We start from the raw sequence: 57,671 nt of genomic DNA, 5'->3' as shown, positions 1-57,671 counted from the left end.
TGTTGGTGGTGGCAGTATCATCTTCGAAGGCGACGGCTTCAATGGAAATAATATTGCTAAAGTCAATCTCTATGCTAAAGCGCTACAGCTCAATGCAAAACTATACGCAGATGAACTCCATGTCGTGACAGGAGAGAATAACATTGCTCTTGATGGTACGGTTACTTCTCAAAATAAAAGTGGTAGTGGTATTTCTATTGACTCATCCGTGCTAGGTGGCATTTATGCCAACACCATAACACTGAAAAGTACCGACAAAGGCATCGGTGTCAATCTTCCCCCTGAAGTCTTGGCTCAAAACTCTTTAGAACTTACCTCTGATGGAAGTATCGTCGCTTCAAAGGTAGTGGCAGGCACAAAAGCAACGCTGACATCTCAAAGTGCAAATGTCAACTTAACCAATGATATTACGGCTAACACTATTGAACTTAATGCAGGTAAAAAACTCTCAATCGCAACCGATAAAGTTATAGAAGCTGCTTCCGACATGACGATAGTAGTTGAAAATATCAGCAATAAAGGTGAATTGAGTGCTCTATCTGGAACAGGAAAAAGTAGTATCACCGCTTTGCAAAATATTGATAATGAAGGGCTTATAGGTGGTTATGATGTGGATGTCAAAGCCAATAGCATCGACAATACGGGAGCTATTTATTCTAAAAACAATTTAGCCATTACTGCTCAAACCCTTGACAATTCAGGTCTAATTCGAAGCAATAAAACGATGGATCTTTTAGTCAAAAATTCGCTTACCAACCAAAAAGAGGGCGTAATCTACAGTGATGATACGCTCAATATCGCTGCCAATAGTGCTAAAGATAAAATCAATACTGTAACCAATGAAGGGTTGATTCAATCCGAAAAAAACATCAACATTACTGCGCAAACGCTCACCAATACAGCCAATGCACCTGTCATGAAAGAACCCACGTCTTCTTCGACAATAACCTCAGGTGGCGGAAATAACTTTGACGTCATTACAACTAATATCTACCAAAAAGTTGTTGATGTTCCCTCTGCTCCCGCACTGATCATTGCCAATGGCGATATAAATCTTAACGTAGGCACGCTTAACAATGTTTATTCACTTATTTCCTCTGATGGCAATATTGTCCTTAATGCAACACTTGTTAATAATATAGGTGTTTTGCTTGTCACAACAACGGATATTATTACCTCCCAATACCGCGAAGAAAAAAAGTGTAAGAGAAAACCTTGGAAAAGTTGTAGTCATTATGCAGCTTACCGCGGTACATTTACACAGTCTGAAACGATCAAAAATCCTATAGCAAACTATGGTATTCAAGCCAAAAAAAGTATCACTGGCAATGTTGTTACACTCAATAATATCAGTAGTTCTAGTAATCCCCAAATCCAAGCAAAACTTACAACGATTGATAATCTAGAAGGTAGTTCAAAAAGTTTACAATCTTTAACAAAAGAGATTACCAGTACTAATGACTCTGCCTCAGAACTGTTTCTTGAAGAACAAACACTAACGGACACACTTACCAATCTCAAAACATTAGATGATTTAGGCACATATAAAACAGAATTAGCGGCGATTAAAACCGATATTCAAGACGTTATTATCCAAAATAGTACATCGATTACATCCCTAGAATCCGTTATCTCTACCATAAAAACACTGAACTCTAAAGCGGACACTTCTACTTTAGAGACAACCATTACAACACTCAAAGACAACTACATAAAAGCAAAAACGAAACTGGATGATTTTGAGACACTTTATACCTCTTTAACAGTCGTAGCGGATGCCCAAACGAAAAAAACAGATGTCCTTACTGCCCAAACAGCATTAAATGACCTTTTAACCCAAAATACTACAGCACTTCAAAGTGTAAGTGTCGAACCCATCACCACAGGACTTGAGAGCATAAGCAATACATTGCGTGCTGAAGTCAATACGGCATTAGCGCAACAAGGTAATGGCGAATTCAAAATCATAACCGCCAATGAAGGCTTATACCAAACCAACACCCACAATGCCCTCTTACAAACACAAGCCGTGAAGTACACAGCCAATAGCAGTACCATCATCGACAACATCACCCTCCCAAAAGGGAAATACGGAACTTTCTTAGTCAACAAAACCAAAAATCATCCGTTTCTCATCGAAGCCAATCCTCTTTTTACCAATTACAACACGTTTATTAGCTCTGACTATATGCTCAAAAAGCTCGACTATCGTCCAGAAAATACCCTCAAACGCTTAGGTGATGCGATGTATGAGACACAGCTTGTGAGTAATAGTGTCATACGCCTTAGTGGCAGTCGTTACCTTGAGGGTTATGGCTCAGAACTCGCGCAGTTTCAAGGTTTGATGGACAATGCCATCAATGTGCAGTCCACACTAAACTTAAAAATGGGTATTTCTCTCTCCCCTGAACAAATTGCACGTCTTAATAAAAACATCGTTTGGATGGTAGAAAAAGTGATCGATGGAGAAACTATCTTAGTTCCTGAAGTCTATCTTGCATCCAATAACATCACCAGTGATGGCGCAAAAATAGCCGCTGGAGAGATAGACCTCGTCATCCAGGACACCTTGCTCAATGAGGGTCTCATCGCCTCAGAAGGAACGCTTAAAGTCGCCACAGGTAAAACCCTCACCAATCAAAACGGTGCTATAACTTCAGGCGGTACTATGGCTCTCACCTCTGGTGGAGCGCTTAAAAATCTAAGTGGTACCATCCAGTCTGGTGGTGATATGAGCTTAACTGCACAAAGTATAACCAGCACGGCTCTAACACAAGATAAAACGTATAATTACGGACAAGGCTACCAAACCACCACCCAAAAAGGTAAAGCTGCACAGTTCACTTCTGGTGGCAATCTCGTGATGCAAACAAATGATGACATCACCCTTGCCAATACCAACACTCAAGCCACAGGTAACATCGCTCTTACATCTACCAATGGTGCGGTCAATATCGAAGCCTTAGAGACAAAAGAAAATTATGATTTCCAATTAAAAAATGGCTATAACAGAGGAAATTCCATCAAACAAAATGTCTCTACAATGGAAGGTAAAAACATCGCTATCAATGCCAATCAAGTCAATGTCATCGCTTCCAATATGAGTGCAAGCGAAAATATTATATTGGAAGCTAAAGAGGGTGTAAACATCTTAGCCGCCAATGACCTTACTTACCAAGATACCAAAATAACAACTAAAACAAAAGGCTTCATGGGTGGTAAACAAACCAAACAAGACACCACATATAAAGAGAACGCCATCCAAAGTAAGCTTAATGCCAATAACATCCTCATAAAAGCAGATACAGGCAGTGCCACATTAGAAGCAGCAAACCTTATTGCCAAAGAAAACATCGTTGTCGATGCGAAACAAGACATTAACGTTCTTGCTAAACAGTACAGAGAAGGTGAGATGCACTCTACCACCAAGTCTTCATGGGGAGGCTTAAGTAAAAGTGCTTCCATGGACCGAACAGACGCCCTAAATGCTAAAGCAGCACAGCTTAGAACCGAAGCGTTGAACATCATCATGAAATCAGGCAATGACATCAAAGTCATTGGCTCCAACATCGATGCAGCTTCAGACCTTCAACTCCAAGCCGCCAATGAAGTGCTTATAGCTGCAGCACAAGAGTTTAGTCAAAGTGAACAGTGGAGTAAAAAAAGCAGTTTCAATTTGGGCAATATGCTCACCTCTTTAGCAACACTGGGTCTTGCTAAAACAGGACCTGTGTATGAATCAGAGTTTAAACAAGATGATAAAACGCAAGTAAAAGCCAAATCCTCCAACATCAACAGTGGCAATAACATCATCATTGACAGTGGCAGTGCCAAAGTCATAGGCTCTAACCTCGAGGCTGAAAAGACCATACAAGCGACAACCAACACAGGCTCCATCGAAGTGCTCTCCGCTGAAGAGACCACCAAAACCAATAGTGTCAGTAAAAAAACTGAAGTAAGTTTGGGCAATATCGTTAAGATGGCAGAGTCCATTCAAAAAGTTGTTAACCCCCTCCCAGGGCAAGAGCAACAAGGAACGAAGATAAAGATCTCCGTTGCCAAAGCAACTTATGACAACTCAGCCACATCGACTGAAAGGCTAACCCATAAAAGCTCATCGCTTACCAGTAAAAGCGGTGACATCGTGATGGATTCTAAAAAAGACATCATGGTGGATGGCTCTAAACTTGAAGCGGCTAAAACAGTTAGCCTTACTACCAAAGAAGGTGATGTGACCATCAAAGAGTCCATCGACACGTACAATGAAAACAGTAAAGAAAAACATGCCAGCGCAGATATAAGCATCACCGTACAAAACGAATACGCAGAGATAGGAAGTGCCGTTAAAGCAGCCGCAGAGTCAGCCAAACAACTTAAAAAAGTGAAAGAGGACTATAGCAAGTATAAAGATGAAGTCAGCAAGTTAGAGTCAACGCTCAGTGATGTTAAAGCACGCTATAAAGCCAAAGAAGCAGGCATTGACTTCGAAGACATTGGTGATCTTAATGATCTCATTGACAATGTTAAAGACAATGAAAAGTACTATTTAGCGGCAATCGCTGCGGCAACGGTTGATCTTGCTTCTAAAACCGTTGCTATCTATGCTCAAACCGCTACTGCTGCTGCAAGTTCAGCGACTTGGGGCTTTAGTGTAGGCCTCGCCCTAGACCTCAAAGGCTCCCAACTCGTAGGAGAAGCACTCCAAACCCAAAGTTTAGCTTCAAGCATCTATGGTAATGACATCATCATCAAAACTAACACAGCAACTGATACCACAACCACCATCAGTGGCTCTAATGTTGTAGCTGAGAACACCCTAGGCATTCAAACCCATGATTTATTGACAAAGTCTTCCATCGATACGTCAACCTCTAAACAAGACAGTAAAGACCTCAGTGGAACGCTTTCTATGACCATGTACGGTGGAGGCAGTGGCATGGGTGCCTCACTAGGTTATGGCGAAGGACATCAAACCAGTGATAGCACGACCAATAGAAATGCCGAACTGCTTGCCAATAACATAAACATCACAACAACCAATGATGCTTCCTTTAAAGGTGCAACGGTTAGAGCAGACGATACCTTAAATGTTAAAGTCGGAGGAGACCTCAGTGTTGAGTCTCAAAGAGATAGTAGCTCTTCTAACTCTAAAGGGTTTAATGTCAGTGTGAGTGCCTCTTTGGGTAAGGATAAAGACTACACTGCCAATGAAAAAAATTATGAAAACAAAAAAGACTATTATAATGCTCAAGACAAACTTAACAACACGGTGGGTGCTAGAGTGGGTGATGGACTAGGCAGTACAGGAGCAAGCTTTGGAGCCAGTACGGGTACAAACCAAAGTAAACAAACCGTTCTTACTTCGCTCACTGGTGAAAATGTCAATGTAGAAGTAGGAGGCAATACCCACATCAAAGGGGCGCTCATTGCCGCAGGAGAGACCAATGAGCAAGGCGTATTTGAGGATAATGAAAAGCTTAAACTCAAAACCGATACTCTAACCTTTGCAAACTCTAGCAATACGGAATTTAGCTCTAGCAATAGCTTTAATGTAGGAACCAATATAGGATTTGAAACGAAAACCAATGCCCAAACTAATGTGGAAGAAGCAACCACAAAAGTAAATTCTTCATCCCTATCCCTTAGCAATCAAATGGGCTACAGCGGTTCTAAAACCTTAGCCACAGTGGGTAAAGGTGACGTTCAAGTCGGTGACACTGAAAACTCCGATGACCTGACTAGACTTAACCGTGATACCACGAAAGTCAATAAAGAGCTTTACTCTGGTAGTGTTGGTACTTCGGTTACAGCCGTACTAGATCATAGATTCCTTAGCGAAGATGGGTGGAAGCTCATAGCCCAAGACTTTGTAAAAACAGGCATGATGCTCGATACCATCAATCAAGTTGTTGGTAATCAAACCGTAGGGCTTTCTGAATTTGGCGCAGAGCTTAGAAAAAGAGAAATCACTTACGAAACCGTCAAAGAAAGAATTGCTCAAGATAAAGACTTGGCAGCAGTGCTAAACTCTCCTGCCTATACTGATGATCAGAAAAAAGCCATCATCAATGGTATCACAAAAGAAGTCATGGTAGAATTAGGGTATAAACCTATCGAAACTGTACTCATCGCCACAACCGAACCAGGACGTGATGGATACCAAGTGAAAGGATACTTCTCTTTGGAAACAGGAAAAGCATACATCAATGACTTTTACAATAACACCAATGCTGATCTTCTTACCACAGCAGGAACCGAAGCCCAAAGAGCTATAGATGCACAAAAAGGTTCAAACTTCGATCAAAGTAAGGAATACAGAGATGCCAGAAGTGAATACTCTCAAAACTTTGGAGGAAACATCAAAAGCTACGCTGACTTTGCACTGTACTTTACAGGTCAAGGGAGTCTTTCAACAGGAACCAATTCTATCAGTACACCTTCTCAGACACAAAACAATAATGCTGAGTTTGCTGGGTTAAATAAGGAGTTGGGGGATAATAGCACTTATGTTCAAAAATTACCTGATGGAAAATATAAAGTTGTACAAGTCAACTTGAAAGATAATGATAAATCAATTTATGTTGTTAATGACAAAGGAGAGCTTGTAGGTGAAAAAATAGGTGAATCATTATTCATAGATTCTTTTTATTATGCAGATGAAGGTGGTACAAGTGCTACGCGACCAAGAGGAATTATTGATCTTACCTCAAAAGAAGGAATAGATTTTTTAAAGAATAAAATCTATACAGATACTCCTTCTATCTCATCATACATGAATGAATGGAAAAATTATAATTTTAAAGATATTGGAGCAACAAAATATCCACCAGGTCAAGAAAGAGCAGATTATACATATAGAGGTAGTCAAATTTACCCAGATGTTTACGCAAGTGCAAGGGACTTTGGAAACATTGGAGCAGGTTATGTAGCTGGATATGGCTTAATGCCATGGAGTTTATCAAAATTTGCTTTTGAGCGTTTTCAAGCCAAACAAAATGGTAATTCTTTCGGAGATGGTACAGAAATTGGACAATCAACTTCTGCACAATTCCTTGGTTGGGAAAAAGGAAATCAAGCAATATCTAATAAATTGCAAGATTAAATGAAAATGGAGATTAAATGAAAAAAATAATTTATTTGACGAGTGGTGTGATCATACTATTTATAATAATGAATTGTATTCCATTGTATCAAACTTTTTATTATGAGAGTCCAGATAAATCTAAAGTAATTACCTTTTATAGAGCTTTTTATCAATTAAATGGAAATTATTATGTAATCCCATATAAATATAAAAATTATTTGCCGCCTAAAAATAATTATTGTATTGAAAAAACAAATATCTTCCAGTTTATGTCTATTATGACTATGACTGAAAGATATATTAATTGGTATCCTTCTGATCAAAATTATTATTTAAAAGCTAATTGGAAATGTATAGAAAATACGCTCAATAAGAATATTGATATAAATAATATTTTCGATTTTAAGATTCAACCAAAAACGAGAGATGATTTTTGGCAAGAAGTTGTTACTCCTAAATATAGTCTTTATTATGTTGAAAATATTTTTGAGGAAATGAATAAAGGTAGCATCACTGATTCGATTTGGTGGAAAAAAATCAGATATGGATTACTTTTCATTCTGCCAATTTTAATTTTTTACATTATTCTTAATTTTATTAGAGCTTGTTTCTCCAAATTTTTAAAGCATAACAGAAATAAAGGGAAATAAAAGGGACAGTTTCCCCTTAACAGAGACACTACGAAAGTCAACAAAGAGCTTTACTCGGGAAGTGTGGGTACTTCGGTTACGGCGGTACTAGATCATAGACTACTTAGTGAAGATGGGTGGAAGCTTATAGCTCAAGACTTTGTAAAAACAGGCATGATGCTTGATACCATCAACCAAGTTGTGAGTAATCAAACCGTAGGTCTTTCTGAATTTGGTGCGGAGCTTAGAAAAAGAGAAATCACCTATGAAACCGTTAAAGAAAGAATTGCTCAAGATAAAGACCTAGCGGCAGTGCTTAATTCTCCTGCATACACGGATGAACAAAAAAAAGCAATCACAAATGGCATAACACAACAAGTCATGATAGAATTAGGTTATAAACCTGTTGAGACTGTACTCATAGCAACAACAGAACCAGGACGTGATGGATACCAAGTGAAAGGATATTATTCTTTGGAAACAGGAAAAGCGTACGTGAATGATTTTTACAATAACAACAATGCTGATCTTCTAAAAACAGCAGGGGCTGAAACGCAAAGAGCCATAGATGCACAAAAAGGTTCAAACTTCGATCAAAGTAAAGAATACAGAGATGCAAGAAGTGCTTACTCTCAAAACTTTGGAAGTAATATCGCAAGTTACGCTGACTTTGCACTCTACTTTACGGGGCAAGGGAGTCTTTCAACTGGATCAAATTCGATAAGTACATCACCACAGACACAAAACAATAATGCTGAATTTGCTGGGTTGAATAAAGAGTTGGGGGATAACTTGATTTGGAGCCAATTGAGTAAGGACAGAGCTGTATTTTCATCACCATTTGGAATGAGAAAACTTCCTGGTCAACCAGCAAGATTACATTATGGGACTGATATTACTTATAAGGACGCAAATGAAAATAAAATTACAAATGCAATAATTTTTGCTGCGGGTGATGGAGAGGTTGTAATGAGTGAAAATAGAGGCGCTTCCGGAAATTTGATTCGCATCTATCATCCAGATACAGGTTATACTTCAGAATACTTACATGCAAGTGAATTATTGGTAAAAAAAGGAACTATTGTTAAAGAAGGTCAACCTATCATGGTTGAAGGAGGCTCCGGAGACAAAGGGCTAGAGACATATGATAAACATTTGCATTTCGGTATATATACAGGTGCAATTTACGATAAAACAAAATTTGTTGATCCAGCTCCAACCAACGGTGATAAACCTGTTAATGTTGGCAAATATGAGAAACTTGAAGATACGCCTTATCAACAAGGACTTTTAAAATGAGAAAATTATATTTTATTCTATTTGCTTTATTTGCAACAAATCTATTTGCTTATAATGAGTTTTTGATGGATGGTATAAATTTTAAGCAACTTGAAAAATGTAAAAACTTTTATATTCAAGAACAGAATGTCAAAATAATTAATCTATTAAATGGCAAAAAATTAGAATTAAAAAATGAATTTTCAGAAAATGATGATGAATTTGAAGTTTTAATCTATACTATTAAAGGATGTTTTTTTAAAGAAAAATATCTTATTGTGAGTGAATGGGCACCAGATACAGAAGTTTATTATGCTATTAATCTTCGTGATGGTCAAATGATGGAAATCAATGGGATGCCTTATCTTTCGCCAAATAGAAAGTATTTTGCAACAGAATATTATGGTGGCGAAATTTCTTCTGATCCCCCTCGTTTTAGTATTTATTCTTTTAAAGGTAATCAAATTAAACGAATTTTTACACAAGAATACCCTTATGATTCTAGTGTTTTTAGGACAAAATGGATCAATAATCAAAATATACATTTTTATATAGCATCTGATTATAGATATGATCCTGATAAAAATACATTTATTGGTAAAACGATAGACGAATTAAAACTTACCTTCAAATCTGGAAAGTGGAGAATAATTAAGGACGAAGAAACATCAAAGATAAAGAAATAAATCTTTTACATCTAAAGCAAAATCAAACTAAAGGGAAAAAATGCAAAAAATAAAGGAAATAAAGGGGACAGGCTACTTTAAATAACTTTTTTGCTAAACTTTTTCTAAAATCTTTACATGTAAAAGGACAAATCCATGCCGCGAATTACCAGAGGTGAGAGTATTGGAGGCATCTATCATGTGATTAATCGTGGAAATATGCGAATGCAAGTGTTTGATGCTGCTGAAGACTATGCTTACTTTTTAAAGTTGCTTCAAGATGGCTTGAAAAGAGAAGCGGTTGAACTTCATGCATATTGTCTGATGCCAAACCATTTTCACCTTTTACTTATGCCCCTTGCTGAAGGAAGTCTGAGTCGCTTGATGCAATGGGTTATGACGTCGCATGTACGTTATTATCATCGAAAGAATAAAACGTCAGGGCATATTTGGCAAGGGCGATATAAGAGCTTTATTGTTCAAAAAGATAATTATTATCTTTCACTCTTGCGTTATATAGAAGCTAATGCTTTACGTGCCAAACTGGTGAATGAAGCAGAAACGTGGGTTTATGGTTCATTGTGGGAGCGAATGACCAACGAGAGACAATTACTCGATGAATCTTTGATAGCACTACCAACGGATTGGGCTTTACATGTAAACACTCCTTTGAGAGAAGCAGAACTAACTATGGTACGTAATAGCGTTAATCGTCAGAGTCCATTGGGGGAATTAGCATGGATGGAAAAGACAGCTGAAATGTTTGGACTTTCTTCAACGCTCAATCCACGAGGAAGACCAAAAAGGAAAGAAGAATTATGATAAAAAGTAGCCTGTCCCTATTAACTAATCAGTATCCAACTATATCTCAAACTATTAATGCAGCGATAGATGTACTTTTTGGTTCAAATAACAATCCGTCATCTGAGTATAGAAATAGTAATACTTATATTGACAATGTTATAGAACAATCAGGTGGTAAAATAAAAGATTTTGAAAATGCTATTTTACAAAATTCAGGAGAAACATCTGAAAAAAATGCAAAAGAAACAGCTAAAAAATTAAATATATCAACTGAGCAAATAGAAAAAGAGATTAAACAATACCAAGGGCTTACGGGAAAATTAAAATGAAAACATCTTTATTTATTTATTTCTCACAAATAGTCAAGAAACTTTTTTTTCTCTTTTGGCCATCGCTGGTTTTATTTTTTTGGTATGGCACGACAAAGCTTTTACATGTATATGAGCCTAATGTTGGCGATGGAGGATTAGATAATTTTGCAACTAATTTTATTTGGATAGGAGGAATAATTTCATTAATAATATATGAATTTATTCAACCCGTAGTTATATTATTGTTTACCTATAAATACTTTAAAAATGCACAAATGTTTTTAATAGCATATTATCTATTTTTGGTATCTTATTTTTTATTTATTATAAAGTACATTGTCTTTAAGGGAGAAATATATTCGATTGTATCAAGTGGTGTAAACTTGAATGCTTTATTATTTTATTTGTGCTCTTTTGCTTTTATATGTTTTTTCATAGTCGAATTATATAAATTTAAAACAAAAATAATTAGATATTTATTTGCATTTTTATCTGCCGTTTCCGATGTGATAATCTGTAAATATTTATATAATATTGGTTTTTTACATTTGCTTTTTGATAGATATGATAATAAATTATATGAAGATAAAATATATATTATTCCACTAGCCTTAGCACTAGTCCAACTTTTCATTGAAGCATATTATTTTTATCAAAGAGAAAAAAAGCATAGGGGGCGGTGCTAAACTTTTAACTTTTTGTATGCCAATTCAATAAATAAGCACAATTTAGAGAATAAAGGGGACAGGCTACTTTAAATAACTTTTTGGATAAACTTTTTCTAAAATCTTTACATGTAAAAGGACAAATCCATGCCACGCATAGCCAGAGGTGAAAGAAAGTCTAGGGGTCAGGGCTTGACTTTTTACTTTTGTTATATTTGTATGTGAAAAAATTAAAATAAGGGAAATGATGAATCGCCAGCACAATTTTTTTATTCAAAATCTTTTTACATGTAAAGCTATGATAAGTCAAAAAGTTAAAAGTCAAGCCCTGACCCCTATTTTTGTGTTATCAAATACCAAAATCATACGGCAGATCCTGTCGGCACAATTGTCGGAAGAAACCCATCAACAGGAGGAACGATACCTGAAGGAAGTAATACGCTTATTGAAATGGTAAGAGCTGCTATGGGAGAAGAATCAACGTCTCATAATACATATGGAAAGGCTGATCAAAAAGGCATTGAAAAATTTTGGGGTGGTGAAATCTTAGCACCTGTCCCTGTTCGAACGTATACTGAAACAAAATAAGGAGTTAAAATGATAAAAAAAAATATCTGTATGATGTTTATTATATTTACATTAGTAGGATGCCATGGAAAACCACCATCACCTCAAACACATGAAACATGGATAAAAGAGGGGTATTCATCAGCTGATGTTTACCATGCTTTATTAGAGTGTGGGTTTAATAAAAGTTACAATCAAACTGATGGATTAACACATAATGAGATTGCAGAAGGAGAACTTTGTATGCTTAAAAATGGATTCCGATGTAGAAATCCCAAAGATCATATCACATGCGATTATGCTCGGTATAAGGATCTCCCTGCTTGCCAAGAATATATAAAACAAAAGGAGATAAAGGGAGATAGGCTACTTAAATGAAATTAAGAGATAAATCTTTTACATATAGAGAAAAAGTAGCCTGTCCCTATTTCCAAGGCTAAGTTCTGAGATTAGCGGTGGTGAGTTTAAAGATGGATTTACCACAGGTGCGGCATTGTCCATAGCTAGTGATGGTGCTTTACAAATGAGGCAGTATGTCAAAGAGAATTTTGATTATGCGGGGAAAAATGGTGAGCCTGTACCTGATAATGTGAAAAGTGTTGGTGTAAATGGAGATGGGGTTAAAGTTGAGGGAAGTCACCCTGAAAAAATCATAGAAAATGGCAAACTAGTTGATATTAGGCAAGTAATTGCTCCTACAGGTGGCTCACAAATGGGAGAGAACCTCCTCTTTGGAATGCCAGTTGTGGAAGGTAGCGTTACTAATAAAACATTGGCATATTTTGCAGGACCTCATGATTTTTTATCAAGCTGGAACTATGAAAATATCAACATAGATGGTCAAACACTCACTGTTTTAAAAGATAATGGAACACTAGTCAATGTAGCAAGCGGAGCATTACTTATTCCTGCTCTTCCTTTAGCAGCAGCACCTTTTATACAAAATAATATTAATGAGATTAATACGATAAACTATATACGAGAACAGGAAAAAAAGAAAGCCGAAGATTTTATTAAATAGCAAACACAAAGGACTCTAAATGAAAATAATTAATCTTATATTGACTATAACATCTCTCCTTTATACAGGTTGCCGAATGGGGCCAACGACGTATGAAGTTTTTGAAAGACAAAATAATGCAAGGATAGGAGGCGTTGTGTTTCCTGCTATGAGAGATAAAGAAGCCATATATGATGAGGATTACTACATATATCCTATTGAACGCCCCAAAGGATGCATTTGGGGCTACTTAGTTAAGAGAAATGATGAAAAGAAAACCATTGTTGGCTGGAAAATCATTTCAGGAGAAGATTACTGTAAAGAGCAACAAGCATATACGCTTATCCAATGAATATTAATCTTTACATGTAAGGGTAAGAAGCAACAATGATTTTTCATCATTTTTCTTCTGAAAATACTTTACATGTAAAGTCTTCCATCGATACGTCAACCTCCAAACAAGACAGTAAAGACCTCGCAGGAACCCTTTCTATGACCATGTACGGTGGTGGTAGTGGCATGGGTGCAACACTGGGTTATGGTGAAGGCCATCAAAGTAGTGATAGCACCACCAATACCAATTCTGAACTCCTTGCTAAAAACATAAACATCACCACCACAAACGATGCTTCCTTTAAAGGAGCCACGGTTAAAGCAGACGATACCTTGAATGTTAAAGTAGGAGGAGGCCTCAGTGTTGAGTCTCAAAGAGATAGTAGCTCTTCTAACTCCAAGGGATTTAATGTCAGTGTGAGTGCTTCTTTGGGTAAGGATAAAGATTACACGGCAAATCAAAGTGATTACGCTAAGCCAGAAGAATATAAAGCTGCACAAGATGCGCTCAATAAAACTGCAGGCGCTAGAATTGGTAATGGCTTAGGCAGTACAGGAGCCAGCTTTGGAGCCAATACTGGAACAAGCCAAAGTAAACAAACCGTTCTTAGCTCACTTACAGGTGAAAATGTCAATGTAGAAGTAGAGGGCAATACGCACATTAAAGGCGCGCTCATTGCAGCAGGAAAGACCAATGAGCAAGGCGTATTTGAGGACAATGAAAAACTCAAACTCAAAACCGATACCTTAACTTTCGCTAACTCTAGCAATACACAATTTAGCTCTAGCAATAGCTTTAATGTAGGAGCAAGCATAGGTTATGGTAATGCCAAAGATGCCAAACCAAGCACAACTCCTGCAGGTAACGATGCGCCTAAAAGCGATACACAGATTAACTCTTCATCCCTATCACTCTCCAATCAAATGGGCTACAGTGGTTCTAAAACCTTAGCAACACTTGGTAAAGGTGATGTTCAAGTCGGTGATACCGAAAACTCTGATGACCTTACCAGACTTAACCGTGATACCACAAAAGTCAATAAAGACCTTTACTCTGGAAATGTGGGTACTTCGGTTACTGCTGTTCTAGATCATAGACTTCTTACGGAAGATGGGCAAGATCAGATAAAGCAGGATGTTAAAGAAATTACAAAATATCCAGAAAACGCTTATGATACAATGTTTATTAAAGAAGCACCTTTATATGAAGTTTTTAAAGATGAAAATGGAGAAATTATTATGCTAAAAGTTCCTGATGAAGAAAGACAAAATTTGAAAAAAAGTAGTGATGGAAAGGTTTATGTTGCAAATAATGGTATTTTCAATGATGCTCTAGCCGGTGCAGGATATGCTTTACAACACAAAACCAATGATGGACCTTTGTATCTTGAACATTTTCCAAAAGCAGAATATGATTTATCAGAGCTATTAGTAGCAGGATATCAGTTCTTCTTAGAAACAACTATGACCCCAACAAACGCAACAAAAGATTCCAAAAGTTTAATGGATATGTATGGTCAAACAGGGCTTGTCCTTAGTGCACACAGTCGAGGAACTCTTACGGAAACTAATGCGATGTATCTAAAATCAAAAGACGCTGATGCCGTTGGTAGTCTAAGCAATACTCAAGTTTATTTTTACGGGCCAGCTCAAAATGTAAGTAATGCAGATGAATTGCTAAGTTATCTACAAAACAGAGACTCAATGACTGATTTGAATGCAAAAAATAATAGTGTTATCAAATACCAAAATCATACGGCAGATCCTGTCGGCACAATTGTCGGAAGAAACCCATCAACAGGAGGAACGATACCTGAAGGAAGTAATACGCTTATTGAAATGGTAAGAGCTGCTATGGGAGAAGAATCAACGTCTCATAATACATATGGAGAAGCGAATAAAGAAGACATTGTCAAATTTTGGGGTGGTAAAATCTTAGTACCTGTCTCTGTTCGAACGTATACTGAAACAAAATAAGGAGTTAAAATGGTAAAAAAAAATATCTGTATGATATTTATTATATTTACATTAGTAGGATGTCATGGAAAACCACCACCACCTCAAACACATGAAATATGGATAAAAGAGGGGTATTCACCAACTGATGTTTACCATGCTTTATTAGAGTGTGGTTATAATAAAAGTTACAATCAAACTCATGGGTTAACAGATAATGAGATTGCAGAAGGACAACTTTGTATGCTTAAAAATGGATTCCGATATAGAAATCCCAAAAATCATATCCTATGCGATTATGCTCGGTATAAGGATCTCCCTGCTTGCCAAGAATATATAAAACAAAAGGAGATAAAGGGAGATAGGCTACTTAAATGAAATTAAGAGATAAATCTTTTACATATAGAGAAAAAGTAGCCTGTCCCTATTTCCTGTATACCAAACCTGGTGACTTTGTAGGAGAAGGACTAGGGGGCAATAGTGGCAATAACGAACAAGCAGACTTAACACAAAAAGCAAATATTCTTAACTTGCTTAGCCTTTTTACTTCTGGTTCACCGCATAGTTCGTATATTTGTGAACACTACGCAAACGCCAACCAAGGTGTACAATGTGGGTATAGACAATGAAAATACTTGCCCTAACACTCATAATAGCCATTAGTTTGTCTGGTTGTATTCGAAGAAGTAACGTAGAGTACATCTCCTTACAGCCTTATACAAAGATAACGTCTCCATCTGTGGGTATATTAACGCCAAGTTCATACCCAAAAACGCCTTTTAAAATTTCTAGTATCCATCCAAAAGCAGTTATCTATTTGGATAGAACCATTCCAAATATGATGAAAGAAGATATACGTATTAGCGTAGAATCTTTAGAAGCAGGACCTTCAACACTGGATAGCCTTTTGGATAAAAAGTTTAATGACACATTTGATGAGTATTATGAGGCTTTGCCATTAACCAACGGGCAGATGTACAATACATTCGAAAGAGGGGTGAATTATTATAAAAATTATGTAGATTTCGTTGCAGGCTTAAAGTGCAAAACACGTGTTGAATCTCAAAATATTGCCGAAGGTATAGGTAGCAAAGCGTATTGGACATTGTGTCCGTATTATGACAAACAAGGCAATAAAAAATCCATAGATATAGACTACCGTTTTTACTTTACGTTTAATCAAACGAAGTTTGAAGGAAGCGATAATGTAAGTTTACGCAAGCATAAATTCGAAGAGATACAACTGCAATTTAAAAAAGATATGCAAGAAATCTTTGACTCCATAGAAATCTACGATATGGACAAAGAGCGAATGGAAAAAGAAGGTCTTTTGTATAACAAAAAATACATCTTAGAGACTGAATCAAACGCAAAAGATAAAAGTCTAAAATGTACTTATATCAAAGAAACAGATTCTTTTGACTGTATAGGAAGAGAAACAGGTAGACACTGTACACGTAAAAGAACAGATAAAGATATTTGGGATTGTAAAGACAAATAAAAATGAAGGAAAAATATGAAATATATGAAATTGCTTTTAGTGGCACTTGTGCCATTGGTATTTCAAGCATGTGTTGCGAGTAAAAATCTCTCAAACAATGATGTTGTCAAAACAGCATTGACTAAATGCCCTGGACCTGAGATGAATATCTCTATGATACCTTCGCGTGGTCCGCTTGCTGATGCCATGGCAATCAGTGCTATAAAAACAGCTGGAAATGATGGTGGGTTTTCTAAAGAGTTTGCAACATTTATAAAATCTGAACCCAAAAATGTCAGTGTGTACTGTCCCAATCCAGATAAGCTAGAGGCACTAATCTCACATACGTTTAGTTTGTATCAAAATAATGAGCTAAAAGGCATTTCTGTCTGTGTTATTGGGATGGCAAATAGCCAAGAATTAACGACTGAAGCGGCTAGAATAGGTGCTACTCTCACATTTGTACCATAATGATAAGATCAATCCAAAAGGAAAAAAATGAAACATAAATTCACGAGTTTGACTATAACAATAATGACGGTTCTAGTCTTTATAGGCTGTGGTCCCTTACATTCCAATGTAAGGAATATCAATGGAACTGACTTAGATAAGAGTCAATTATTAACCAAAGAAAGTTCTATTTATTTAGTTAATGGTGGGGATGGAATGAAAAAGACCCTTTTTTCCTCAGTATATGGCGAAGAAGTATCCATAGGCAGTGGGCTATCTGCCATAAATATAGCATTTGACCAGTTAAAATGGGGAAATCCTCATGTTATTTTAGAAAACAAAGTTCTATCTGAAAAAGAAGCTCTCGAAAATGCTACGTTAAATAATAGTGATTATGTCATCTATTCTCGTGTAGAAACATGGACTGATCCGTTGGGTATAAGTTGCTCTAAACATTATATGGATGAAGCATCCGTAGTTATCTCATTATATTCAACAAAAGAGCAGAAGCTTTTAAAAACCACTCGTCTTTCTGCCAAGGATTGTCCAAGTACACTTAATGGTATGCCATTGTCCCCAGGTTCGCCAGAACGTTTATACGAAAAACTTTTTAGCCAATGGACTCGTAATATTTTTGTGTCAAATAATTAAAAAGAAGAGGATAAAGGGGACAGGCTACTTTATGTCAATTCAATAAACAAATGCAATTTTGCAAATAAATATCTTTACATGTAAAGATGAAAAATGAACATAAAAATTCATTTGAAACTTTTACATGTAAAGTATAAAAAGGAGCATGCCTCCTCATTTATCCAAAAAGAACCTACCGGATTATCCGTTAAACAACAAAAGATATAATTGAGTGAAATTATTATGCCAAAGGTAGATTTATGATTGATAATAAGAAAAAGTTGTACCGTTCTGCAATCGCACTATTGTGCTTTGTTTCATCTGCCTTCGCAGAAGAAATTGGCTCAGTCAATACCGCTTTTGTTTTATTAGGGGCTAATCATAAGATTGTGATTGAAGCGTTTGATGATCCTAAAGTACCTGGTGTTTCGTGTCATCTTTCGCGTGCAAAGACAGGAGGAGTCAAAGGCTCTTTTGGCATTGCGGAAGATACTGCGGATGCGTCTATTGCATGTAGGCAAACTGGCGTTATTAGTCTTCCTCAAGATATTCAATCTAAAAAGAGTGATGGCGAACGCGTTTTTAAAGAGTCAACATCGTTATTGTTCAAGCATATGCAGGTGGTTCGCTTTTACGATGCGAAACGTAATACGCTTGTTTATTTGACGTACTCCGATAAGCTCATAGACGGTTCTCCTAAAAATGCTATCTCAACCGTACAAATTACGAATGCTATTTTTGAAAAATAGATGAAGTGTTAGATGCCCTCACGTTACATGTAGGCACAACCTAATGCAATTGCATCTGCTTTAAATAATCCCCTATGAAAGGAACTGAGTCCTTTCTGCACACTAAATGGGTCTCTAAATTGCACTCATTTGGTTGGAGTTTGGTTAAGATGAGATCATCGGTATAATGGTATTTATCGACGATAATTTTTGACAAAAAAGCTCTTCCCATCCCTGCTTTGACACAGCCTAACATCACTTCATAATTCTCTAAAATGATCGTTGTGTACTCCGTGTTTCCCAACGCTTCCCAATACTGCTTAAAGAAATTCAAATGCGTACTCTTTTCGCGATAGCCTATAATGCAGTTTTTGCTGACTTTATGTTTGGACTCAACCATGTAGAGGTCATCGCTAAATTCATTTAAGACGACGATGTCTTTATGCTTTGGATCGCCTGTTACGAACGCAATATCGACTTTGTACTCCAAAAGAGCGTCAATGACTTGGGGTGTTCCATTGGCAAAGAGTTCGATCTGTGTTGTGGGGAAGTCAACTGAGAGCTTTTCGATAAACGGTAAGAGGCGAATAATGGCATTGGCTTGGCTTGTTCCAATGCGTAAAAGCGTCTGCTCCGAAATATTTTTCATTTTTAAAATGGTTTCTTCCACTTTGGTAACAATATCAAGCGCATAAGGGTAGAGTTTTTCGCCCTCATACGTCAAAATAACACCTTTTGGAACACGGTGAAAAAGAGGGTAACCCAGTTTTTTTTCAAGTTGTTTGATGCGAAGTGTGACATTGGATTGCGTAAAATAGAGCTCTTGCGCAGCCAGTGAGATGCTTTGATGCTTGGAAACCGCAACGAAAATCTTGAGTAAAGACGAATCCATATTGCTCTCCTTTATATTGTATATGATTATGTATTATTTGCTTTTAGATAACTAGTTGCAATACAATAACCAAAAGAGATTTGAAAGTAACTGAAAAAGAGGAGAGGCATCATGCACGCAATTGAGAAGCTATTGGCCAAAAAAGCAGGTAAGACGTCTGTCAAAGCGGGTGAGATTATCAACTGTGAAGTCGATATGGCAGGCATTAACGATCTGTATTTACAAACGATTCGCTCCTTTCATGAGATGGGTGGCGTTAAAGTGCATGATCCAAGCCGTGTGATCATGTTTTTAGATCATTACGCACCCGCTTCAACGATCATGCAAGCGCAAAATCAGAAGCAGTTTCGAGAATTTTGTTGGGATCAAGGCATTGATCTTTTGATGGACATAGACCAAGGGGTGTGCCATCAAGTCCTTGTCGATAAAGGCTTGTCGTACCCTGGAGAGATCGTCGTCATCACCGACTCTCATACGACAACACATGGCGCTTTTGGGGCATTTGGAACGGGAGTAGGGGCAACAGACCTTGCGATCATCCTTGCTACCGGAAAGCTTTGGTTTAGAGTACCTGAGATTGTCAAGATCAATTTTGAAGGCAAACTTCCGCATGGTGTGTATGCAAAAGATATGATTTTACACGCCATTGGTGCTTTGGGGGCAGACTATGCGGTGTATAAAGCCGTAGAGTTTTCAGGCTCTACTTTGCAACACCTCAGTGTTTCAGAACGCATGGCACTGTGTAACATGAGTACCGAAATGGGCGCTAAAACGAGCTACATTCAGCCTGATGACATCACAAAAGCATTTTTGAAAGAAAAGATGGCACGCCCTTATGAGATTTACCATACTGATGCGGATTTTGTGTATGCCGATGAAATCAGCTTTGATGTCACAAAACTCACCCCGCAATTGGCGGCTCCTTCGAGTGTGGATAATGTCTATGATATCTCCGAGTTCATCGGTCGTCACATTGACCAAGCGTATCTTGGGTCATGTACGGGTGGACGAGCGGAGGACATTGGCATTGCAGCGCATATTTTAAAAGGAAAAAAGGTTGCGTCTCGTACACGTTTTGTTATTGTGCCTGCCTCAAAAGGGGTACTTCTTGAATCAATGGAAAAAGGGTATGTGCAAACACTTGTTGAAGCGGGAGCTACCTTTGTGACACCTGGATGTGCGGCTTGTTTAGGAACCCATGAAGGAATGTTAGCTTCTGGTGAGACCTGCATCACAACGACCAATCGTAACTTCCCCGGTCGCATGGGCGATACCAAAGCGGAGATCTTTTTAGGTTCTCCCGCAGCGGTTGCCGCAGCAGCTTTAATGGGTGAAATCGTTGACCCTACACTTTACATGTAAAGGATAAAAAATGCAAAAATTATTAACGGGCAATACCTTTGCCTTTGGCAATAATGTCGATACTGACCAGATTTACCCAGGTCGTTTTGTAGAGCTAACCGACGTTGAAGATGTCGCCAAGTATGCGATGTTTGGGGCTGACCCTGAGTTTACATGTAAAGTTAAAAAAGGCGATTTTATCATCGCTGGAACCAACTTTGGGTGTGGTTCTAGTCGTGAACATGCTGCCATTACACTCAAAGCGGTTGGCATTGGTGTGATTATCGCAGAGTCGTTTGCGCGTATTTTTTACCGCAATGCCATCAATTTAGGACTACCCGTTCTGGTGTGCCCTAACATTTCAAAACGTGTAACATCGGGTTCTACCGTACAGATTGATCTTTTAAGTGGCGAAATTTTCGATGAGACTGGCAAAATTGCACAAGCTGAGCCAATGTCTGAGTATATAATGCATATTATTGAAAATGGTGGCATTAAATCGTTGATTAAAAAACAGATGGAAACAAAAACGCTCGTATCTTAACATTGGGGAGAGAATGTCATGGCTATAACGGATTATTTTCAAGGGTTTGAGCGTATGCTGATTGATACGGGCGATGTGTCGATCAATACGCTTGTTGGAGGAGAAGGCAAAGAGGTCATTTTACTGTTACATGGGCATCCTGAGAACTATCTTATCTGGCGAGATATCGCTCCCAAGCTTGCCAAACGTTACACGGTTGTTATAACCGACCTTCGAGGGTACGGTGATAGTTCAAAACCTAAAGGCTTACCCGATCACTCGAACTACTCCAAACGTGTGATGGCACTGGATCAAGTGAAAGTGATGGAGCATTTAGGCTTTAGTGAGTATCACATCGTGGGGCATGACCGCGGGGCTAGGGTGTGCCATCGCTTGATGCTGGATCATCCCGAAAAAGTGTTGACCTGTACCATGATGGACATTTTACCAACCTACGATATGTATGAGCGAACCAACAGTGAGTTTGCGACGAAGTATTGGCACTGGTTTTTTTACATTCAGCCTTTCGATTTTCCTGAGCGATTTTTAGGCGCTGATCCTGATTATTTTATTCGCAATAATTTACTGAAAAAAGCGTCACCTGAAGCGCTTAAAAACTTCCCTGAAGATGTTTTACAAGATTACATTAGATGCTATTCTGATCCTGCGACGGTGCATGGGATTAGCGAAGATTATAGGGCGGCTGCGAGCATTGACCTTGAGCATGACATCGTTGATCGATCAACAAAGATCAAAACACCGCTTTTAGTCTTGTGGGGTGCAAATGGTGTTGTGGGAAAACTGTGGGATATTCTCCAAGGATGGAAAGATTTGGCAGAAGATGTCAATGGTTTTGGGATTCCTGATTGCGGTCATTTTGTTCCTGAAGAGAAGCCTCAAATCGTTTTAGAAGCGTTAGGTGCTTTCCTAGAGCAAAAACGTAAAAATAGTTAAACATATCGTTTCAAAACGGCATTACTCGATAGATGCCGTTTTGTTGTATTGCTATTTCTTGTCTGCTTTGGTTGCGATGGCATCACCCAGCACTTGTACGATTTGCACAAGCACAATGAGAATGACAACGGTAATGACCATAACGTCTGTTTCATAGCGGTAATACCCAAAGCGAATCGCAAGATCGCCCACACCACCACCTCCAACAATGCCTGCCATCGCAGAGTAACCCACCAGACTTATGCCTGTGACGGTGAGTCCTCGAATGAGCCCTGGAAGTGCTTCGGAGAGTAAAACATCTTTAATGATTTGAAACGGGGTAGCTCCATACGCTGTTGCTGCTTCGATCACCCCTTTATCGACTTCGCACAGTGAAGACTGAACCAATCTGGCATAAAAAGCGATAGCCGCCACCGAGAGCGAGAACGAAGCGGCAAGTGGACCGATCGTTGTTCCTATGAGTATTTGTGTCAACGGAAGGAGTAAGACCAGTAAAATGACATAAGGCGTTGAGCGTACCACGTTGATGAGCAACCCGCCAAGTACGTTGAGCGCTTTGTTTTCCCAAAAAAGCCCTTTGTCAGTTATAAATAAAAAAAGTCCCAAAGGAATGCCTAAAAAGATGGAGAAGAAAAAAGAGATGCCTACCATTTGGAGTGTTTCCCAAAACGCCTTTAAAAGGTCTGGTAAGAGTGCGATAAAACTATCCATGAAACACCTCCACTGATGCTGTGCGTTCTTTGAGATAGTCGATAATCTGCTCGATCTTGGTGCTATCCGCATCTATATTTAAGATAAGAACACCTAAAGGCTTCTCGTCGATGTACTCAATTTTGCCATGCAACACATTGATGTTAATTCCAAAGGTACGAATGGCGTCACTAAGGACTGGCTCTTCTGCTCTATCGCCATTGTAAACAACTTTGATGAGGCTTCCTTTCACGTCTTTGAAAATACGTGAGGGTAATTCAAGATTAAGGGTATGGGCAACCAGTTTTTGGGTAAAAGGATGCTGTGGACGTGAAAAAATGTCATAAACATTTCCCATCTCAACGACAACACCTTTATCCATAACGGCAACTTTGGTACATATTTTTTTAATGACATCCATCTCATGGGTAATGAGAATGGTGGTAATGCCTAGCTTTGTGTTAATGTCTTTGAGAAGTTCCAAAATAGCATTGGTCGTTTCAAGATCAAGTGCGGAAGTAGGTTCATCACACAAAAGAATTCGAGGGTTGTTTGCAAGGGCGCGCGCAATGCCAACACGTTGTTTTTGCCCACCTGAGAGTTTCGATGGGTAAACATGCACTTTGTCTGATAACCCGACTAGGTCGAGTAACTCAGGAACTCTGTGTGCGATGGTCTCTTTGGAAGCGCCTGCTATGAGCATCGGAAAAGCCACATTGTCAAAAACCGTTTTGGTATGAATGAGGTTGAAGTGCTGAAAAATCATACCTATTTTATGGCGAATGGCTCTTAAAGACTTTCCGCTGTACTCTGTAATGTCTTCGTTATCGATCCAAATCGTGCCAGAGGTTGGTTTTTGCAGAAGGTTGATGGTACGAAGAAGCGTACTTTTACCCGCTCCACTGGTTCCTACAATGCCAAAAACTTCACCTTCTTGGATTGTGAGATTGACGGCATTAACCGCGTTAAAGGTGGTTTCTTTACTCTGAAACGCAACCGTTACATTTTCTATTTTTACCATAATACCTTCATCTCCGCTGATTTAAAAACACGGTATGCAACAAACATACCGTGTTCATACTCTATTTTGTTTTTGCTTTTAACCACTCAGGTTTTTGAAAATCTTTAAAGATTTTAGTAGGATCGCTCATCGCCTGAGCAAACGCTTCTGATTCAACCACTTCTTTGATGTCTTTGGCAAATTGTGCTTGCAAATCATCAGTTCTTACCGCAATGATGTTAATGTAATTTTCTGGAATGATTTCTCTATCAATCGCACTTGGGTAGATACCCGATGAAATAGCAAAATTTCCAGTCGCAACAGCGATGTCAACACTGTCAACCGTACGCGGGATTTGGGCAGCTTCAATAGGGTGGATTTTAAGTTTTTTTGGATTTTCTACTATGTCTTTCTCAGAAGCTTTGGTTGCATCGAGTTCGGCTTTAATTTTAATAAGTCCAAGTGTTTGCAGATAACTAAGCGCTCGTGCTAAGTTGGTTGGATCATTGGGAACGGTAACGGTAGAGCCTTCTTTAATCTCACTAAGCGATTTGTATTTTTTAGAGTAAATGCCAACACCTGCGGTTGGAACACTAATCAGAGAAGAGAGTTTAAGCCCTTTGTCTGCTGAAAACTTTGTCAGATAAATCGGGTGCTGAAAAAGGTTTGCATCGATGGCTTTATTGGAAAGAGCAAGATTGGGTTGCACGTAATCACTAAACTCTTTCACCTCTATGGTATACCCTTTTTTTGCAAGACTAGGGGTGATGGCTTGTTTGACAAGATCGCCATAAGGACCAGGTGCCACACCGATAATTAAGTGTTGGCTTTGTGCCAATGCATTTCCTGCGGTAAACATAAACAGTACCGCAACCAAAATGGATGATTTAGATTTAAACCATTCTCTTATATTCATTGTTGTCTCCTCATATCTCATCAAATTTTTAAACTGCGAAAGTGTAACGCAAATGCTCTTTAATGTCAAGTAATTCAATCGTAATACTATAGATTAGTGTTCGCTGTTTTTTGATACCTCATTACAGTATGCATTTTAGTCTTTTTAATAGTCTAAAGTATTTACATGTAAAGCTAAAATCAAAATTATTATTAAACTAAATAGTTAGATTTATAACTTTAGAGTGTAATTATATAGGCTTAATTAAGGCGAATTAGTAAGCTTAATGGAATATAAAAGATCATTTTGTGTAAGAAATTACAAATTTAGAGATGAAATAAATTTTTTATACATATCTCACATTAAATGTCACAGTTAATTATTAGAATTAAGGCAGAAATAAAAAACCATTTCAAAAAGGAGTTATACAATGAGTAAAGAGACGATGTCCAGAAGGGACGCGCTTAAGTTTGGTGTTGTTGGAGCAGGTGCAGTAATGTTAAGTGCAGCAAATGCAATGGCCGCAGCACCAATGGAAAAAGATGTTAAGTTTGATGAAGAATACGATGTTATCGTTATTGGTTCAGGTTTTGCAGGTTTGGCGGCAGCAGCAAAAGCGGCTGAGAGAGGTTTAAAAGTTCTTATTCTTGAAAAAATGGGTCGTGTTGGTGGTAACTCCGCTATTAATGGTGGTGCGTTTGCAGTTCCAATGAACAGAGATCAAAAACAATTTGGTATTGAAGACTCTAAAGCACTTTTTATTAAAGATGCTTTAAAAGCGGGTCTTGGCATTAACCATGTAGAGATGCTAGAGTTGATTGCGGATCGTGCTCAAGAGACATTTGACTTTGCTGTAAAATGCGGTGCAAAATTCCAAACAGGTAAAAAACCAACATGGTTTGGTGGTCACTCCGTTCCGAGAACCATTGTTACAGAAAACATGAGTGGATCAGCCATCATTCAACCTATGGCAGCATTTGTCGAAAAACTTCCTGGTTGTAAACTCGTAACACGTGCAAAAATGGATGATTTCGTTATGAGCAATGATGGTACAACGGTTATCGGCGTTACAGCTCGTATCAATTATCGTTTTGACAATAAACTTTACAGTGATGATATCGAAAACAAAACAGGTGAGAAAAAAGTGTACCGTGCGAAAAAAGGTGTTGTTCTAGCAAGCGGTGGTTTCTCAATGGATAAAGAGTATAGAAAAATTCAAGATCCACGTATGACACCAGATATGGATGGAACAAACCATGATGGCGCAACTGCAGGTGCACTTCTTAAAGCATTCCAAATTGGAGCACTTCCTGTACATATTAGCTGGATTCAAGAAGGACCATGGGCAAGTCCGGATGAGAGAGGCTTTGGTGTAGCACCACTTCTTACTCAACAAGGACTCTTTAAATTCGGTGTTGCCGTTGACGTTAGAAATGGTAAACGTTTTATGAACGAAATGGCAGATAGAAAAACAAGAGCGGACGCTGAATATGTCATCTTAAGAGAAGCTCCAAAAATGTACCCCGTTGCTATTGGTACGTACAATACCTTTGAAGAGCAAATTTATGCTGCGATTGAAAAAGGTCTTCAAGGTGGCGTAATGAAAAAATTCGATACGCTTGATGCACTTGCCGCAAACTATAAAATCCCAGCGGATGCACTTAAAGAAACCATCAAAAAATACAACGAAGCCGTAAAAGCGGGTACTGAAGATGAGTTTAAAAAACAAACGCTTAAAGGTGACTCTCTTAAAGAGCTTAAAGGTGGTGACCCTATCGATATGAAAGGACCATTCTACGGAATTCGTTTATGTCCAAAACCTCACCATACAATGGGTGGTTTAAAAATTAATACAAAAGCACAAGTTATCTCTGCAAATACAAACAAACCAATCCCAGGATTTTACGCTGCGGGTGAAGTTACAGGTGGAACGCATGGTGCGAGCCGTTTAGGTAGTTGTGCGATTGCTGACTGTCTCGTATGTGGTCTTGTTGCGGGAGAAAATATCTAATCATGGGTATCAAAAAAACTCTCTTAGCAGTAGGGTTTTTTCTTATTCTTGGTGTGATGTCTTTAGTGGGGAGTGAAGTGAAAACTTCTTCCCCAGAGATTAAGATAACGCCTGAAATGAAAGAAAAATTTCCCGTTAAGCCTCATCATGCCAAATTGTCATTTAAATGTACAGATTGTCATGCAGAGCAAGGCGATGAGCCAGAAAATTTCAAAGCGATAGAAGATAAAGGGTGTTTGTCGTGCCATAAAACAAAACAGTATTTGGCAGATAGACTTAAATTTATGGATAACTTGCATACTAATCCACATAATTCGATTCACGATGGTCCAAAGCTCTATTGTGATGAATGTCATAATGAACACAAACCATCAGAAAACATGTGTTTAAGTTGCCATAGCAATGATGTGAAACTTTGGATGAGGCCGACACCATGATCAAAAAAATATTTCTCATCATAAAAAATAACATCCTACTGACAGCTTTAGTAGGTGTTTTGGTAGGGTTACTCAGTTCATGGATTCTTTATGAAGGTTTGCATCGAACGAGTGGTGATAGGTTTTGTGTTGTGTGTCATGAAATGAAACCGATGGTTGCAGCGTATCATAATGATGTTCATGGAGGAAATGGTAAAACAGGTATCAAAGTAACCTGTGCTACATGCCATTTACCTCACGAAAATGTTATTGCGTACATTGCAACAAAAGCGAGAAATGGCGTTGTTGAAGGGGCGATTCACTTCTTTGGTAACCCCGATAAAATTGATTGGCAAGCCAATCGTGCCAACAGACAACACTTCGTTAAAGATGAAGCGTGTTATGGCTGTCATACGAACTACAAAACCAATGAATCTATTAGTGAGCAAGGTCGTAAAATGCATGCGCATTATGCAAGCCTTGAAGGAACTAAGAACGAAATTGGATGTGCTTCGTGTCACGCAGAAGTAGGGCATAAAGGGCTTAGAAGTATGCTCAACTACTATAAACCTGAGTATGAGTTTTACAAAGGTAAGTTAGACACTAAAAAAGAAGAAGCTGAGAAAAAATTAGCCGAAGAGTTGAAAAAGTAAGGGGAAAAGTAGCCCTATTGATCTATGCATTTAATGGGGATAAAGAGCTAAATGCTTTACATGTAAAACATTTAGCTCTCAAAAAAAGGAGATAATATGAAACTTGCTAAATTAAGTATGGTTGCAATTGCAGTTTTAGGACTTGGCGGTCATGTCTACGCAGCATCAGATACACTTGCGGATGCGTTTAAAAATGGCAAAGTCAATGGTACGTTAAAAGCGTGGTATTGGGACAGAAATGACGATGGCAACTTTTATCCAAAAGCCGATCATCAAAATATTTTGAACGTTGGTGTCGAACTTGGTTATGTCACTGATACCTTTTATGGATTAAGATTAGGTGTTACGTACCAAGGAAGTTCGACTCCATTTGCAACAGATGATGCAAAAAAACTTTTCAACAAAGAAGAATCTGGTCAAGGTTCAGTCTTGTCTGAAGCGTATTTAGGTTATCAAATTGGAAAAACAGATGTGAAAGTTGGACGCCAATACATTACAACGCCTCTTGTGTCAGGAAATCCTACACGTTTCTTTAGAGAGTCTTTTGAGGGTGCGGCCATTACCAATATGGATCTACCTCAAACAACGCTTTACGCAAACTACGTTGGTAAATTTCAAGGTAGAACAGGTGATGTATTTAATGGTAATTTCTTAACACCAGCTGGAGCCAATAATTATTCTTATGATGCGCCAGACTTTAAAAAAGAGATTATTATCGCAGGTGCTGGACCAACTACATTTGCCTTTGATGGTGCTTACTCATTAGGTGCTATCAATAAATCTGTCCAAAATCTTACTTTATCAGGACAATTTGCACAAGCTAACGATGTAAATATGAAAGTAACTTCTGCTACTGGCCCTTATGGTGTTGTAATCAACTCAGGTCAAACAGATGATATTTCATTTTTCTATACAGAAGCAAATTATGTTCTTCCTATGAGTAATTATAAGCTTCTTTTTGATGCAAACTACAGAGGTTCACGTGCAGGTAATGCACTTGATATAGCAAATGTTGATGGCAATATGATCGGACTTCGTGCTGGTTTCTCTGAGCTTTATGGCTTTGGTGGAACGATTGCTTATACAACAGTAAGTAATAACGATGATGCACTGCTTGGTTTAGGTAACGGACCATCATGTTATACAATGCTTTCTATCCGCGGACCTTTGGTATTTAATGGTTTTGCAGGTATGGATACCTATAGATTTGGAGCAACTTATAATTTCGCACAAGTGGGAATTACAGGACTTACCTCTGAATTGGCGTATGTGACTGCAAAACAAGATGCTCCATCTGCTGCAACTATTTCAACAAAAGCTAACAATAAAGCAGAAATTGAAGGATATTCAGCAAGGCTCACCTATGCAGTTCCTTATCTTAAAGGTTTAACAACCGAAGTCACTTATGTATCATTTGAGAAAGACTATTTTGATGCAGCTAGCGTAAAAACGACAAAAGATACTGACGAATTTTGGTTTAACGTAAACTACAAATTCTAAGATATCTAAAATTTTAGGACTTTACATGAGATTGTAAAGTCCTACTTGTTTGATTATAAATTAATGAATACATAAAAGGGGTGAAATGAAGATTTTTCTTCTTGAGCCTGATACAAATTTACAAAATGAGATCGATACATGTCTCAATCAGTGTCGTTTAAAAATAGATGTTAAAAAAACTCAAAATGAACACGATATTTTTGATGAAGTCCTCTCCTTAGAGGATTATTCACTTTTTATTCTTAATCTTAAAAATCCAGCAGATACAAAAATACTAGACTTTATCAGAACAAATGCAAATTTGGCACCTGTTTTATTGGTATTAGAATCCACGCTATCACCGCAAATGTTTCACACACTTTCTTCTTTTTCTTACAATGATATTATCATCAAGAAATTCTCTGTCGAAGAGATCGTCTATAGGATTTATAAATTGTGTCATATTTGGAATGATAATATTTTTTATTGGGCTAATGGCATATGTTTTGATTTTAGAAAGAGAGTGTTTATCTTTAATGATAAGCATATCGTACTTGGTAAAAAAGAAGCATTATTGCTCAAATGTTTATTTTTAAAATCACATGGTGTAACAACATGTGAAGAGATAATCTCTTTTGTCTATCAAAATGAGATTGTAAGTCAAGAAAGAGTTCGAGCACTCGTAAAACAACTCAGAGATAAACTTCCCTACGATTTGATTAGAACATTTCATGGACAAGGGTATCAGATTGTTAATTTTTCGATGATATAGTCAAGAATGTAGGCATTTAAAAAAGAGTAATAGAGTATATTTCTTAAATAATTCTTAAATAAAAACTAACATTAAATATCACAGCTGGTTGATATAATTTAACCTGAAGTAAATAATATCATCTTGTTTTAAGGAGTTATACAATGAATAAAGAGTCAATGTCTCGAAGAGAAGCTCTGAAGTTAGGTGCTCTTGGTACGGCAGGTTTTGCAATGCTTGGTGCAAGTAATGCCATGGCAGCTGCACCAACTGAAAAAGATGTTAAGTTTGATGAAGAATACGATGTTATCGTTATTGGTACAGGATTTGCGGGTCTAGCAGCAGCTGCAAAAGCGGCAGAACGTGGCTACAAAGTGCTTATATTAGAGAAAATGGGACGTATTGGTGGAAACTCTGTTATCAATGGCGGTGGTATGGCCGTACCCAATAGTTCATGGCAAAAAAAATACGGTATTGAAGACTCTGGCGAGAAATTTATCAAAGATTGTTTAAAAGCAGGTCTGGGTATCAATCATGTTGAGCTACTTGAGACGATTGTTAAAAGATCACAAGATGCACTTGATTTTTCTATTAAATGTGGTGCTAAATGGCAAGATGTTAAGCCAGCATGGTTTGGTGGTCACTCAGTACCAAGATCACTTGTAACAGACAATATGAGTGGATCGGGCGTCATTAAGCCTATGCATGAGTTTGTAGAAAAACTCCCTGGTTGTAAAATCATGACACGTGCAAAAATGGATGATTTTGTGATGAGTAGTGATGGTACTTCCGTTGTAGGAGTCACGGCACGTATCAACTACCGTTTTGACAATAAGCTTTACAGTGATGATGTTGAAAATAAAACAGGCGAGAAAAAAGTTTATAAAGCTAAAAAAGGTGTGATTTTAGCGAGTGGCGGTTTCTCAATGGATAAAGAATATAGAAAAATTCAAGATCCACGTATGACACCAGATATGGATTCCACAAACCATGAAGGAGCAACCGCTGGGGCGCTTCTAAAAGCATTCCAAATTGGAGCACTTCCTGTACATATTAGCTGGATTCAAGAAGGACCATGGGCAAGTCCAGATGAGCGGGGTTTTGGTGTAGCACCACTTCTGACACAGCAAGGCTTATTTAAATTCGGTATTGCGGTTGATATAAGAAATGGTAAACGTTTTATGAATGAAATGGCAGATCGTAAAACACGAGCGGACGCTGAGTATGTCATCTTAAGAGAAGCTCCAAAAATGTACCCTGTTGCCATTGGTACATACAATACTTTTGAAGAACAAATTTACCCTCAAATTGAAAAAGGTTTATCGGGAGGTGTCATGAAAAAATTTGACACACTTGATGCACTTGCCGCAAACTATAAAATCCCAGCTGATGCACTGAAAGAGACTATCAAAAAGTACAATGAAGCCGTAAAAGCTGGTACTGAAGATGAGTTTAAAAAACAAACGCTTAAAGGTGACTCTCTTAAAGAGCTTAAAGGTGGTGATCCCATCGATATGAAAGGACCATTCTATGCGATTCGCTTATGTCCAAAACCTCACCATACAATGGGAGGCTTACAAATCAACACGAAAGCGCAAGTCATTTCAGGAAACACAAACAAACCAATTCCTGGTCTTTACGCAGCAGGCGAGGTTACGGGAGGAACGCATGGCGCAAGTCGTCTAGGAACGGTTGCTGTAACCGATTGTTTAACGTTCGGTATGATTGCTGGAGAAAATATCTAAAAATAGCAGTTCAAATAAAAGGCTTTAAAAGTATATTTTAAAGCCTTTTACTTACATTATTATAGGAGTTTCAGTTTTATGATGCTACACTGACGCATAAACTAAGAAAAAGGAGTAAAGTGAAAGTTTTCCTTCTTGAACCAGATGAAGTGTTTGCAGATAGTATTGATACGTATTTAAACCAGTTACGTTTAAAAATGAAAATCAAAAAGGTACACAAAGAAGAAGCCGTTTTTGAAGAAGATGTTACCTCGTTATCGACCTATTCTCTTTTTATTCTCAATCTTAAAAATCCAACCGATCCTTCTATGATGCATTATATAAGAGAACATGGCGGAGATGCTCCTATTTTGCTTGTGATAGAATCAACGATTGAACCTCAAAACTTCAAAACGCTTTACTATCTCTCTTACGATGACATAATTGTTAAAAATTTTTCTCCGCAAGAAATTGCATTTAGAATTTATAAGTTATGCGATATTTGGAATGACGATACTTTTTTTGTCACAAAAGATATTTATTTTGATTTCAAGCACGCTAAATTTATTAAACATGAACAAGAGATTGTGTTAGGGCGGAAAGAGGCATTATTGCTTAAATTGCTCTTTGTTAAATCCCATCATATCGTCTCTTCGCATGAAATTGAGTACTATGTTTACCAAGATGAGGCAGTCAGTGAAGAGCGTATTCGGTCATTAGTGCGGCAATTAAGATCTAAAATTCCACATGATCTCATTGAAACAGTCAAAGGAGAGGGCTATAAAATAGCAAATACAATCCCCGAAGAGGAAAAATGTTTTTGCGATAAATCGTCTTCTTTAATACGCTCTTCTTTTGCCTGTTTAAGCACTTATTATCCACTTATAGAGCAAGTGGAACTAAGTTCTGTTTTTCTCAATATTATGTGATTGTGAATTGAATTTGAGACATGCATCATCGTGTCAATATTTTAACACGATGATGCATGCAGACGTAAAACTAGTGTGGTAACGCTAATTTAATGATGCGAAATGCCACGGCATTTTGGAAGATGAGGGGATAGTCGTATTTACACGAGACGATGCCTTCACAAGGTGCAATGATGGTTTGTAAAAGTGAGCCATCCAAGGCGTTGTAAATGCGAGCGAGTGGTTGACCATGAACGACGTGTTCACCAATGGGTGTAAGGGCGTCAAAAAGCCCTGCAGCATTGCTTTTGACCACTTCCATATCTTCTGACGTGATAACATTACCCACGGCACCTTCAAAGGCCGCATAATCGATAATCCCTTTTTTGGCTAAAAAGCGAATCAATGCATCAAAAACTTTGGTTGATTCTATTTTGCGAAGCGTGCCTTTTTTACCAGAAATGATCGAAAAAGACTTCGCGTTCCAAATTTGCCAGTTATAGTTCAAAGAAACCGTATCGCTAGGTGTGGGGTCTTTGTAGTGAATGAAATCCAGCCCAAATGCTTGTGCATCATTCACATCTTCATAGCCCGTTTTGAGTACCTTAACGTAAGGAATACACTCAGCGCGATCTTTTCTCGCTTCTAGGACTACGGCGTACTCAAAGTGATTGATTTTTTCAAAAAGCTTGGCAGCAATGCGTTGGGTTGACTCTCCTTTATCGTAGCCTGGAAACATGGCATCAATGTCGGTGTTATCCATAGGCCAAAAGGATTTCCCCATATTAAATGAGTAGGGATTGACCGCGGGAACGACTAAAATCTCACCCTTAATAAAAGCAGGGTTTTCCAGCTCTTGTTGGCGTAAAAAGCGAACAAGCCTTGAAGCGACCCAGAGTTGGTCAATAGCCGTACCTGTAAGGGGTCCCACAATAACACAGCTTGGTTTGCTATTGGGAATGCCAAAACGAAACCCTTTAATGCGTAGGGGCTCTCTGCTTAGTGAGGTGATTTCACACAGTATCTCTTCTCTCATTCATTCACCTCTATCGGATTTTCTAAAATGCGTGCAAGAAGCGAACCTTCATAGACGACAGGGTATTCACGTATGGTAAACAAAAGCCCATCGCAAGGGCTTAGTAAACTCTCTTTGATGACACCTTCTAATGGGTCGATGATCTCGCCCAGTTTTTCACCTTTTGTGACCATGACATTATGTTCAAGAGTCGGTATAAAAATACCTGCATCAGAGGCATTGATAAAATGCACCGAAGAGTTTTGGGTTGAAACGGAGGTTTTGCATGGATGTACTGGCTCCTCAATGATGCCCACATGTGCCATAAAGTTTAAAAGACCACGAGCAAGATTTTCGCCATACTCTTTGGTAATACGCATACCAACCCCCATCTCCACCACAAGGGTTTTCGTCCCCACAGAGTTTAGGGCATGCGAAAATGTGGACTCTAAAACAGTGACCGCATCGTGTACCCAGATAAAATCAATGCCAATCTTTTCAGCCAGAGGTACGAGATCATGCGCGTTTGAGCGGCTAATACGAATTTGTGGAAGCTCTTTTAGAAAAATATTGCTCGCATGAATGTCGATGGCAAAGTCGCTTCCTTTAACGGTCTCAACGATGGCATTGGCGACTTGTGCTGGCAGAAAATCCGCGGTATGCCCAGGGAATGAACGGTTTAGATCGACATCGTAAAAAGGAAAATTGCGTGTGATACTATCGATTCCCATAGGATTCATCGAAGGGTATATATCGACAATGCCCTTGATTTTAGTGGGATTTTCCCGAAGCCATTTGATGAGCAAATAGCAGACATATTGCCCTTCGAGTTCATCGCCATGGGTTCCCGTGATGATGGAAATCCGCTTGGTTGACTTGGCGATGTCGGGTGGATTGAAACGGTTTCGTTTGAGTTTTAACGTCTCATCCACGGGGAGTTTGACACTAAAAACTTCTTCTATCATTGTTCTTCCCTTGCAACAGTAACGTTTACATGTAAATTTTGTTGGCTCTTTCCTATAAAGACACCACGGTTAAGGCGGCAGTCCATAAAGTCGCGTCCATGGGCGATTTTGATGTAAGGCTGATGTTCTAACATAACGCCATTGGTTGGGTCAAACCCTCTCCAGTACCCATCAATGAAAGCTTCTACCCACGCGTGGCTTTCACCCTCGCCATCAATAAACCCAGCAACATAACGTGCAGGAATGCCACTCAGGCGAAGGAGGGTAATGAGCAGGTGGCTAAAGTCTTGACAGACACCATTGTGACGTAAAAGCAGAGCATCGGCATCACAGGTTGTGGTTGAAACTCCCGCTAAATACTCAAAGTTTTGAAAAATGGTTTGGTTGAGCATCTTTGTTAAACTCAGCGGTGATTGAGGAAGCATCAACGTCTCCAAATAATCATGCGATAGCGATGAAAAGGGTGTTAGTGTCGTTGGGTGCAGATACAAAGCGGCATTCTCGTTATCTTTGTACTGATAGCTTCCGTGAAAGGCGACACTCCCTGTGAGCATCGCTTCAAAATTGCGGTGGAATTTTTCAATCGTACCAAACAGCAGATCGTTTCCAAAGCCATCTTTGGTTAAGAAAAATGGCACATCATTGTTGATATGAAGCTCCCAATCAAGAAGTGTTTGTACACCATTACTGATGGGAAGCATACGTAAGCAAAAGGCATGCTTGCGTACGGCTTCTTTAAAATTAAGGGTAAATGCGTATGAGAAATTAACTTTCATGGACATAGGCCAGTGTTCCGTAAACTGAATTTATTTTTTCTAATGTTTTAAATTTATTGCTCGATGAAAGGGCGACATGTTTATGGTTTGGACGAACTTTTTCTGCAATAATATTGAGCTTTTCCACATCCAAAAGGGCGGCTTCAATGCTGTCATACATACGAATATTCAAATCCATCCTCTCCACAACCTTTCCAAATTGAATCAAAGGTGACTCTTTGGCTTCCACGAGGGAAAGCTCTAAATTCCCCCAAATGGCATCAAGCTCTTTAAGGGTTGATTCAAGCCAAAATACGGAAACAGTACGCTCTTCTTTTGCCGCTTGATAGGCAAGATAGAGAGCATTTATACGGCTAAACATACGATTTGATAAGTGGGAACGTGTCAAAATCGCATTTTCTCTTGCACAGTTAATAACAGAGATAAGACTTGCATACTCCACATCAAAAACACTTTTGCGCAAAAATTCTTGCGAAGAGTCGTATGAAAGCTCAATGCCCAGTCTGGCATAGAAATTTTTAGCATCATCAAAATCAACGTCGAGTATTTTATCAAAAAGTTGGATAACAAGGCGAGTCATACTCTCTGCTCTTTGGATGTAACGACCCATCCAGTAAAGTTGTTCTGCACTTTGAGGTGATATGAGAATCATCGCTTCTCCTTTAAAATCCACGTATCTTTAAAACCGCCACCTTGTGAGGAGTTGACGATGTAGCTGGTCGGATCCATAGCAAAACGGGTCAGTCCACCGGGCCAGACGAAGATATCTTCACCATAAAGCGAGAACATCCTCAGGTCTGCTTTGCGTGGTGAAAAAGCCCCTGTTTCATCCAAACACTCGATGTCATAAAACTCGATGATCTCTTGAGCGATGAAACGACGTGGTTCTGCGTTAATCGCATCTTTGAGCTTCTCACGTTCTGGTTTTGTCAGAAGTGAACCAAAGATAACGCCATACCCTCCCGCTTCTGCAACATCTTTGATGACGAGATTGCGTATGTTTTGCAAAATGTGGTGGCGATCTTTGTCAAAAAACGCCAAGTATGTTGGGGCATTTTGCAAGATTGGATCTTCTTTAAGGTAATAGCGAATCATATCGGGTACAAAGTAGTAGATGCCTTTATCATCCGCGATGCCATTACCAATGCTGTTCAACAAAGCAACATTGCCTGCACGGTACACTTGTGTGATGTTGGGTACACCAATTAAGGAATCAGGGTTGAACTCGATAGGATCGAGTGCGTCATCATCAAGTCTTCGATACACAGAACCCACACGTGCTTTTTTACCGCTGTAGGTTTTGAGGTAGAGTTTGTCTTTCTCAACGACCAAGTCATCGCCTGTGGCTAAGATAGCACCGCTCTCTTTCGCAAGATAGGAGTGTTCGTAAAAGGCAGAGTTATAACGACCGGGTGTTAAGATGACGTTGATACCACCCGTACTGACGTGTTCCATCGCTGCAGCTAAACGTTTAGGATAGTCCTGCACACTTTGGATCGGCAGTTTTTCAAAAAACTCAGGAAATACTTTACGTGTTAGCATTCGTAAAGAGAGTGGGTAACTCACGCCACTTGGAACTCTGAGGTTGTCTTCCAACACAACCCAGCCATCTCCTACACTATTTTTAACAAGGTCGATACCGCTAATATGCACACGGATGTTTTTAGCCACAGGCGTGTTGGCAAAAGCGGGCAGATATGCTTTGGATGAAAAGACAAATTCGCTAGGAATAATGCCATCTTTAAGAATTTTCTGTGCGCCATAGATGTCTTCTAAAAAGAGATTGAGTGCATGGATGCGCTGTTGTATCCCTTTTTCAAGGTATGAAAATTCACTCGAAGAGACAATGCGAGGAATGATGTCAAAGGGAAATTTTCGCTCTATAAAAGCGTTGTTTTTGAAAAGGTTGAAGTTGATCGCTTCGGTATTCATGTAGGCGAGCAACTCTTGGACGCGTTTTTTGTCGATGGTGTTTAAGATGCCTTTGAAAGCATCGTAGAGTGGACTTTCTGACTCAATCATAACCTGTACCTTTGCCCTTTTTTTCAAAACTCTTGACACGCTTTTAAAGCAAAGCTTTAAAAACTACGTTAACACTATGTTTTCTTCGGCAGAAAGCCCGCGCACCTTTGGTGCTTTTCCTTTTTACCAAATGAATTTTTAATGTCATAAAAGCAGTTTAGCACAAAATTAAGCAGAGCAAGAGGGCAAAAAGGCAGTTTTATGATTATTTTTTAAGCAGTGTTACATGTAAGAAAAAAGCGCTCTTTACAAAGACCACAGATAGGCAAAAATTAGCCCCTCTGTGAGAAAGAGAATACAAAACAGGCTGTTCCATTTAAGTGCTACTTCCATTGGGGTGACATTGAGATACTTTGCTGTCATCAACGACATTCCTGCAAACGGCGAAATAATAAAGGAGATGGAAGCCGATAGAAGCAAAATCAATGCAATGGAAACAGGAGGAAGTGGCAGGGAAACTGCCAATAAGATTTTGCCAAAGATAATCGCAAGTACCAAGGGGTGAATACCACAGATGGAGATAAGGATAAAAAGAAGAGGGATGACAATGATGGAAAAGATGCCAAGGTGATTGACACTCTCTTGGAGAATGGGTTGGATGTACCCTAAAATACCACTGTGATCGACGGCGCCTGCAAATAAACCTACCGCAATGAAGAAAACGGAAAAATCCGTCGCTTGCATGATGCCACTCTCCCCGTAGTCTTTCAACGCCGTTTTGAGTTCGGGCTGTTTACGGTAATAAGCGATCCAAATGGTTGAGACGATGAGTCCAGCGAGTAAAATTCTCCCCGTTCCCGTTGCAATAGAGAAGTTTTCAAAGAGCGATATACACGTAATAAGGCTGATAATCACAAGGATAATATGCACGGTTTGTTTGGGCGCATTTTTCGCGATACCAGAAGAGATATGCAGTGTCTCAGACATCGAAACGATAGGCTTATTCAAACGTGTAGAGTGCTCTAACACGTAAGAAGTCAACAGCCCCATAACACTCAAAATAAGACCTGGAAGAAACAGTTCCGACCATGAAACATGGGTCACCTGCATCACCAAAAGAATGATAATCGCCCCCGGCGCCCAAAAGAGGGCAAGGGTATAGCCTCGCATAATGGCAGTTGCAAAAAAGCGTTGGTACTGCGCAACATTATTTTTAAGCGCTTTGTTAAAGAGTGAAACCATCACAGGAACCGTTCCAAAGAGCAAAAAGCTCGCGAAGAGGTTGGTTACAAGCATGGCAAAAAGGTAAAGCGAACTCTCCTTTTTAAAGAGTCTTTTGAGCCAATACTCGACGGTGTCGCTATAGTGCCCCACTTCGATAGGAATAGAAAAGAGTTGCATTACCACAATAATCGCGATGATGTTGGTCATAGAGGTAAGGGAGCTCATCCAAATGGTGAACGGTAACTCGAAATAGACGAGTAGGGCAATCCCTAAAGTAAAAAAGAACAGAGTGATGTTACGAAACCCTCTTTTTTGCATCGAAAGACCAAACACAAGCAATAGAAGTGTAAAAAATGTTAGGAGCACAAGATTGATTGGCGTAAAGAGTTTGATGATATGTAAGAGCGTAAGTGCCACAATAGCAATTTTACAGAGGCTTTTCATTCTATTTCCAAAATTCAAATTGTGATATTGTAGCGAAAGGAAGATTATGTACGATGTTTAAAAAGAAAGCTTTTACATGTAAACTTTTTCACGCTCAAAATATTTTACATGTAAAGCTAAAACTAAAATGATGAAATAAAAGGCAATTTATCTCTTAAGTTTCAACTTATTTAGACTATGATTCATGCATAGAATATCAAAAGGATTTCCCACGATCTCAAAGGAAGAACAAACCAGAATTACTACTATTGTTGTCCGCGTTGCTGTCATGCTCCTTGAATATGGAGCCGAAAGCCGTTTGATCGAGCAGTTATCGTCTCGTTTGGGTGTGGCGCTTGGGTGTACTTCCATTGAAATTTCTCTGATTCCCTCCGCCATTGTTTTAACGACACTCATTGGCGATTCTTCGGTCACGACCACAAGACGCGCGCATGAACAGCCGATCAATATGTCTATTGTGCATCAAATCGTTACTATTTGCATTGCTGCGGAACAAAACCCTCGTGACATTATGATGGTTGAGCGTTCACTTGCAAACATTCACGCAAACCCTTATCCTAGTTGGTTGATTGTTCCCATGATTGGGCTTTCGTGTGCAGCTTTTAGCCATTTACAAGGTGCGGATTGGCCGGGTTTTTGGATTACTTTTTTAGCAGCCTCTGTGGGTATGATGGTACGCAGGGCACTCTCAAGTCGTAATTACTCTTTGCTGATCGTCTTTGCGTTTACCGCGTTTGTGTGTACTATAATCGCCAGTCTCTCTTTTTATCATGGGTTAAGCTCCTCTGGGCGCGTTGTTCTCTCTTCCAGTGTTCTACTCCTCGTTCCGGGTTTTCCGTATATCAACTCGATGCTTGATGCCTTTAAAGGGTATATCAGCATGGGGTGGGGGCGTTGGACACAAGCGACGTTATTGACCCTTATGTCTTCTCTTGGGATCATGCTCGCCATGGGGCTTTTGGATATAAAAGGATGGTAATGATGGCATGGTTTACACTTTTACTTAATTCCGTGTGGGCGGCAATTCCTGCTGTCGGGTTTGGAATGATTTTCAATGTTCCGCGCTCAACGCTACCTTTGTGTGCTGTGGGTGGTGCAGTGACGTATGGTTTCCGAGAAGTGCTGCTGTTCAATAATCTCTCCATTGAGCTTGCAACGTTTATTGCCACAACGGCTATTGGGATTATCGGTGTTTTTTGGTCACGTCGTTACGTGATGCCTAGACCCGTTTACACGGTTCCCTCCATCATCCCGATGATTCCCGGTACGTATGCTTATGAGATGATGATTAGCCTTGTAACGATGAATACGGTTGGGGTCACGGATGCCCTGCTTTCAAGCTTTATTCAAAATGGATTACATGCGATTAGTATTTTATTTGCCATTGCTTTTGGTTTGGTTTTGCCTTCTATGTATTACACCAAGCGTAAACAGCCTATCATTTAGTGCTTTACATGTAAAGCAAAACGCTCCTCATTGCGAAGAGCGTTTTGTGATATTTTATTTATGAGTTAGAACGCGTGTGGCATTTAAAACAGCGATCAACGCAACGCCAACATCGCCAAAAACAGCTTCCCACATCGTGGCAATTCCCATTGCTCCCATGATCAAAATAATCCCTTTAACACCCAGTGCAAAGACGATGTTTTGCCAAACGATGGCATGGGTTTTTTGAGCGATTTTAAGGGCTGTGGCAACTTTGCTGATCTCATCGGTCATAATGACCACATCTGCCGCTTCAATGGCAGCATCAGAGCCCACACCACCCATCGCGATGCCGATGTCTGCACGTGCTAGTACAGGTGCGTCATTGATGCCATCGCCTACAAAAACGGTTTTACCTTTGCCACTTTTTCGTGCCATAATTTCTTCGAGTTTTTCGACTTTTTGGTGTGGTAAAAGCTCCGCCTCAACATGAGTAATGCCTAGCTCTTTTGCCACCTTTTTAGCGGCAGCTTTATTGTCACCCGTAAGCATCACAATATCTTTAATACCCAGTGCTTGAAGGGCTAAAATAGCTCGTTTACTGTCCTCTTTTGGCTCATCGGCGATGGTGAGATACCCAGCTAAAACACCTTCAATGACGACATAAACAACCGTATCAGGTGTGTTAAGTGGTTCATGCGCGATGCCTTGCTCAAGGAGGAGTTTGTCATTGCCCGCAAGAATGGTTTTACCGTCGATGATCGCTTTGACACCATAGCCTGCAAGCTCTTCATAGTCGCTTACAACGGCTTCCAAAGGTTCTGTGTAAGCACGCTTGATCGAAAGGGCGATGGGATGGTTTGAGTGCATTTCAGCTAACGCCGCAAGACGCAAAACATCGGCTTCACTATGCCCGTTGAGTGTTTTGATGGAAGTGACACTAAAAATGCCTTTGGTAAGGGTTCCTGTTTTGTCCAGAACGACGGTATCAACACCATTGAGGGCTTCAAGGAAGTTTCCGCCTTTAACTAAAATGCCGTTTTTAGAAGCTCCGCCAATACCACCAAAAAAACTAAGCGGAATGGAAACGACCAGCGCGCAAGGGCATGAAACGACCAAGAAAACAAGGGAGCGTCTAAACCAGTCACTTAAAAGCGCGTCTTGCATAAGAAGCGGTGGCACAAAAGCGAGCAGGGCGGCGGAGATCACGACCAGTGGCGTATAGTATTTGGCAAACTGCGTGATGAATTGCTCTGTTTTTGCTTTTTTAGCGCTGGCATTTTGCACAAGGTCTAAGATTTTTGAGACGGTAGACTCAGCGAAAAGCTTGGTTGTCTCGACGATGATAACGCCTGTTTTATTGATAGTGCCAGAGAGAACTTCACTGCCCACTGAAACCTCTTTTGGCAAAGATTCACCGGTAAGAGCCGAAGTATCTAGCGTAGAGCGACCCTCTAAGATGATGCCATCGAGTGGAATTTTTTCACCTGGCTTAACGATGATGCGACTGCCCAAATTCACGTCATTCGGGGCTACTTTTTGCTCACCCTCATCGGTTTGTAAATTGGCAAAGTCAGGGCGTATGTCCATCAATTTGGTGATGGATTTGCGTGAACGAGCAACGGCTAAGTCTTGGAAAAATTCACCGACGCGGAAGAAGAGCATAACCGCAACACCTTCAGGGTATTGACCGATGCTAAACGCACCTACCGTGGCAAGTCCCATCAAAAAGTTCTCATCGAAAACATGACCTTTAAAAAGGTTAGTGACTGCCATGTAAAGAATTTCGCCACCGACTAAGAAAAAGCTAATCAGATAGGTCCAAAACATAAGTGGGTTGCTTTCGTCCATCAAAACAGCGGAGATAAACAGCACCGCACCAATGCAGAACGTGATGAAATGCCACGATTTGAGCATCTCTTTTAAGCTTGTGTCATCAAACCCTTCGTGATGGTGGTCATGGTCGTGTGAATGGGTTTCGATGGGTTTACACCTTGAACAACAGCTATCCGTTGTCGTGGAGCACACTTGGGGTACTTTGTCATGAAATTGCATTGTCGTATCCTCGTGGTTCTAATATATGTTCTAAGCCTTGGTTAAAGATGGTTTTGATGTGTTCGTCATCAAGTGAATAAAAGACGACTTTTCCCTCTTTGCGGTGTTTGACAAGTCTTGCTTGACGCAGGACGCGAAGTTGGTGAGAGATGGCAGATTGTGTCATGCTTAAAAGCTCTGCAATGTCGCAGACACACATCTCCGCTTCAAAAAGTGCCGAGATGATCTTTACACGTGTGGTGTCGCCAAAGACTTTAAAGAGTTCGGCAAGGTCGTAAAGCTTCTCCTCTTGGGGCATCTTTTGTTTGACAATTTCTATGATATTTTCATGAAGCGTGTTGCAACTGCAAAATTCATCGCCCATCTTAAATCCTTTGATGTATCTTTATAAATGTTCATATGAACAATTGCTCATATGTTATTGCAACTCAAGTTAGAAATGGCTTAAATTGATAGGACATCTCAAAAAAGTTTTACATGTAAAGAAAAAAAGAGAGGAAGGTAGAGAGAGCAAAAGTGAAAAGTTTAATATTCATACTCTTTTGTTTTCTTCGAAGTAAAAGCTATTTCCATGCTATAAACTTTATGTAATATCTCTTTTCTAATAAAGCATGCAAGGTAATATATAAGTAACATTATAGTGATAATATGCCAAGAAAAAGTAATATGGTGTAAGATTCCTTATTCTGTAGATTGCCAGTGTTACCAATAAAGTAATTAAAAGGGAGATAAGTTAATGAGTATTTCAAAACAATTATTAACAATGCTAGCCATCGCCATTTTTGGGCTTGTTGGCATTTTTACGATTGCCATACAAAAAATGGAAGCGGTGTACGAAAAAACAAATACATGTAATGTTACGATATTACCTAGTACGCATATCTTGATAGACCTACAAGATAATTTTTATCGGTTCCGAATTGCTTCATGGAAATTTGTTGCTCTCCAAAATAAAGAGGAAATCAAAAGAATTAGAGAGCGTTCTCTTAGTTACAAATCGAATGTGGAAGAAAGTTTCAAACAATACGAATTATTTATTTCAGATCCAAAAGACCGAGAAATGTATACAAAAGAAAAAACAATGTTTGCTCAATTTGCAATACTTGTTGACAAACTGTACCAGCTTGGACTTGAAAGCAAGCAAGATGAAGCGCTAGAACTTATGGAGCAGAACGACAAGAGTATCATGGACCTAACAGACGTAATTAATGATCATATGGATTACATTAAACAATTGGCTAGTAAAGATGCGGAAGATGCACTTATTGTAAAAAGTAGAGCAATGACTATTTTGATTATGTTGTCATCTCTTATTGTGGTATGTGTTATTGGTCTTGGAATTGCAATACGAAACAACATTATGCAAGGTGTTTCACTCATTCGAGATAGTATTGCAGGCTTTGTCCAAAACAAAGAGTTGAAGTTCCGCATTAAGTACGGTAAGAAAAATGAGATTGAAGAGATTGTTCGGAGTTTCAATAGCTTAGTCAGTACCTTAGAAGCCATTATTGATGATGTTAAACACTCATCCAACGAAAATGCTTCCGTATCGCATGAGCTAAGCACGACCAGTATGCAAATAGGTCGTAATGCAGAGCATAGTACGGTCATTGTCAATAATACCATTGAAGAGATAGTCTCCATCAAAAGGTTTGTTCAAGAAACAGATTTACTTTCCGAATCAATGAAAAAAAGTATTGGCGTGGCTGGAGAGAAGCTAGAATTTGCAAAGAATGAAGTGATGATACTCAAAAATGAAGTTGAACTTGCCAGTGAATCCGAAACAGCTCTTGCACAGCAGTTAGAACAGATGAGTAAAGATGCTGAACAAGTGAAGCAAATTCTAACCGTTATTTCTGATATAGCCGATCAAACAAACCTACTTGCTCTTAATGCTGCTATTGAAGCTGCACGTGCAGGTGAACATGGGCGTGGATTTGCTGTCGTGGCTGATGAAGTGCGAAAACTAGCAGAACGAACACAAACCTCTTTGACTGAGATTAATGCAACGATTAATGTCATCGTCCAATCCATCGTTAATTCTTCTGAGCAAATGAGTAAAAATGCTCAAAATATTAGACATTTGGCATCTATTTCAATCAATGTGGGAGATACCATTACCCATACAACTTCCGTTATGCAAGAGAGTATAGAGTCCGTGACGATGAGCGCTAAGAACTCCAATAAAATTGTGAATGATACGGATAAAATTGTTGATCTTGTGACCAATATTAATAGTATCACCAGTGAAAATGCCAGAAGTGTAGAAGAAATAGCCAGTGCTGCCGATCATCTCTCAAAACTCGCTGAAAATCTCAATCATAAATTGGGGCAATTTAAATCTTAAAATAGAGATTTGACCTGTTACTATGGTATGTAATAGGTCAAATTGATTTTAGAACTTTTTTACATGTAAAGAGAAGATCGGGAAAAATTAAAAGTTTAGCCCTCTTATAAATAATATCTTCCGACGAATTCTTCTATATCAATTCTAATAACAGCTGTTCCGTTAATCATATTTTCTGGCAGTTCTTTATGCATTAAATGCGGAGTGAATTTTTCCACTATTTTAGATAAAGCCTCTTTCTTTTCGTCAAAATTATCCACTATTGTTGCCTCTCCTTGGAGAATAATGCTGTTAAATTCTGTATTAACATCACAAGGGTTTTCAACATCTTTATCGAGCAATGAGATCATTTCATCAATCTCAAAACATACTTTTGGATTTGATTTTAGAATGTCGATTTTTTGCCCTTTGGGTAATCCGTGCATATATATTTTATGATTTAAATATACAAAATGCATGGGTACAACGTAAGGATAACCGTTTTGTTTTACACAGCCGAGTCTGCCAACTTTTGCGCTTTCAAATAAAGCTTTTATCTGCTCCAATGATAGCAGATGCGTTTTTGTTCTATGTCTCATACATCCTCCTTTTTTGTGTCATTGTATTGGAATTGTAAAAATACAACAATCCAAAAATTGCTCTGATGAAAACAAGTTAGCAATTTTTGGATTGAGTGAAAGAACATTTATGGCTAAACTGTCTCTCATCAACCCAAAAGGAGATCAGATGAGTTTTATCAACAATGATCGTTTATCCACAGCAGACGATGCTGTTTTTCGTATTCTTCACAATGAGTTTGACAGACAAGCCACGCATCTTGAGATGATCGCGAGTGAGAATTTCACATCACGTGCTGTTATGGAAGCAACAGGAAGTATTTTTACCAACAAATACGCTGAAGGTTACCCACAAAAGCGGTATTACAACGGTTGTGAATGTGCCGATGAGGTCGAGCAACTTGCGATTGACAGACTCTGTGAGATTTTTGGATGCAACTATGCCAATGTGCAACCCCATTCGGGTAGCCAAGCCAATGGCGCGGTTTATGCGGCACTTTTAAACGCAAATGATAAATTATTGGGTATGGATTTACAGCAAGGTGGTCACTTAACGCACGGTGCGAAAGTGAGTTTTTCGGGTAAGAACTATCAATCGTTTAGTTACGGTGTCGATGCAAATGGTTATATTGATCATGCCAAGGTAATGGAGATAGCGAAGATTGTCAAACCTAAAATGATCGTATGCGGTGCTTCGGCGTATGCGCGTGAGCTTGATTTTGCCAAGTTTCGAGAGATTGCAGACGCGGTTGGTGCGATTTTATTTGCTGACATCGCGCACGTTGCCGGTCTTGTCGCCGCGGGTGAGCATATGAGTCCTTTTCCGCATGCGCATATCGTCACTTCGACAACCCATAAAACATTGCGCGGTCCTAGGGGTGGTGTTATTATGACAAACGATGAAGCGTTTGCAAAAAAGATAAATGCTGCCATTTTCCCAGGAATCCAAGGCGGTCCACTGTTGCATGTCATTGCAGCAAAAGCGGTGGCGTTTGGTGAAGTATTAAAGCCAGAGTGGAAAGATTACGCCAAGCAAGTCAAACGTAATGCAAGCGTTTTGGGCGAAGTCTTGCTTGAGCGAGGTTTTGATTTGGTCAGTGGTGGAACCGATAACCATTTGATTTTGGTATCACTACTGAACAAGGATTTTTCAGGTGAAGAGGCGAGTATTGCTTTAGAAAATGCGGGTATAACGGTCAATAAAAACAGTGTTCCAGGCGATACAAGAAGTGCAAAATTGACCTCAGGTATCCGCATCGGTTCTGCTGCATTAACGACACTGGGTATGAAAGAAAAAGAGTTTGAGTTGATCGCGCATCGCATTTGTGATGTTTTGAAAAATAGAGATAATTTAGCGTTACATGTAAAGATTAAAAAAGAGTTGGTGGCTCTTTTGCAAAACTTCCAAGTGTACGGTTGCGCAACGTATTAAATGAAGAAGCGCTCCATTGATGTTATAGCCAACGGTATCAGCGTGAGCAAATACCATTTTATCCAAATGCTTAAAGTGTAAGTGGGCGTGATCCCAAAACATAGAGAGAATTCTTTACATGTAAAGATTTAAGCGGCGAGTTTAAGCCGTTCTTTTTTCTCTTCAAGCGTTAGGGTAGCGCTCTCGTGGTGTAAAAACTTGGAGAGGAGTTTGGTGAGTGTATGGGAAATCTCAAACAGCTCTTCAGCCACACTGGAAACAGCTTGCCCATTGCCACGGTTGGTGACGCTCAGCGCCAAGGTCTCTTGCATTTGGGTTATGAGTGTGTTGACATTGTGTGATACTGAATGTGAGAGGCTAACGGCTTGATTCGCAACATCGAGTGAATGGGTGATCTCTTGTTGCGTGCTCGTTGCGATCTTTCCTAAAGATGCCATGCGTTTGCTGGTATCTTCCATCAAAATGCCCACATGATTGAGCCTTTTGGTGTTGCTTCCAACCCCTTCGATGATGTGTTTGACGATAACATCAATGTTTCCTAAACTCTCTTGGGTGCGTTCGGCAAGTTTACGCACTTCATCAGCCACGACGGCAAATCCTCGCCCGTGTTCTCCTGCACGCGCCGCTTCAATCGCAGCATTGAGGGCTAGAAGATTTGTTTGTTCGGCGATCTCGTCGATGAGGTTAAAGACATTTTTCATCTCATCCACTTGTTTGGTAAGTTCAAACATTTGGACATTCACAGCATTTTGCTCTTTTTTACTCTCTTGTACATCGTTATGAAGCGCTTCCAAATCTTTCATAAAATGCCCCATAACGCCCATGTTTTGTTGAAGCACGTCTCTGGTTTGCTCGCTCACACCTTCTGATTCACTCAGTGTTTGTTTGAGTGTTGCGATGGGGCGACGCATAATTTCGATGCTACTCTCTTGCGCGTGAATGGTTCCAAGCAGTGTTTGAGAGGTTTTTTGCAAGCTTTGCGCTGAATTATGGGCATTGTATCCGATGTCCGAGATACGAATGATGGTTTGCTCGACATTGTTAAAGACAGAGCTAATCACGCGTGCGATACCATCTAACTCATCTCTGTTTTCCGCAACGGTTTTAATCTTTTGTCGAAAGTCTATATGGTTGGCATCTTCGATGACGGTTTGTAAGTAGTCACGCATTTTGATCGTTTCAATGACGATGAGGCGAATCGCTAATAATAAAAAGAGCAATGTTACTATAAATAGGAGTGAAGCGATGGCAAGATAAAAAGTATACGTATGGTTGGCATCGTGAAGTGCGACTAAGGCTTGGTTACTTTTTTCAAGTTCCTTGGTATCACGTGTCAGATTGGCATTGAGATGCGTAAGATTGGTTTTTACACCTGCCATTGCCTGTTGCGTTTTTTCATTAAATGCAAGTGCTTCTTCAATGACCTTTCCTGTAATATCTTCAATAACCAAGGCAATGTCTCGTACCGCATCTTCGTTAGGATTGGTTCGCATAAGCTGCGCTAAAATGGTAAATTGACCAGCATAAGGTGCAATGAAAGGATGTTGCCCTGCGGTGGTGTTTTGCCATGCTATGAGGTCATCCATCAAGCGTTCCAGTTTGCGTTGCTGGGATGGTTTGAAGTTTAGTGTTGTGAGGTCATTGCGAATATTGCGAAGTGTTGAGAGGTCATTGTAGAGTTGACCTACCTCTTTGGCTTGCGTTTCAAGTGATGAAAAGTCTAAAATGGTTTTGGCGTTAACATTCGTGGTCTCTTCAAGATTGGTTTTAAGGGTTTGCGACTGCATAATCTGCTCGTCAAAAAAACGTTGGTTGTGAAAGAAACTCATACTGTAAATAACACCCATGACTAAAAAAGAGACAAAAATGGTTAAAAATCCAAGATAAAAGCGATGAGCAATTGAGAGTTGTTTAAGATAGCTGATCAAAGTTTGAGGCATAAAAGACTCCATAACGAAAGTTAAGGAGAAGTGTAAATAAAAGTTATTGCGAAATTATTACCATAGGTTGAATTTTAAGCATTTTTGTAACGCCATTGTAACGTAACAGGGGGTATAATTTGAATTGAAATTAACCTTTGTAAGGAGCATGTATGTCATTTAAAGCCAAAATCATCTTGACTATTTCAGTGCTAATGTTTTTAAGTTTGAGTATCTTTAGTGCAATAAGCTATATGGATACGAAAAAGAACAGTGTGGTTCAAATTGAAGCTAGTTTGAAGATGGCGTCACGTGCATTGACCGATTATATCGATGTTTGGGCGGCAGGTAAGAAAAGTGGGATGGACAGTTCTGCTAGGACATTAACGGATATTTCTACAATGGACGAAGCGGATATTCGCGCAAGACTTCAAGAAACGACAAAAACACTGGGTGGCTTTGATACAACGGTGGGTTTAGAAACAGGAAAAGCGATCACAGGTACGGGTACACCTTTACCTGCTGGGTATGACCCGCGCATTAGAGGATGGTATAAAACCGTAAAAGCTTCTGGCAAAGTCGGCGTAACCGACGCGTACGTCGATGCAACAACGAACAAACTGATTGTCTCATTTATGGCGCCTATCTTTAAAAATGGTACATTCTTGGGTGCAGTGGTTATGGATATAGCGCTGGATACATTAGTCAAAGCAACAGCCGATGTTAATTTCAACGGCGGTTATGGCGTATTGTTTGACACAAAACAAGTGATTATCGCACATCCAAATAAAGATTTGTTGGGAAAAGAGTTACCTTCAATATTGCCTGAACTGACCAAAAAACTTGATGGAAAAAAAGATGGCTTGATCGAGTATACCTACAACGGTGATGCAAAGATTTTTGCCTTTAAAGTTTCGATTGAAACAGGTTGGACACCAAGCATTACGTTTGATAAAGAGGTTGCTTACAGTTTCCTAAGTGCCCAAATTAAAGAGCTCATGATCGTTGGTTTCATCATGCTAATCCTCTCAATCGGAATCATGATCATCTTGATAAAAGCCCTTCTACGCCCGCTTGATCACCTCAATGATGTAGTCAAAGAACTCTCAAGTGCAGAAGGTGATCTTAGACAAAGACTTCAAGCTACTGCCAATGATGAATTTGCACAAGTTTCTCGTAACATTAACAAGTTCATTGAAAAACTCCATGAGATTGTGAAAAAGTCTAAAACGATTAGTAATGAAAATGCTTCTATCTCAGAAGAACTCTCACGAACAGCATCTGAAGTTGTAAGAAATGTGGATACAGAATCTAAAATTGTTGAAAATACCAAAGAAGAAGGTATTGCATTAGTCAAATCCATTGAATGCTCTGTTGTAAAAGCTAAAGACTCTCAAAAAGCACTCAGTGATACCCAACAAGACATTTCAGATGTTAAAACTAAAGTAGAACAACTTGAACACACCATGCAAGCAACCGCAGCCAAAGAGCAAGGTTTAGCAGAACGTCTGAATACCGTCAGTCATAATGCTAATGAAGTGAAAGATGTCCTCAATATCATTCGTGATATTGCTGATCAAACAAACCTTCTTGCCCTTAATGCTGCGATTGAAGCGGCACGTGCAGGTGAACATGGACGAGGCTTTGCGGTTGTTGCCGATGAAGTACGTAAACTTGCTGAACGAACGCAAAAGAGCTTGGTAGAGATTGATGCAACCATCAATGTCGTTGTTCAATCTATTATGGATGCCAATACAGACATTACTGCAAATGCACAAGAAGTCAATGCCCTTGCATCTATTTCAATAGAACTGCAAGATGGTATGAATAATGTCGCAAACATCATTCATAAAACCATTGATGAATCACACCATACGGTTAATGACTTTATTGATACAGCGTCTAAAATCAAAAAGATCGTGGATGAAATCGAAAAGATCAATGTGATCTCTAAAGAGAATGTGGGAAGCATCGACAATGTTTCTCAAGCCAGTGAACATTTACATGTTATGACTGAAAATCTCAACAACGAGCTTGGCAAGTTTAAGTCGTAAACGATTCTCTTTGCCCACGTCGTGTGTCACTACGTGGGCAATTTAAGCTTTGAGTCTGTACAATCTTTGTTAAAAAAAATAGAGAGTGTCCATGCTAAACAAAGAACTCCTCAAAGGACTTTATGTCCTCACTGACGCAACACTAACTCCCACAGAGAGTATGCTTGAACAAGTAGAACGTGTTTTAAAATCTGGTGTCAATGTCATTCAGTACCGCGATAAATATGCCACAGATGAAGAGGCTGAGAAGCAGTGCATTAGGCTTCAAGCCTTGTGCGATGTGTATGAAGCGGTATTTATTATTGATGATCGTTTAGAGATCGCTTATAGAATCAATGCTGATGGTTTACATGTAGGCGAAGATGATGTGAGTTACGAAGAAGCACGCGCACTTTTAGGCGAAGATAAAATCATCGGAGTTTCCTGTTACGGTAACATTGAGCGCGCGCAAAAGTATGCTAGTTTAGGCGCAGACTATGTCGCTTTTGGTTCATTTTTTCCTTCCCCAACCAAACCCCATGCCAAAGTGGTAGATCCTGAAGTGCTTAAAGTGGCAAAAGAAAAATTGAATGTTCCTATTTGTGCGATTGGTGGCATTAATGAGGAAAATATAGAGTTGCTTTCGCGCTATGACATTGCAATGTATTCGCTGATAAGTGCAGTGTATAAAGACGATGCTATCGAGGAGAACTTAGAAAAATTGTACGCAAAAATTTAGAGGAGCGGGCATGGTTTTAGAAAAGTTTGATGTCTCCATCACCAATGCGAGTAAAGGAATGGCGCTGATGCTCATCTTGTGGCACCACCTTTTCTATGAGAAGCCTGAAGAGGGTTTGTTTGTTTTTCAAACAGCGCTTTTAGCTAAAGTGTGTGTGGGCATTTACGTGGTGTTAAGCGGTTATGGTTTGGCAGAGTCTGTGAAGAAAAGAGGGCTTGACGTAGGGGCTTTTTACAAACGACGTTTACTGAAACTGTACATGAACTACTGGCTAATCGCGCTTATTTTTGTGCCCATCGGGGCATGGTTTATGGGAAGAACGCTTTCAAGTGTTTACGGTGAGCATGTTTTTCAAGGTTTCGTCATTCAGATGCTAGGGCTTCATATGTTTACGTGGGTGAGTTATGGTTATAACGCGACATGGTGGTTTATGAGCCTTGTCATCGTGTTGTACGCGATCTTCCCTTTTGTTTATACGTTGACGAAAAAATTTCATCTTTGGTTTTTAGCCTTGGCTGCTTTGCTCTTATTTGTTCCGATTCCATTGGTCAATGACTGGATTTTCCCGTTTGCTGTGGGTGTTTATCTTTCGTTCAAAGATGGCTTTGTTAAAATGCTCATCTGGTTTGACAAACAAGGTAAATGGCGTTTTTTAACGCTGGCGATTTTTACGGCATTTGCAGCGTGGTATAGGCAAAATGGCTGGCTTTTTGACAGCATAAGAGCCGATGCTTTTTTTGGGATTTTACTCATTCTTTGGACAACGGAGCTCATTGTTTTCTCTTCGTGGGCAAAGAGGGCATTAGAGTTTGTAGGCGCGCATTCGTTTAATATCTTTTTATTTCATACCTTTATTTATTATTACTATTTTCCAACGTTTATCTATAGCTTTAAAAATCCTCTGTTGATTTTTGCGGTGCTTTTAGGTATTTGTTTGGTCATTTCCGTGGGGATTGAGAGCTTTAAGAAAAAGATAGGATTTGATAAATTGATCTAAGAAAGTACGAAAGAGATGTCACAGAGCATCTCTTTCGCAAGGTCTATTGAAGATTATAACAATGCTGTTTTTTGTACAAATTTAGTGCTAAGATGGTTAAATTCAGCACTCTCTACCCAACTCTCAGGTGCAGAGATATACTCAACCAAATTTTCCAAGAGAACATAATGCGCTCTCTCTTCTTCTGCAATGCGTAAAAATGCCTTCTTTTGTTCTCCTTCTTCAAGCATCAGTGCTTTTTCGGTGTAAAATTTGTAGCTATTTTCTTCAGAGAGCAGAGCGCTTTTGTAAAACTCTATTTGATCTTGGCTAAAACTTGGACTTTTATTCTCTTTTTGCATTTTCTCAAACATGTTTTTAGTGTGTTTGAAAATATCAACACTGGGTTGTGTCGGAATGATCTGGTTTTTGTTCATTTTCTCAAACAAAGCGTAGTGCTTTACCTCTTCGTCGGCCAACATTGTCAAAATTGACTTTACCCCTGCATCATTGGTTTTTGTTGCAAGTTCTCGGTAGTAATGCTCTCCATCTTTTTCGACTTTCATCGCGTATTCGTAGACATTCATCGCACGCCCCTTGTTTTGATTTTTAGATAGGATAAATCTCTATCAATTTTATAGGAAATCTATGATAAAAATCTGATAAAGAATCAAGCTTAATTACTTTATGACTCACTAATGTCTCTAAAAGATTACAAAGGCATTTTGAGTTCATGACTTTCGATCCATTGATGTGGATCCATGACAAATGTGAGAAGATTTTGAAGTAAAATCATATGTTCCTTCTCTTCTTCCGCTATACGTAAAAATGCCTCTTTCTGTTCGCCTTCTTCGAGCATATTTCCTTTTTCAAGGTAAAATTGATAGCTGTTTTGTTCGGTACGAAGTGCGCTTTTGAAAGAGTCAACATACTGTTGTGAAAAATAAAAATTCGGATTTTCTTCACGCATTCTACGAAACGATGAGAGCGTGTTTTTCATTAAATTGGTTGGATGTTGTGCAACAAACGATTGTTGTTTATTCATTTTTTCAAAAATAATAAAGTGTTTGACCTCTTCTTCTGCTAACATCACAAAAATATTTTTGAGGCCCTTATCTTCTATCTTTTCGGCAAGTTCGCGATAGTAGCGCTCCCCATCAAGTTCTAGTTGCATCGCGTATTCGTAGATATTCATAGCATCCCTTGTTGTAGCTTAATGAAGATATTGTATAAAAATTTGACGGTAAATCTCTTGAAACGAATCATATCGAAGTATCTAAAATAAGCATTAAAACGACAAAGAAATGAAATGTAGATCCACCCAATACAAAAAAATGCCAGATGGTATGGCTGTATGCAAGGCTTTTCCAAACATAAAAGATGATACCCACTGTGTACGTAACGCCTCCTGCTAAAAGTAAGCATAACGGTAAAAGCGTTAGATTTTCGAGTAGAGGCTCTACTGCAAAAATCACCATCCATCCCATCAGTGCATATAAGCTCAAAGAGAGTTTATGAAAACGTTGTGGGTAAAAAATCTTGAGTGAAATACCAAAAGCTGCAATCGCCCATGCAATACCAAAAAGTATCCATCCCACAGTTCCTTGAATCGCTAAAAGGGATATGGGTGTATACGTTCCTGCTATCAAAATGTAAATGGCACAATGGTCAAATTGGCGTAAAATGGCTTTGATATTAGGAATGCGAATGGCATGGTAAAGTGTCGAAGCGCCATACATGACGATCAATGAAAGTCCAAAAACAAGCGCGCTGGCAATTTTGGCTCCATCACCACTTTGTCCTGCAAAAACGCACAATAATGTCAATGCGCTCACACTCAATAAAAGTCCAATACCGTGTGTAATACTATGCCAAGTCTCTTCAATCAAAGAGTAAGAAGTTGTTGTTTCGATGGTGTCTCCTTTCTATAGAGTTCTGAAAGAACCCTTTGCATGTCTTTCAAGCAAAGCTTTAAAGACTACGTTAACACTAGGTTTCCTTCGGCAAAATGCCCAAGCACCTTTGGTGCTATCAGTTTTTGTAAAATGAATTTATGGTGAGAAACCGAGTTTATTATACTGCGATTTTTTTAATATCGTTTCTAAAATGGACCGTTTCTAAAATAAGGTAGAGAAAAGATATGTATGAAAAAGTTTTTTTAATTTTTGAAGTCATAGTCTAAGCCATTTGGCGGTACAATTTATCATCTTAAATATTTACATGTAAAAGGAGATTGTAATGCTTGAGCTTCAAACCATTGTGATGTTTGTGACTGCTTCAACCTTGTTAGCACTTGCCCCAGGACCAGACATACTCTTTGTACTCACACAGTCAATGACGAAAGGAAGCCGCTCAGGCATTGTCATAGCATTGGGACTTTGCAGCGGACTGGTTTTTCACACCACTGCCGTAGCTCTTGGTGTTGCCGTGATATTTCAAACATCCATTTTTGCATTTTCGATTCTCAAATTTGTGGGCGCTGCATACCTTTTATACCTTGCTTTTATGGCATTTAAAGATGCCAGTAAGAGTAAACTAGAGTCCGATAAAAGCCCACTAAGTCTCAAAGCACTCTATAAACGTGGTATTTTCATGAACATCACTAACCCCAAAGTCTCCATCTTTTTCTTAGCGTTTCTGCCACAATTTACGAACCCCGAAGTGGGCAATGTAACAGGGCAAATTTTTACGCTGGGTGCGCTTTTTATGCTCTGTGCCTTTGTGGTTTTTACGGTTATCGCACTGCTTGCAGGTCGTGTAGGAAGCTGGTTTAGCAAAACTAAAAATGGTGAGAAGATCCTCAATCGCGTTGCAGGTACTGTCTTTGCAGCGTTAGCTATCAAATTAGCTTTAACATCTCGATGATGGGAACACGATGAAAAAAGGACAACTCTTAGCTGTTATTCTCGCTCTCTTTGCGGGAGTGTTACTTATTGAAATCATTTTACAAAATATATTAGGCTCATAGAAAATATCATACGTTTGTGTGACATAGTTGTTACGATACAGTAGATTTCTTGCATAGCTTACGAAAAGAAGTCAAATGTAAAAATTATGGTAACGGAGTATATATGAAAATAGGTCTTTTTATCCCCTGTTTTATGAACGAGTTATACCCTGAAGCCTCCATGGCAACGCTTAAAGTGCTGGAGAATTTGGGGTTAGATGTGGAGTATCCGCTGGAACAAACATGTTGCGGACAAGCACAAGCCAACACAGGTTGCGCCAAAGAGACAGCCGTTCTAGCCGAGCGCTTCTTTAAAATCTTCAAGAACTATGACTACATCGTAGCACCCAGTGGAAGCTGTGTCAGTATGATACGTCATAATTATGCTCAGTTTTTAGAGGGGCGTGAGGGGTTTGAGCGTATGCGAAGCCATACCTTTGAACTGATCGAATTTCTGCACGATGTCATCAAACCAACTTCTATGAATGCTACCTTTCATCACAAAGTGGGTATCCACAACAGCTGTCATGCTCACCGAGAACTTGGCATGGCAAGTATGAGTGAGAAGAATGTACCCGAATTTTCAAAAATCAAAAATTTACTCGATAAAGTCGAAGGCATTAGCTACTCAGAACTTACTCGCAAAGATGAGTGCTGTGGTTTTGGTGGAACATTTGCCATCACTGAAGAGGCGATGAGTGTGGCGATGGGACGAGCACGCTTGCAAGATCATCTTGATGCTGGAAGCGAGTACATCACCGGTGTGGACATGTCGTGTTTGATGCATATGCAAGGCGTGATTGATCGCGAAAAGATGCCTCTAAAAACCATTTATATCGCCCAAATTTTAGCAGGAGATGTCAAATGAGCCATAACCACCCAGAACTTGCCGATAAATTTGCCAGTAACGTAGAGCGCATGAAATGGCATGATAAAGCGCTCTGGTTCGTGCGTGTGAAGCGTGACACACAAGCGAAAAGTTTGGACGAGTGGGAAGAGCTTCGTAACACCGCCGATAAAATCAAATCGCACACACTTAGTAATCTTGATGAATACCTTGAAATCTTCGAGCAAAATGCTTTAAAACGTGGTATTCATGTGCATTGGGCAAAAGATGCGAAAGAACACAATCAAATTGTCTTAGACATTTTACGCGCTAAAAATGTGAAAATGATCGTTAAGAGCAAATCCATGCTCACCGAAGAGTGCCATCTCAACCCTTACCTTGAAAAAAATGGCATCGAAGTGGTCGATACTGATCTCGGTGAACGCATTGTTCAACTCCGTAACGAACCACCTTCTCACATCGTTCTTCCAGCAATCCACCTTAAAAAAGAGGATGTTGGTACCACTTTTGAGAAGTTCTTAAAAACTGAAAAAGGCAACTCCGACCCAACATACTTGACACGTGCCGCACGTGCGCATTTGCGTGAAAAATTTGTGGGTGCGGATGCTGCTATGACGGGAGTTAACTTTGCCATTGCTGAAACAGGTGGCATTGTCGTGTGTACCAATGAGGGAAATGCCGACTTGGGTGCAAGTTTGCCAAAGCTTCATATTGCGTGTATGGGCATTGAGAAGATCATTCCTCGCCTTAAAGACCTAAGTGTCTTTACACGTTTACTTGCGCGCAGTGCGACAGGTCAGCCTGTTACAACGTACACTTCACATTATCATGGAGCCGTAGAAGGTGGCGAGATGCATGTTGTCATCGTGGATAACGGGCGATCCAAAATTCTTGCCGATAAACGTTACGTCAAATCACTTCAGTGTATTCGTTGTGGCGCGTGTTTGAACACATGTCCGATTTACCGAAGAAGTGGTGGGTATAGTTACGGGTATGTCATTCCTGGCCCGATTGGCTCTACACTTGCGCCTAGTCGTGATCTTAAAAAATACTACAGTTTGCCGTTTGCCTGCTCGCTCTGTTTTTCATGTTCTAACGTTTGCCCTGTTAAGGTAGATTTGGCAGATCAGCTCTACTTAAAGCGCCAAGATGTGGTGGATGCGGGGTATTTAAGCCCTGTTAAACACAATG

At 39.3% G+C, this 57,671-nt stretch carries 55 protein-coding genes (2 of these 55 cut by a window edge); 38 read left to right on the top strand and 17 right to left on the bottom strand.

Annotation, left to right across the window (positions count from 1 at the left end):
• From SAR02S_RS11845 to SAR02S_RS11760, 18 genes are all read left to right on the top strand, one after another.
• Window positions 1-7,102: the 3' portion of a two-partner secretion domain-containing protein gene (locus SAR02S_RS11845; RefSeq protein ID WP_041959956.1), read on the top strand. The gene continues 509 nt to the left of window position 1, outside the view; the window shows 7,102 of its 7,611 coding nt (coding positions 510-7,611); its start codon lies beyond the left edge, outside the window; the stop codon is at window positions 7,100-7,102.
• Between the two features lie 17 nt (window positions 7,103-7,119).
• A complete protein-coding gene (locus SAR02S_RS11840; protein ID WP_041959953.1) occupies window positions 7,120-7,734 on the top strand; it encodes a hypothetical protein in 615 nt (204 codons plus the stop codon).
• Between the two features lie 156 nt (window positions 7,735-7,890).
• On the top strand, window positions 7,891-9,012 hold the full coding sequence (locus SAR02S_RS11835; protein ID WP_198133107.1) for a M23 family metallopeptidase: 1,122 nt from the start codon (window positions 7,891-7,893) through the stop codon (window positions 9,010-9,012).
• Complete coding sequence (locus SAR02S_RS11830; protein ID WP_041959949.1) at window positions 9,009-9,677, top strand: hypothetical protein; 669 nt, start codon at window positions 9,009-9,011, stop codon at window positions 9,675-9,677. The genes SAR02S_RS11835 and SAR02S_RS11830 overlap by 4 nt, the downstream gene beginning before the upstream one ends.
• Before the next feature lie 135 nt (window positions 9,678-9,812).
• Window positions 9,813-10,478, top strand: coding sequence for a transposase (locus tag SAR02S_RS11825; RefSeq protein ID WP_041959947.1), 666 nt, complete (start codon window positions 9,813-9,815; stop codon window positions 10,476-10,478).
• Window positions 10,475-10,789 (top strand): thioredoxin domain-containing protein, encoded by a 315-nt coding sequence (locus tag SAR02S_RS11820; protein ID WP_041959946.1) that lies wholly within the window; start codon window positions 10,475-10,477, stop codon window positions 10,787-10,789. The genes SAR02S_RS11825 and SAR02S_RS11820 overlap by 4 nt, the downstream gene beginning before the upstream one ends.
• Window positions 10,786-11,457, top strand: coding sequence for a hypothetical protein (locus tag SAR02S_RS11815; protein ID WP_041959944.1), 672 nt, complete (start codon window positions 10,786-10,788; stop codon window positions 11,455-11,457). The genes SAR02S_RS11820 and SAR02S_RS11815 overlap by 4 nt, the downstream gene beginning before the upstream one ends.
• Before the next feature lie 444 nt (window positions 11,458-11,901).
• On the top strand, window positions 11,902-12,024 hold the full coding sequence (locus SAR02S_RS13700; protein WP_269746299.1) for a hypothetical protein: 123 nt from the start codon (window positions 11,902-11,904) through the stop codon (window positions 12,022-12,024).
• Window positions 12,025-12,033: 9 nt separating this feature from the next.
• Complete coding sequence (locus tag SAR02S_RS11805) at window positions 12,034-12,381, top strand: hypothetical protein (protein WP_041959940.1); 348 nt, start codon at window positions 12,034-12,036, stop codon at window positions 12,379-12,381.
• Window positions 12,382-12,496: 115 nt separating this feature from the next.
• On the top strand, window positions 12,497-13,024 hold the full coding sequence (locus tag SAR02S_RS11800; RefSeq protein ID WP_041959938.1) for a hypothetical protein: 528 nt from the start codon (window positions 12,497-12,499) through the stop codon (window positions 13,022-13,024).
• Window positions 13,025-13,043: 19 nt separating this feature from the next.
• The gene (locus tag SAR02S_RS11795; RefSeq protein WP_041959936.1) at window positions 13,044-13,355 is read left to right on the top strand and encodes a hypothetical protein; all 312 of its coding nucleotides are present in this window, start codon (window positions 13,044-13,046) and stop codon (window positions 13,353-13,355) included.
• Window positions 13,356-13,390: 35 nt separating this feature from the next.
• Window positions 13,391-15,313, top strand: coding sequence for a hemagglutinin repeat-containing protein (locus SAR02S_RS11790; protein ID WP_041959934.1), 1,923 nt, complete (start codon window positions 13,391-13,393; stop codon window positions 15,311-15,313).
• Between the two features lie 9 nt (window positions 15,314-15,322).
• On the top strand, window positions 15,323-15,670 hold the full coding sequence (locus SAR02S_RS11785) for a hypothetical protein (RefSeq protein WP_041959932.1): 348 nt from the start codon (window positions 15,323-15,325) through the stop codon (window positions 15,668-15,670).
• Complete coding sequence (locus SAR02S_RS11780; protein WP_041959930.1) at window positions 15,667-15,921, top strand: hypothetical protein; 255 nt, start codon at window positions 15,667-15,669, stop codon at window positions 15,919-15,921. The genes SAR02S_RS11785 and SAR02S_RS11780 overlap by 4 nt, the downstream gene beginning before the upstream one ends.
• Window positions 15,918-16,793 (top strand): hypothetical protein, encoded by an 876-nt coding sequence (locus SAR02S_RS11775; RefSeq protein WP_041959928.1) that lies wholly within the window; start codon window positions 15,918-15,920, stop codon window positions 16,791-16,793. The genes SAR02S_RS11780 and SAR02S_RS11775 overlap by 4 nt, the downstream gene beginning before the upstream one ends.
• Window positions 16,794-16,808: 15 nt before the next feature.
• A complete protein-coding gene (locus SAR02S_RS11770) occupies window positions 16,809-17,243 on the top strand; it encodes a hypothetical protein (protein WP_041959926.1) in 435 nt (144 codons plus the stop codon).
• A 27-nt stretch (window positions 17,244-17,270) separates the two neighbouring features.
• Window positions 17,271-17,873 carry a DUF4823 domain-containing protein gene (locus tag SAR02S_RS11765; protein WP_041959924.1) on the top strand — a complete coding sequence of 201 codons (603 nt, stop codon included), beginning with the start codon at window positions 17,271-17,273 and terminating at the stop codon, window positions 17,871-17,873.
• A gap of 239 nt (window positions 17,874-18,112) precedes the next feature.
• Complete coding sequence (locus SAR02S_RS11760) at window positions 18,113-18,601, top strand: CreA family protein (RefSeq protein WP_041959922.1); 489 nt, start codon at window positions 18,113-18,115, stop codon at window positions 18,599-18,601.
• 40 nt (window positions 18,602-18,641) lie between these two features.
• Here SAR02S_RS11760 and SAR02S_RS11755 read toward each other — a convergent pair whose 3' ends face one another.
• Window positions 18,642-19,472 carry a LysR family transcriptional regulator gene (locus tag SAR02S_RS11755; protein WP_041959921.1) on the bottom strand — a complete coding sequence of 277 codons (831 nt, stop codon included), beginning with the start codon at window positions 19,470-19,472 and terminating at the stop codon, window positions 18,642-18,644.
• Between the two features lie 111 nt (window positions 19,473-19,583).
• On the opposite strand from SAR02S_RS11755, the gene SAR02S_RS11750 reads away from it, so the two are divergent.
• The 3 genes from SAR02S_RS11750 to SAR02S_RS11740 are packed head-to-tail and all read left to right on the top strand — an operon-like array spanning window position 19,584 to window position 22,290.
• A complete protein-coding gene (locus tag SAR02S_RS11750) occupies window positions 19,584-20,834 on the top strand; it encodes a 3-isopropylmalate dehydratase large subunit (protein WP_041959919.1) in 1,251 nt (416 codons plus the stop codon).
• 10 nt (window positions 20,835-20,844) lie between these two features.
• On the top strand, window positions 20,845-21,357 hold the full coding sequence (locus SAR02S_RS11745) for a LeuD/DmdB family oxidoreductase small subunit (protein ID WP_041959917.1): 513 nt from the start codon (window positions 20,845-20,847) through the stop codon (window positions 21,355-21,357).
• A gap of 18 nt (window positions 21,358-21,375) precedes the next feature.
• Window positions 21,376-22,290: an alpha/beta fold hydrolase gene (locus SAR02S_RS11740; protein WP_041959915.1), complete on the top strand. Its 915-nt coding sequence runs from the start codon at window positions 21,376-21,378 to the stop codon at window positions 22,288-22,290.
• A 51-nt stretch (window positions 22,291-22,341) separates the two neighbouring features.
• Here SAR02S_RS11740 and SAR02S_RS11735 read toward each other — a convergent pair whose 3' ends face one another.
• From SAR02S_RS11735 to SAR02S_RS11725, 3 genes are all read right to left on the bottom strand, one after another.
• The gene (locus tag SAR02S_RS11735; protein WP_041959913.1) at window positions 22,342-23,001 is read right to left on the bottom strand and encodes a methionine ABC transporter permease; all 660 of its coding nucleotides are present in this window, start codon (window positions 22,999-23,001) and stop codon (window positions 22,342-22,344) included.
• A complete protein-coding gene (locus SAR02S_RS11730; protein WP_041959911.1) occupies window positions 22,994-24,001 on the bottom strand; it encodes a methionine ABC transporter ATP-binding protein in 1,008 nt (335 codons plus the stop codon). The genes SAR02S_RS11735 and SAR02S_RS11730 overlap by 8 nt, the downstream gene beginning before the upstream one ends.
• 61 nt (window positions 24,002-24,062) lie before the next feature.
• Window positions 24,063-24,896 (bottom strand): MetQ/NlpA family ABC transporter substrate-binding protein, encoded by an 834-nt coding sequence (locus SAR02S_RS11725; RefSeq protein WP_052433630.1) that lies wholly within the window; start codon window positions 24,894-24,896, stop codon window positions 24,063-24,065.
• 409 nt (window positions 24,897-25,305) lie between these two features.
• On the opposite strand from SAR02S_RS11725, the gene SAR02S_RS11720 reads away from it, so the two are divergent.
• From SAR02S_RS11720 to SAR02S_RS11690, 7 genes are all read left to right on the top strand, one after another.
• Window positions 25,306-26,886, top strand: a complete 1,581-nt coding sequence (locus SAR02S_RS11720) for a flavocytochrome c (RefSeq protein WP_041959909.1) — start codon at window positions 25,306-25,308, stop codon at window positions 26,884-26,886.
• Window positions 26,887-26,888: 2 nt separating this feature from the next.
• Window positions 26,889-27,323 (top strand): cytochrome c3 family protein, encoded by a 435-nt coding sequence (locus SAR02S_RS11715; RefSeq protein WP_052433629.1) that lies wholly within the window; start codon window positions 26,889-26,891, stop codon window positions 27,321-27,323.
• Window positions 27,320-27,955, top strand: a complete 636-nt coding sequence (locus SAR02S_RS11710; RefSeq protein ID WP_041959908.1) for a cytochrome c3 family protein — start codon at window positions 27,320-27,322, stop codon at window positions 27,953-27,955. The genes SAR02S_RS11715 and SAR02S_RS11710 overlap by 4 nt, the downstream gene beginning before the upstream one ends.
• Window positions 27,956-28,051: 96 nt before the next feature.
• Window positions 28,052-29,455, top strand: a complete 1,404-nt coding sequence (locus SAR02S_RS11705) for an OprD family outer membrane porin (RefSeq protein WP_041959906.1) — start codon at window positions 28,052-28,054, stop codon at window positions 29,453-29,455.
• Between the two features lie 85 nt (window positions 29,456-29,540).
• Complete coding sequence (locus tag SAR02S_RS11700) at window positions 29,541-30,206, top strand: winged helix-turn-helix domain-containing protein (RefSeq protein ID WP_041959904.1); 666 nt, start codon at window positions 29,541-29,543, stop codon at window positions 30,204-30,206.
• A gap of 143 nt (window positions 30,207-30,349) precedes the next feature.
• Window positions 30,350-31,930 carry a flavocytochrome c gene (locus tag SAR02S_RS11695; RefSeq protein ID WP_041959902.1) on the top strand — a complete coding sequence of 527 codons (1,581 nt, stop codon included), beginning with the start codon at window positions 30,350-30,352 and terminating at the stop codon, window positions 31,928-31,930.
• Window positions 31,931-32,049: 119 nt separating this feature from the next.
• Window positions 32,050-32,838: a winged helix-turn-helix domain-containing protein gene (locus tag SAR02S_RS11690; RefSeq protein WP_084218510.1), complete on the top strand. Its 789-nt coding sequence runs from the start codon at window positions 32,050-32,052 to the stop codon at window positions 32,836-32,838.
• A 70-nt stretch (window positions 32,839-32,908) separates the two neighbouring features.
• Here SAR02S_RS11690 and SAR02S_RS11685 read toward each other — a convergent pair whose 3' ends face one another.
• From SAR02S_RS11685 to SAR02S_RS11660, 6 genes are all read right to left on the bottom strand, one after another.
• Window positions 32,909-33,853 carry a M14 family metallopeptidase gene (locus SAR02S_RS11685; RefSeq protein WP_041959900.1) on the bottom strand — a complete coding sequence of 315 codons (945 nt, stop codon included), beginning with the start codon at window positions 33,851-33,853 and terminating at the stop codon, window positions 32,909-32,911.
• Window positions 33,850-34,797 carry a M14 family metallopeptidase gene (locus SAR02S_RS11680; RefSeq protein WP_041959898.1) on the bottom strand — a complete coding sequence of 316 codons (948 nt, stop codon included), beginning with the start codon at window positions 34,795-34,797 and terminating at the stop codon, window positions 33,850-33,852. The genes SAR02S_RS11685 and SAR02S_RS11680 overlap by 4 nt, the downstream gene beginning before the upstream one ends.
• Window positions 34,794-35,579: a transglutaminase domain-containing protein gene (locus SAR02S_RS11675; RefSeq protein WP_041959896.1), complete on the bottom strand. Its 786-nt coding sequence runs from the start codon at window positions 35,577-35,579 to the stop codon at window positions 34,794-34,796. The genes SAR02S_RS11680 and SAR02S_RS11675 overlap by 4 nt, the downstream gene beginning before the upstream one ends.
• On the bottom strand, window positions 35,563-36,225 hold the full coding sequence (locus SAR02S_RS11670) for an alpha-E domain-containing protein (protein ID WP_041959894.1): 663 nt from the start codon (window positions 36,223-36,225) through the stop codon (window positions 35,563-35,565). The genes SAR02S_RS11675 and SAR02S_RS11670 overlap by 17 nt, the downstream gene beginning before the upstream one ends.
• The gene (locus tag SAR02S_RS11665) at window positions 36,222-37,595 is read right to left on the bottom strand and encodes a circularly permuted type 2 ATP-grasp protein (protein ID WP_041959892.1); all 1,374 of its coding nucleotides are present in this window, start codon (window positions 37,593-37,595) and stop codon (window positions 36,222-36,224) included. Before SAR02S_RS11665 ends, SAR02S_RS11670 begins: the two co-directional genes overlap by 4 nt.
• A 246-nt stretch (window positions 37,596-37,841) precedes the next feature.
• A complete protein-coding gene (locus SAR02S_RS11660; RefSeq protein WP_041959891.1) occupies window positions 37,842-39,203 on the bottom strand; it encodes a hypothetical protein in 1,362 nt (453 codons plus the stop codon).
• 184 nt (window positions 39,204-39,387) lie between these two features.
• Between SAR02S_RS11660 and SAR02S_RS11655 the strand changes: the two genes are divergently transcribed.
• Window positions 39,388-40,182 carry a threonine/serine exporter family protein gene (locus tag SAR02S_RS11655; RefSeq protein ID WP_041959890.1) on the top strand — a complete coding sequence of 265 codons (795 nt, stop codon included), beginning with the start codon at window positions 39,388-39,390 and terminating at the stop codon, window positions 40,180-40,182.
• On the top strand, window positions 40,182-40,649 hold the full coding sequence (locus SAR02S_RS11650; RefSeq protein ID WP_041959889.1) for a threonine/serine exporter family protein: 468 nt from the start codon (window positions 40,182-40,184) through the stop codon (window positions 40,647-40,649). Before SAR02S_RS11655 ends, SAR02S_RS11650 begins: the two co-directional genes overlap by 1 nt.
• Window positions 40,650-40,703: 54 nt before the next feature.
• On the opposite strand, the gene SAR02S_RS11645 is transcribed toward SAR02S_RS11650, so the two are convergent.
• A complete protein-coding gene (locus SAR02S_RS11645; RefSeq protein WP_041959888.1) occupies window positions 40,704-42,683 on the bottom strand; it encodes a heavy metal translocating P-type ATPase in 1,980 nt (659 codons plus the stop codon).
• Entirely contained in the window at window positions 42,670-43,047 is a 378-nt protein-coding gene (locus SAR02S_RS11640) for an ArsR/SmtB family transcription factor (protein ID WP_041959887.1), read from the bottom strand. Before SAR02S_RS11640 ends, SAR02S_RS11645 begins: the two co-directional genes overlap by 14 nt.
• A gap of 372 nt (window positions 43,048-43,419) precedes the next feature.
• Here SAR02S_RS11640 and SAR02S_RS11635 point away from each other — a divergent pair, with 372 nt between their 5' ends.
• Window positions 43,420-45,030: a methyl-accepting chemotaxis protein gene (locus SAR02S_RS11635; RefSeq protein WP_041959886.1), complete on the top strand. Its 1,611-nt coding sequence runs from the start codon at window positions 43,420-43,422 to the stop codon at window positions 45,028-45,030.
• Window positions 45,031-45,134: 104 nt separating this feature from the next.
• On the opposite strand, the gene SAR02S_RS11630 is transcribed toward SAR02S_RS11635, so the two are convergent.
• Entirely contained in the window at window positions 45,135-45,608 is a 474-nt protein-coding gene (locus SAR02S_RS11630; protein ID WP_041959884.1) for a pyridoxamine 5'-phosphate oxidase family protein, read from the bottom strand.
• 148 nt (window positions 45,609-45,756) lie between these two features.
• Between SAR02S_RS11630 and SAR02S_RS11625 the strand changes: the two genes are divergently transcribed.
• Window positions 45,757-47,019, top strand: coding sequence for a serine hydroxymethyltransferase (locus tag SAR02S_RS11625; RefSeq protein ID WP_041959999.1), 1,263 nt, complete (start codon window positions 45,757-45,759; stop codon window positions 47,017-47,019).
• 128 nt (window positions 47,020-47,147) lie between these two features.
• On the opposite strand, the gene SAR02S_RS13735 is transcribed toward SAR02S_RS11625, so the two are convergent.
• Complete coding sequence (locus SAR02S_RS13735) at window positions 47,148-47,750, bottom strand: methyl-accepting chemotaxis protein (protein WP_439645586.1); 603 nt, start codon at window positions 47,748-47,750, stop codon at window positions 47,148-47,150.
• Window positions 47,751-49,111: 1,361 nt separating this feature from the next.
• On the opposite strand from SAR02S_RS13735, the gene SAR02S_RS11615 reads away from it, so the two are divergent.
• The 3 genes from SAR02S_RS11615 (at window position 49,112) to SAR02S_RS11605 (ending at window position 52,707) form a co-directional block, all read left to right on the top strand.
• Window positions 49,112-50,992 carry a methyl-accepting chemotaxis protein gene (locus SAR02S_RS11615; RefSeq protein ID WP_041959880.1) on the top strand — a complete coding sequence of 627 codons (1,881 nt, stop codon included), beginning with the start codon at window positions 49,112-49,114 and terminating at the stop codon, window positions 50,990-50,992.
• 91 nt (window positions 50,993-51,083) lie between these two features.
• Window positions 51,084-51,710 (top strand): thiamine phosphate synthase, encoded by a 627-nt coding sequence (gene thiE, locus SAR02S_RS11610; protein ID WP_041959879.1) that lies wholly within the window; start codon window positions 51,084-51,086, stop codon window positions 51,708-51,710.
• A 10-nt stretch (window positions 51,711-51,720) separates the two neighbouring features.
• Entirely contained in the window at window positions 51,721-52,707 is a 987-nt protein-coding gene (locus tag SAR02S_RS11605; RefSeq protein ID WP_041959877.1) for an acyltransferase family protein, read from the top strand.
• A gap of 53 nt (window positions 52,708-52,760) precedes the next feature.
• Here SAR02S_RS11605 and SAR02S_RS11600 read toward each other — a convergent pair whose 3' ends face one another.
• The 3 genes from SAR02S_RS11600 to trhA form a co-directional block, all read right to left on the bottom strand.
• Complete coding sequence (locus SAR02S_RS11600; RefSeq protein WP_041959875.1) at window positions 52,761-53,273, bottom strand: ferritin-like domain-containing protein; 513 nt, start codon at window positions 53,271-53,273, stop codon at window positions 52,761-52,763.
• Window positions 53,274-53,398: 125 nt separating this feature from the next.
• Window positions 53,399-53,881: a ferritin family protein gene (locus tag SAR02S_RS11595; protein ID WP_041959873.1), complete on the bottom strand. Its 483-nt coding sequence runs from the start codon at window positions 53,879-53,881 to the stop codon at window positions 53,399-53,401.
• A gap of 67 nt (window positions 53,882-53,948) precedes the next feature.
• Window positions 53,949-54,575 carry a PAQR family membrane homeostasis protein TrhA gene (trhA, locus tag SAR02S_RS11590; RefSeq protein ID WP_198133106.1) on the bottom strand — a complete coding sequence of 209 codons (627 nt, stop codon included), beginning with the start codon at window positions 54,573-54,575 and terminating at the stop codon, window positions 53,949-53,951.
• Between the two features lie 349 nt (window positions 54,576-54,924).
• On the opposite strand from trhA, the gene SAR02S_RS11585 reads away from it, so the two are divergent.
• From SAR02S_RS11585 to SAR02S_RS11575, 3 genes are all read left to right on the top strand, one after another.
• Entirely contained in the window at window positions 54,925-55,551 is a 627-nt protein-coding gene (locus SAR02S_RS11585) for a LysE family translocator (protein WP_041959869.1), read from the top strand.
• A gap of 206 nt (window positions 55,552-55,757) precedes the next feature.
• Window positions 55,758-56,501: a (Fe-S)-binding protein gene (locus SAR02S_RS11580; protein ID WP_041959867.1), complete on the top strand. Its 744-nt coding sequence runs from the start codon at window positions 55,758-55,760 to the stop codon at window positions 56,499-56,501.
• Window positions 56,498-57,671, top strand: partial view of a lactate utilization protein B gene (locus tag SAR02S_RS11575; protein WP_041959865.1) — the 5' portion only. Its footprint extends 200 nt past the window's final position; 1,174 of the gene's 1,374 nt are visible here — the first part of the coding sequence; its start codon is at window positions 56,498-56,500; its stop codon lies beyond the right edge, outside the window. Before SAR02S_RS11580 ends, SAR02S_RS11575 begins: the two co-directional genes overlap by 4 nt.

The sequence above is a fragment of the Sulfurospirillum arsenophilum NBRC 109478 genome (assembly GCF_000813345.1).
In the GTDB taxonomy this organism is placed as follows: Bacteria; Campylobacterota; Campylobacteria; order Campylobacterales; family Sulfurospirillaceae; genus Sulfurospirillum; species Sulfurospirillum arsenophilum.
The sequence above is the reverse complement of the archived record's forward strand: the minus strand, read 5'-3'. Positions and strand labels throughout refer to the sequence as shown.

Coding starts and splice junctions, on each gene's coding strand:
- SAR02S_RS11840 (WP_041959953.1), top strand. CDS start 7,120: ATGAAAAAAATAATTTATTTGACGAGTGGTGTGATCATACTATTTATA.
- SAR02S_RS11835 (WP_198133107.1), top strand. CDS start 7,891: ATGCTTGATACCATCAACCAAGTTGTGAGTAATCAAACCGTAGGTCTT.
- SAR02S_RS11830 (WP_041959949.1), top strand. CDS start 9,009: ATGAGAAAATTATATTTTATTCTATTTGCTTTATTTGCAACAAATCTA.
- SAR02S_RS11825 (WP_041959947.1), top strand. CDS start 9,813: ATGCCGCGAATTACCAGAGGTGAGAGTATTGGAGGCATCTATCATGTG.
- SAR02S_RS11820 (WP_041959946.1), top strand. CDS start 10,475: ATGATAAAAAGTAGCCTGTCCCTATTAACTAATCAGTATCCAACTATA.
- SAR02S_RS11815 (WP_041959944.1), top strand. CDS start 10,786: ATGAAAACATCTTTATTTATTTATTTCTCACAAATAGTCAAGAAACTT.
- SAR02S_RS13700 (WP_269746299.1), top strand. CDS start 11,902: ATGGGAGAAGAATCAACGTCTCATAATACATATGGAAAGGCTGATCAA.
- SAR02S_RS11805 (WP_041959940.1), top strand. CDS start 12,034: ATGATAAAAAAAAATATCTGTATGATGTTTATTATATTTACATTAGTA.
- SAR02S_RS11795 (WP_041959936.1), top strand. CDS start 13,044: ATGAAAATAATTAATCTTATATTGACTATAACATCTCTCCTTTATACA.
- SAR02S_RS11790 (WP_041959934.1), top strand. CDS start 13,391: ATGATTTTTCATCATTTTTCTTCTGAAAATACTTTACATGTAAAGTCT.
- SAR02S_RS11785 (WP_041959932.1), top strand. CDS start 15,323: ATGGTAAAAAAAAATATCTGTATGATATTTATTATATTTACATTAGTA.
- SAR02S_RS11780 (WP_041959930.1), top strand. CDS start 15,667: ATGAAATTAAGAGATAAATCTTTTACATATAGAGAAAAAGTAGCCTGT.
- SAR02S_RS11775 (WP_041959928.1), top strand. CDS start 15,918: ATGAAAATACTTGCCCTAACACTCATAATAGCCATTAGTTTGTCTGGT.
- SAR02S_RS11770 (WP_041959926.1), top strand. CDS start 16,809: ATGAAATATATGAAATTGCTTTTAGTGGCACTTGTGCCATTGGTATTT.
- SAR02S_RS11765 (WP_041959924.1), top strand. CDS start 17,271: ATGAAACATAAATTCACGAGTTTGACTATAACAATAATGACGGTTCTA.
- SAR02S_RS11760 (WP_041959922.1), top strand. CDS start 18,113: ATGATTGATAATAAGAAAAAGTTGTACCGTTCTGCAATCGCACTATTG.
- SAR02S_RS11755 (WP_041959921.1), bottom strand. CDS start 19,472: ATGGATTCGTCTTTACTCAAGATTTTCGTTGCGGTTTCCAAGCATCAA.
- SAR02S_RS11750 (WP_041959919.1), top strand. CDS start 19,584: ATGCACGCAATTGAGAAGCTATTGGCCAAAAAAGCAGGTAAGACGTCT.
- SAR02S_RS11745 (WP_041959917.1), top strand. CDS start 20,845: ATGCAAAAATTATTAACGGGCAATACCTTTGCCTTTGGCAATAATGTC.
- SAR02S_RS11740 (WP_041959915.1), top strand. CDS start 21,376: ATGGCTATAACGGATTATTTTCAAGGGTTTGAGCGTATGCTGATTGAT.
- SAR02S_RS11735 (WP_041959913.1), bottom strand. CDS start 23,001: ATGGATAGTTTTATCGCACTCTTACCAGACCTTTTAAAGGCGTTTTGG.
- SAR02S_RS11730 (WP_041959911.1), bottom strand. CDS start 24,001: ATGGTAAAAATAGAAAATGTAACGGTTGCGTTTCAGAGTAAAGAAACC.
- SAR02S_RS11725 (WP_052433630.1), bottom strand. CDS start 24,896: ATGAATATAAGAGAATGGTTTAAATCTAAATCATCCATTTTGGTTGCG.
- SAR02S_RS11720 (WP_041959909.1), top strand. CDS start 25,306: ATGAGTAAAGAGACGATGTCCAGAAGGGACGCGCTTAAGTTTGGTGTT.
- SAR02S_RS11715 (WP_052433629.1), top strand. CDS start 26,889: ATGGGTATCAAAAAAACTCTCTTAGCAGTAGGGTTTTTTCTTATTCTT.
- SAR02S_RS11710 (WP_041959908.1), top strand. CDS start 27,320: ATGATCAAAAAAATATTTCTCATCATAAAAAATAACATCCTACTGACA.
- SAR02S_RS11705 (WP_041959906.1), top strand. CDS start 28,052: ATGAAACTTGCTAAATTAAGTATGGTTGCAATTGCAGTTTTAGGACTT.
- SAR02S_RS11700 (WP_041959904.1), top strand. CDS start 29,541: ATGAAGATTTTTCTTCTTGAGCCTGATACAAATTTACAAAATGAGATC.
- SAR02S_RS11695 (WP_041959902.1), top strand. CDS start 30,350: ATGAATAAAGAGTCAATGTCTCGAAGAGAAGCTCTGAAGTTAGGTGCT.
- SAR02S_RS11685 (WP_041959900.1), bottom strand. CDS start 33,853: ATGAGAGAAGAGATACTGTGTGAAATCACCTCACTAAGCAGAGAGCCC.
- SAR02S_RS11680 (WP_041959898.1), bottom strand. CDS start 34,797: ATGATAGAAGAAGTTTTTAGTGTCAAACTCCCCGTGGATGAGACGTTA.
- SAR02S_RS11675 (WP_041959896.1), bottom strand. CDS start 35,579: ATGTCCATGAAAGTTAATTTCTCATACGCATTTACCCTTAATTTTAAA.
- SAR02S_RS11670 (WP_041959894.1), bottom strand. CDS start 36,225: ATGATTCTCATATCACCTCAAAGTGCAGAACAACTTTACTGGATGGGT.
- SAR02S_RS11665 (WP_041959892.1), bottom strand. CDS start 37,595: ATGATTGAGTCAGAAAGTCCACTCTACGATGCTTTCAAAGGCATCTTA.
- SAR02S_RS11660 (WP_041959891.1), bottom strand. CDS start 39,203: ATGAAAAGCCTCTGTAAAATTGCTATTGTGGCACTTACGCTCTTACAT.
- SAR02S_RS11655 (WP_041959890.1), top strand. CDS start 39,388: ATGCATAGAATATCAAAAGGATTTCCCACGATCTCAAAGGAAGAACAA.
- SAR02S_RS11650 (WP_041959889.1), top strand. CDS start 40,182: ATGATGGCATGGTTTACACTTTTACTTAATTCCGTGTGGGCGGCAATT.
- SAR02S_RS11645 (WP_041959888.1), bottom strand. CDS start 42,683: ATGCAATTTCATGACAAAGTACCCCAAGTGTGCTCCACGACAACGGAT.
- SAR02S_RS11640 (WP_041959887.1), bottom strand. CDS start 43,047: ATGGGCGATGAATTTTGCAGTTGCAACACGCTTCATGAAAATATCATA.
- SAR02S_RS11635 (WP_041959886.1), top strand. CDS start 43,420: ATGAGTATTTCAAAACAATTATTAACAATGCTAGCCATCGCCATTTTT.
- SAR02S_RS11630 (WP_041959884.1), bottom strand. CDS start 45,608: ATGAGACATAGAACAAAAACGCATCTGCTATCATTGGAGCAGATAAAA.
- SAR02S_RS11625 (WP_041959999.1), top strand. CDS start 45,757: ATGAGTTTTATCAACAATGATCGTTTATCCACAGCAGACGATGCTGTT.
- SAR02S_RS13735 (WP_439645586.1), bottom strand. CDS start 47,750: ATGTTTGAACTTACCAAACAAGTGGATGAGATGAAAAATGTCTTTAAC.
- SAR02S_RS11615 (WP_041959880.1), top strand. CDS start 49,112: ATGTCATTTAAAGCCAAAATCATCTTGACTATTTCAGTGCTAATGTTT.
- thiE (WP_041959879.1), top strand. CDS start 51,084: ATGCTAAACAAAGAACTCCTCAAAGGACTTTATGTCCTCACTGACGCA.
- SAR02S_RS11605 (WP_041959877.1), top strand. CDS start 51,721: ATGGTTTTAGAAAAGTTTGATGTCTCCATCACCAATGCGAGTAAAGGA.
- SAR02S_RS11600 (WP_041959875.1), bottom strand. CDS start 53,273: ATGAATGTCTACGAATACGCGATGAAAGTCGAAAAAGATGGAGAGCAT.
- SAR02S_RS11595 (WP_041959873.1), bottom strand. CDS start 53,881: ATGAATATCTACGAATACGCGATGCAACTAGAACTTGATGGGGAGCGC.
- SAR02S_RS11585 (WP_041959869.1), top strand. CDS start 54,925: ATGCTTGAGCTTCAAACCATTGTGATGTTTGTGACTGCTTCAACCTTG.
- SAR02S_RS11580 (WP_041959867.1), top strand. CDS start 55,758: ATGAAAATAGGTCTTTTTATCCCCTGTTTTATGAACGAGTTATACCCT.